This is a genomic window from Streptomyces sp. NRRL F-5727 (assembly GCF_000719555.1).
GTDB lineage: Bacteria > Actinomycetota > Actinomycetes > Streptomycetales > Streptomycetaceae > Streptomyces.
Genome location: NZ_JOGX01000015.1, coordinates 57,672 through 114,601, shown reverse-complemented (window position 1 = coordinate 114,601; position 56,930 = coordinate 57,672). Strand labels below are relative to the sequence as shown.

Annotated in this window: 51 protein-coding genes, 1 tRNA gene and 1 pseudogene (1 of these 53 only partly in view); 37 read left to right on the top strand and 16 right to left on the bottom strand. The window is 73.3% G+C overall.

Translation table 11 applies throughout. From position 1 onward, the window contains the following. The 4 genes from IF73_RS0114005 to IF73_RS0113990 all read right to left on the bottom strand — a co-directional run. Positions 1 to 686: the 5' portion of an S-methyl-5'-thioadenosine phosphorylase gene (locus tag IF73_RS0114005; RefSeq protein ID WP_031007350.1), read on the bottom strand. It extends 181 nt beyond the left edge of the window; only the first 686 of its 867 coding nucleotides appear in the window; its start codon is at positions 684 to 686; its stop codon lies beyond the left edge, outside the window. A gap of 198 nt (positions 687 to 884) precedes the next feature. Continuing rightward, a complete protein-coding gene (locus tag IF73_RS39500; RefSeq protein WP_078868051.1) occupies positions 885 to 1,199 on the bottom strand; it encodes an FmdB family zinc ribbon protein in 315 nt (104 codons plus the stop codon). A 68-nt stretch (positions 1,200 to 1,267) separates the two neighbouring features. Further along, positions 1,268 to 2,560 (bottom strand): MFS transporter, encoded by a 1,293-nt coding sequence (locus tag IF73_RS0113995; RefSeq protein WP_031007346.1) that lies wholly within the window; start codon positions 2,558 to 2,560, stop codon positions 1,268 to 1,270. Positions 2,561 to 2,821: 261 nt separating this feature from the next. Next, on the bottom strand, positions 2,822 to 4,351 hold the full coding sequence (locus IF73_RS0113990) for a potassium/proton antiporter (RefSeq protein WP_037879145.1): 1,530 nt from the start codon (positions 4,349 to 4,351) through the stop codon (positions 2,822 to 2,824). 280 nt (positions 4,352 to 4,631) lie between these two features. Between IF73_RS0113990 and IF73_RS0113985 the strand changes: the two genes are divergently transcribed. Continuing rightward, positions 4,632 to 7,367: a penicillin acylase family protein gene (locus IF73_RS0113985; RefSeq protein WP_031007342.1), complete on the top strand. Its 2,736-nt coding sequence runs from the start codon at positions 4,632 to 4,634 to the stop codon at positions 7,365 to 7,367. Here the strand turns inward: IF73_RS0113985 and IF73_RS0113980 are convergent, their stop codons facing one another. After that, positions 7,368 to 7,952, bottom strand: a complete 585-nt coding sequence (locus IF73_RS0113980; protein ID WP_031007339.1) for a 5-formyltetrahydrofolate cyclo-ligase — start codon at positions 7,950 to 7,952, stop codon at positions 7,368 to 7,370. It abuts the gene before it with no gap. 117 nt (positions 7,953 to 8,069) lie between these two features. Between IF73_RS0113980 and galU the strand changes: the two genes are divergently transcribed. From galU to IF73_RS0113945, 7 genes are all read left to right on the top strand, one after another. Beyond that, entirely contained in the window at positions 8,070 to 8,981 is a 912-nt protein-coding gene (gene galU / locus IF73_RS0113975; RefSeq protein ID WP_031007337.1) for a UTP--glucose-1-phosphate uridylyltransferase GalU, read from the top strand. Positions 8,982 to 8,985: 4 nt separating this feature from the next. Next, positions 8,986 to 10,347: a gephyrin-like molybdotransferase Glp gene (glp, locus tag IF73_RS0113970; protein WP_051716763.1), complete on the top strand. Its 1,362-nt coding sequence runs from the start codon at positions 8,986 to 8,988 to the stop codon at positions 10,345 to 10,347. A gap of 59 nt (positions 10,348 to 10,406) precedes the next feature. Further along, positions 10,407 to 10,892, top strand: coding sequence for a cyclic pyranopterin monophosphate synthase MoaC (gene moaC, locus IF73_RS0113965; RefSeq protein ID WP_031007335.1), 486 nt, complete (start codon positions 10,407 to 10,409; stop codon positions 10,890 to 10,892). Further along, entirely contained in the window at positions 10,889 to 11,434 is a 546-nt protein-coding gene (locus IF73_RS0113960) for a MogA/MoaB family molybdenum cofactor biosynthesis protein (RefSeq protein WP_031007334.1), read from the top strand. Before moaC ends, IF73_RS0113960 begins: the two co-directional genes overlap by 4 nt. Then, on the top strand, positions 11,431 to 12,051 hold the full coding sequence (locus tag IF73_RS0113955; RefSeq protein ID WP_031007333.1) for a GNAT family N-acetyltransferase: 621 nt from the start codon (positions 11,431 to 11,433) through the stop codon (positions 12,049 to 12,051). Before IF73_RS0113960 ends, IF73_RS0113955 begins: the two co-directional genes overlap by 4 nt. A 164-nt stretch (positions 12,052 to 12,215) precedes the next feature. Beyond that, entirely contained in the window at positions 12,216 to 13,280 is a 1,065-nt protein-coding gene (gene glpR / locus IF73_RS0113950; protein ID WP_031007332.1) for a gephyrin-like molybdotransferase receptor GlpR, read from the top strand. An 87-nt stretch (positions 13,281 to 13,367) separates the two neighbouring features. Further along, a tRNA-Ala gene (locus tag IF73_RS0113945) sits at positions 13,368 to 13,444 on the top strand. A 76-nt stretch (positions 13,445 to 13,520) separates the two neighbouring features. Here the strand turns inward: IF73_RS0113945 and IF73_RS0113940 are convergent. Beyond that, positions 13,521 to 14,273, bottom strand: a pseudogene (locus IF73_RS0113940) (collagenase); the annotation flags it as partial. Positions 14,274 to 14,623: 350 nt separating this feature from the next. Further along, positions 14,624 to 15,106, bottom strand: coding sequence for a GNAT family N-acetyltransferase (locus tag IF73_RS0113935; protein WP_031007328.1), 483 nt, complete (start codon positions 15,104 to 15,106; stop codon positions 14,624 to 14,626). A gap of 50 nt (positions 15,107 to 15,156) precedes the next feature. On the opposite strand from IF73_RS0113935, the gene IF73_RS0113930 reads away from it, so the two are divergent. After that, on the top strand, positions 15,157 to 15,960 hold the full coding sequence (locus IF73_RS0113930) for an exodeoxyribonuclease III (protein WP_031007326.1): 804 nt from the start codon (positions 15,157 to 15,159) through the stop codon (positions 15,958 to 15,960). A gap of 47 nt (positions 15,961 to 16,007) precedes the next feature. Here IF73_RS0113930 and IF73_RS0113925 read toward each other — a convergent pair whose 3' ends face one another. After that, complete coding sequence (locus IF73_RS0113925) at positions 16,008 to 16,670, bottom strand: MerR family transcriptional regulator (RefSeq protein WP_031007324.1); 663 nt, start codon at positions 16,668 to 16,670, stop codon at positions 16,008 to 16,010. A 160-nt stretch (positions 16,671 to 16,830) separates the two neighbouring features. Here IF73_RS0113925 and IF73_RS0113920 point away from each other — a divergent pair, with 160 nt between their 5' ends. From IF73_RS0113920 to IF73_RS0113900, 5 genes are all read left to right on the top strand, one after another. Continuing rightward, the gene (locus IF73_RS0113920; RefSeq protein ID WP_031007322.1) at positions 16,831 to 18,354 is read left to right on the top strand and encodes a flavin-containing monooxygenase; all 1,524 of its coding nucleotides are present in this window, start codon (positions 16,831 to 16,833) and stop codon (positions 18,352 to 18,354) included. Continuing rightward, positions 18,351 to 19,256 carry an alpha/beta fold hydrolase gene (locus tag IF73_RS0113915; RefSeq protein WP_031007321.1) on the top strand — a complete coding sequence of 302 codons (906 nt, stop codon included), beginning with the start codon at positions 18,351 to 18,353 and terminating at the stop codon, positions 19,254 to 19,256. Before IF73_RS0113920 ends, IF73_RS0113915 begins: the two co-directional genes overlap by 4 nt. After that, positions 19,253 to 20,161, top strand: a complete 909-nt coding sequence (locus IF73_RS0113910; protein WP_031007319.1) for an SDR family oxidoreductase — start codon at positions 19,253 to 19,255, stop codon at positions 20,159 to 20,161. Before IF73_RS0113915 ends, IF73_RS0113910 begins: the two co-directional genes overlap by 4 nt. 97 nt (positions 20,162 to 20,258) lie before the next feature. Continuing rightward, a complete protein-coding gene (locus IF73_RS0113905) occupies positions 20,259 to 20,450 on the top strand; it encodes a hypothetical protein (RefSeq protein ID WP_031007317.1) in 192 nt (63 codons plus the stop codon). Between the two features lie 153 nt (positions 20,451 to 20,603). Next, entirely contained in the window at positions 20,604 to 21,128 is a 525-nt protein-coding gene (locus IF73_RS0113900) for a GNAT family N-acetyltransferase (RefSeq protein ID WP_031007315.1), read from the top strand. Here IF73_RS0113900 and IF73_RS0113895 read toward each other — a convergent pair. After that, positions 21,071 to 24,361: a S41 family peptidase gene (locus IF73_RS0113895; RefSeq protein WP_031007313.1), complete on the bottom strand. Its 3,291-nt coding sequence runs from the start codon at positions 24,359 to 24,361 to the stop codon at positions 21,071 to 21,073. The genes IF73_RS0113900 and IF73_RS0113895 overlap by 58 nt on opposite strands. A 173-nt stretch (positions 24,362 to 24,534) precedes the next feature. Between IF73_RS0113895 and IF73_RS0113890 the strand changes: the two genes are divergently transcribed. Both IF73_RS0113890 and IF73_RS0113885 read left to right on the top strand, forming a co-directional pair. Further along, positions 24,535 to 25,107, top strand: coding sequence for a TetR/AcrR family transcriptional regulator (locus IF73_RS0113890; protein WP_031007311.1), 573 nt, complete (start codon positions 24,535 to 24,537; stop codon positions 25,105 to 25,107). 103 nt (positions 25,108 to 25,210) lie between these two features. Next, on the top strand, positions 25,211 to 27,373 hold the full coding sequence (locus IF73_RS0113885) for an MMPL family transporter (RefSeq protein ID WP_051716760.1): 2,163 nt from the start codon (positions 25,211 to 25,213) through the stop codon (positions 27,371 to 27,373). A 97-nt stretch (positions 27,374 to 27,470) separates the two neighbouring features. On the opposite strand, the gene IF73_RS0113880 is transcribed toward IF73_RS0113885, so the two are convergent. Further along, positions 27,471 to 27,818 (bottom strand): SsgA family sporulation/cell division regulator, encoded by a 348-nt coding sequence (locus tag IF73_RS0113880; protein WP_031007307.1) that lies wholly within the window; start codon positions 27,816 to 27,818, stop codon positions 27,471 to 27,473. 167 nt (positions 27,819 to 27,985) lie between these two features. Between IF73_RS0113880 and IF73_RS0113875 the strand changes: the two genes are divergently transcribed. From IF73_RS0113875 to IF73_RS0113855, 6 genes are all read left to right on the top strand, one after another. Further along, entirely contained in the window at positions 27,986 to 29,059 is a 1,074-nt protein-coding gene (locus IF73_RS0113875) for an energy-coupling factor ABC transporter permease (RefSeq protein ID WP_031007305.1), read from the top strand. 2 nt (positions 29,060 to 29,061) lie between these two features. Further along, positions 29,062 to 29,832 (top strand): cobalt ECF transporter T component CbiQ, encoded by a 771-nt coding sequence (gene cbiQ, locus IF73_RS0113870; RefSeq protein WP_031007303.1) that lies wholly within the window; start codon positions 29,062 to 29,064, stop codon positions 29,830 to 29,832. After that, a complete protein-coding gene (locus IF73_RS0113865) occupies positions 29,829 to 30,572 on the top strand; it encodes an energy-coupling factor ABC transporter ATP-binding protein (RefSeq protein ID WP_031007302.1) in 744 nt (247 codons plus the stop codon). The genes cbiQ and IF73_RS0113865 overlap by 4 nt, the downstream gene beginning before the upstream one ends. A gap of 102 nt (positions 30,573 to 30,674) precedes the next feature. Then, a complete protein-coding gene (locus tag IF73_RS38630; protein ID WP_234338229.1) occupies positions 30,675 to 31,046 on the top strand; it encodes a hypothetical protein in 372 nt (123 codons plus the stop codon). Further along, positions 31,043 to 31,234, top strand: a complete 192-nt coding sequence (locus tag IF73_RS41965; protein WP_234338228.1) for a hypothetical protein — start codon at positions 31,043 to 31,045, stop codon at positions 31,232 to 31,234. The genes IF73_RS38630 and IF73_RS41965 overlap by 4 nt, the downstream gene beginning before the upstream one ends. Before the next feature lie 92 nt (positions 31,235 to 31,326). Further along, positions 31,327 to 32,487 carry a serine hydrolase domain-containing protein gene (locus IF73_RS0113855; RefSeq protein ID WP_031007300.1) on the top strand — a complete coding sequence of 387 codons (1,161 nt, stop codon included), beginning with the start codon at positions 31,327 to 31,329 and terminating at the stop codon, positions 32,485 to 32,487. Positions 32,488 to 32,496: 9 nt separating this feature from the next. On the opposite strand, the gene IF73_RS0113850 is transcribed toward IF73_RS0113855, so the two are convergent. Continuing rightward, positions 32,497 to 32,967 (bottom strand): hypothetical protein, encoded by a 471-nt coding sequence (locus IF73_RS0113850; protein ID WP_031007298.1) that lies wholly within the window; start codon positions 32,965 to 32,967, stop codon positions 32,497 to 32,499. Positions 32,968 to 33,062: 95 nt separating this feature from the next. Here IF73_RS0113850 and IF73_RS0113845 point away from each other — a divergent pair, with 95 nt between their 5' ends. Beyond that, positions 33,063 to 33,809 carry an SDR family NAD(P)-dependent oxidoreductase gene (locus IF73_RS0113845; protein ID WP_031007296.1) on the top strand — a complete coding sequence of 249 codons (747 nt, stop codon included), beginning with the start codon at positions 33,063 to 33,065 and terminating at the stop codon, positions 33,807 to 33,809. Between the two features lie 75 nt (positions 33,810 to 33,884). Here the strand turns inward: IF73_RS0113845 and IF73_RS0113840 are convergent, their stop codons facing one another. The 3 genes from IF73_RS0113840 to IF73_RS0113830 form a co-directional block, all read right to left on the bottom strand. Further along, a complete protein-coding gene (locus IF73_RS0113840) occupies positions 33,885 to 34,373 on the bottom strand; it encodes a YbaK/EbsC family protein (RefSeq protein WP_031007294.1) in 489 nt (162 codons plus the stop codon). Between the two features lie 53 nt (positions 34,374 to 34,426). Further along, positions 34,427 to 36,061, bottom strand: a complete 1,635-nt coding sequence (locus IF73_RS0113835; protein ID WP_031007291.1) for a penicillin-binding transpeptidase domain-containing protein — start codon at positions 36,059 to 36,061, stop codon at positions 34,427 to 34,429. A gap of 420 nt (positions 36,062 to 36,481) precedes the next feature. Continuing rightward, positions 36,482 to 38,239, bottom strand: a complete 1,758-nt coding sequence (locus IF73_RS0113830) for a dolichyl-phosphate-mannose--protein mannosyltransferase (RefSeq protein WP_031007289.1) — start codon at positions 38,237 to 38,239, stop codon at positions 36,482 to 36,484. A gap of 90 nt (positions 38,240 to 38,329) precedes the next feature. Here IF73_RS0113830 and rsmI point away from each other — a divergent pair, with 90 nt between their 5' ends. From rsmI to IF73_RS0113800, 6 genes are all read left to right on the top strand, one after another. Continuing rightward, positions 38,330 to 39,175: a 16S rRNA (cytidine(1402)-2'-O)-methyltransferase gene (gene rsmI / locus IF73_RS0113825; protein ID WP_031007286.1), complete on the top strand. Its 846-nt coding sequence runs from the start codon at positions 38,330 to 38,332 to the stop codon at positions 39,173 to 39,175. 292 nt (positions 39,176 to 39,467) lie between these two features. Further along, positions 39,468 to 39,884, top strand: a complete 417-nt coding sequence (locus tag IF73_RS0113820; RefSeq protein ID WP_031007285.1) for a hypothetical protein — start codon at positions 39,468 to 39,470, stop codon at positions 39,882 to 39,884. 23 nt (positions 39,885 to 39,907) lie between these two features. Next, the gene (locus tag IF73_RS0113815) at positions 39,908 to 40,777 is read left to right on the top strand and encodes a TatD family hydrolase (protein WP_031007283.1); all 870 of its coding nucleotides are present in this window, start codon (positions 39,908 to 39,910) and stop codon (positions 40,775 to 40,777) included. An 82-nt stretch (positions 40,778 to 40,859) separates the two neighbouring features. Further along, a complete protein-coding gene (locus tag IF73_RS0113810) occupies positions 40,860 to 42,128 on the top strand; it encodes a ubiquitin-like domain-containing protein (RefSeq protein WP_031007281.1) in 1,269 nt (422 codons plus the stop codon). A 28-nt stretch (positions 42,129 to 42,156) separates the two neighbouring features. Then, positions 42,157 to 43,041, top strand: coding sequence for a 16S rRNA (adenine(1518)-N(6)/adenine(1519)-N(6))-dimethyltransferase RsmA (gene rsmA, locus IF73_RS0113805; protein WP_031007279.1), 885 nt, complete (start codon positions 42,157 to 42,159; stop codon positions 43,039 to 43,041). Beyond that, positions 43,038 to 43,934 (top strand): 4-(cytidine 5'-diphospho)-2-C-methyl-D-erythritol kinase, encoded by an 897-nt coding sequence (locus IF73_RS0113800; protein ID WP_031007278.1) that lies wholly within the window; start codon positions 43,038 to 43,040, stop codon positions 43,932 to 43,934. Before rsmA ends, IF73_RS0113800 begins: the two co-directional genes overlap by 4 nt. On the opposite strand, the gene IF73_RS0113795 is transcribed toward IF73_RS0113800, so the two are convergent. Beyond that, entirely contained in the window at positions 43,931 to 44,899 is a 969-nt protein-coding gene (locus IF73_RS0113795; protein ID WP_031007276.1) for a hypothetical protein, read from the bottom strand. The two genes, IF73_RS0113800 and IF73_RS0113795, sit on opposite strands and share 4 nt — an antisense overlap. A 226-nt stretch (positions 44,900 to 45,125) precedes the next feature. Between IF73_RS0113795 and IF73_RS0113790 the strand changes: the two genes are divergently transcribed. The 4 genes from IF73_RS0113790 to IF73_RS0113775 all read left to right on the top strand — a co-directional run bounded on the left by IF73_RS0113790 (position 45,126) and on the right by IF73_RS0113775 (position 52,112). Continuing rightward, on the top strand, positions 45,126 to 46,409 hold the full coding sequence (locus IF73_RS0113790) for an acyltransferase family protein (protein ID WP_031007274.1): 1,284 nt from the start codon (positions 45,126 to 45,128) through the stop codon (positions 46,407 to 46,409). Between the two features lie 75 nt (positions 46,410 to 46,484). Then, on the top strand, positions 46,485 to 48,290 hold the full coding sequence (locus IF73_RS0113785; protein ID WP_031007272.1) for an ABC-F family ATP-binding cassette domain-containing protein: 1,806 nt from the start codon (positions 46,485 to 46,487) through the stop codon (positions 48,288 to 48,290). Positions 48,291 to 48,402: 112 nt separating this feature from the next. Continuing rightward, positions 48,403 to 50,274, top strand: a complete 1,872-nt coding sequence (locus IF73_RS0113780) for a PQQ-binding-like beta-propeller repeat protein (protein WP_031007269.1) — start codon at positions 48,403 to 48,405, stop codon at positions 50,272 to 50,274. Further along, positions 50,271 to 52,112, top strand: a complete 1,842-nt coding sequence (locus tag IF73_RS0113775; protein WP_031007267.1) for a PQQ-binding-like beta-propeller repeat protein — start codon at positions 50,271 to 50,273, stop codon at positions 52,110 to 52,112. The genes IF73_RS0113780 and IF73_RS0113775 overlap by 4 nt, the downstream gene beginning before the upstream one ends. A 69-nt stretch (positions 52,113 to 52,181) precedes the next feature. On the opposite strand, the gene IF73_RS0113770 is transcribed toward IF73_RS0113775, so the two are convergent. After that, on the bottom strand, positions 52,182 to 52,631 hold the full coding sequence (locus IF73_RS0113770) for a hypothetical protein (protein WP_031007265.1): 450 nt from the start codon (positions 52,629 to 52,631) through the stop codon (positions 52,182 to 52,184). 150 nt (positions 52,632 to 52,781) lie between these two features. Between IF73_RS0113770 and IF73_RS0113765 the strand changes: the two genes are divergently transcribed. The 4 genes from IF73_RS0113765 to galK all read left to right on the top strand — a co-directional run bounded on the left by IF73_RS0113765 (position 52,782) and on the right by galK (position 56,820). Next, on the top strand, positions 52,782 to 53,465 hold the full coding sequence (locus tag IF73_RS0113765; RefSeq protein ID WP_031007263.1) for a helix-turn-helix transcriptional regulator: 684 nt from the start codon (positions 52,782 to 52,784) through the stop codon (positions 53,463 to 53,465). A gap of 192 nt (positions 53,466 to 53,657) precedes the next feature. After that, positions 53,658 to 54,701: a galactose-1-phosphate uridylyltransferase gene (galT, locus tag IF73_RS0113760; RefSeq protein WP_031007262.1), complete on the top strand. Its 1,044-nt coding sequence runs from the start codon at positions 53,658 to 53,660 to the stop codon at positions 54,699 to 54,701. Beyond that, positions 54,698 to 55,675: a UDP-glucose 4-epimerase GalE gene (galE, locus tag IF73_RS0113755; RefSeq protein WP_031007260.1), complete on the top strand. Its 978-nt coding sequence runs from the start codon at positions 54,698 to 54,700 to the stop codon at positions 55,673 to 55,675. The genes galT and galE overlap by 4 nt, the downstream gene beginning before the upstream one ends. Beyond that, a complete protein-coding gene (gene galK / locus IF73_RS0113750; RefSeq protein ID WP_031007258.1) occupies positions 55,672 to 56,820 on the top strand; it encodes a galactokinase in 1,149 nt (382 codons plus the stop codon). The genes galE and galK overlap by 4 nt, the downstream gene beginning before the upstream one ends. Positions 56,821 to 56,930: the final 110 nt, after the last annotated feature.

Below are 56,930 nucleotides of genomic sequence, written 5' to 3'. Positions count from 1 at the left end.
GCGTCGAGGTCGGTGACGAGGGTGAGGGAGGTGTAGCAGAGGCCGAGTTCGCGGGCGAGGACGGCTTCGGGGTGGCCGGTCATGCCGACGACGGACCAGCCGTTGGCGGCGTGCCAGCGGGATTCGGCGCGGGTGGAGAAGCGGGGGCCCTCGACGACGACGAGGGTGCCGCCGTCCACGGCCTGCCAGTCCCGGCCGCGGGCGGCCTTGATCGCGGCCTGCCGTCCGTCGGGGCAGTAGGGGTCGGCGAAGGAGATGTGGACGACCCGGGGGACGGCGCCGTCGGGGCGCGGTTCGCCGTCGAAGTAGGTCTGGGCGCGGTTCTTGGTCCGGTCGATCAGCTGGTCGGGGACGAGGAGGGTGCCGGGGCCGTACTCGGGGCGCAGTCCGCCGACGGCGCAGGGGCCGAGGACCTGGCGGACGCCGAGGGAGCGGAGGGCCCAGAGGTTGGCGCGGTAGTCGATCCGGTGCGGGGGGATGCGGTGGTCGCGGCCGTGGCGGGGGAGGAAGGCGACCCGGCGGCCGGCGACCTCGCCGAGGAAGAGGGAGTCACTGGGGTCGCCGTAGGGGGTGGTGACGGGGACCTCGCGGACGTCGTCGAGGAAGGAGTAGAAGCCGGATCCGCCGATCACGCCGATCTCGGCGTACGTGTCGTGGGCTGCGTCGCTGGACGGGGTGGTCACCATGCCCGTCACCCTACGCAGGGGCTCCGGCCCCGGCGGAGGGTTCCGGACATGCCGGGGCCCGAGGCCGGGGTGCCGGGCCGGGTGGTCCGGGACATGCCGAGGCCCGGGGCGGGGAGCCGGGCCGGGTGGTTCCGGACATGCCGGGGCCCCGGGTCCCCCCGTGGGGGCCGGGGCCGGGGCGGTGCTGCGGGGTGGGGCTCAGGCGGCCGGGGTCGAGGACGACGAGGACGTCGAGGTGGACGTCGTCGAGGCCGGCTTCGCGTCGGTCGAGGCCGAGGAGGTGGACGTCGTGGAGGACGTCGAGCTCTTCGTGGCCGGGGAGCTGCTGGACGAGGAGCCGCGGCTGTCGTTCCGGTAGAAGCCGGAGCCCTTGAAGACGATGCCGACGGCCGAGAACACCTTCTTGAGGCGGCCGTGGCAGGCGGGGCACTCGGTCAGCGCGTCGTCCGTGAACTTCTGGACCGCCTCAAGGCCCTCGCCACACTCGGTGCACTGGTACTGGTAGGTCGGCACTAGTCTTCCTCCTGGCACTCACACTCATCGAGTGCTAACGACGATCCATAGTGACGTATTCCGTCGGTTCAGTCCACCGCCACCGGCACGCGGTGACCGACACCACGTGCCGCGACCCGGGTCGTGATCCGGTTGGCCGGCCGCGGCTTGAGCTGTCCGCGCAGGGCGACGAGCGTCACGAAGGCGAGCGCGGTGCCCGCGGCCGGGACGAGGAATCCGGCGGTGGAGCCGTGGGCGTCGGCCAGCCGGCCGGCGACCGTGACGGCCAGGGCCTGGCCGAGGGCGACGGCTCCGGTGAGCCAGGTGAACGCCTCGGTCCGGGCGGAGGCCGGGATCAGGGTCTCGACGATGGTGTAGCCGGTGATCAGGGCCGGGGCGATGCACAGGCCGACGACGAGGCCGAGGGCGCCGAGCAGCAGCACCGAGTGCGCGGTCCACAGCAGGGACGCGGCGAGGGTGAGGCCGGTGTAGCCGAGGATCAGGCGGCGGCGGGGGCCGGTCTTCCAGGCGATGGCGCCCATGGCGATGCCGGCGAGCATGTTGCCGGCGGCGAAGACCCCGTAGAGCAGGCCGTTGGCGCCGGGGTTGCCGATCTCCTCGGTGAAGGCGGTGAGCGAGACCTGCATGCCGCCGAAGACGGCGCCGATGCCGAGGAAGGCGACGATCAGGACGCGGACGCCGGGGACGGAGAGCGCGGAGCGGTGCGGCTCGGCGTCGCCGTGGGCGGCGGCGGCGAGCATGCCGTGCGGCGGCTGGGTGGCGCGCTGGGCGGCGAAGAAGAGGCCGCCGAAGAGGGTGAGGGCGGCTTCGGTGATGAGGCCGGCGGCCGGGTGGACGCCGGTGCACAGGGCGGTGGCGAGGACCGGTCCGACGACGAAGGTGAACTCGTCGGTGACGGACTCGAAGGCCGCGGCGGTCGGCATCAGCGGGGTGCCGTCGAGCTTGGCGGCCCAGCGGGCCCGGACCATGGGGCCGACCTGCGGGACGGAGGCGCCGGCGGGCACGGCGGCGAGGAACAGCGCCCACAGCGGGGCGCCGGCCAGCGCGAGCGCGACGAGCAGCGAGACGGCCGCGGCGTGGACGATGACGCCCGGGACCAGGACGGCGCGCTGACCGAAGCGGTCGGCGAGCTTGCCGCTCTGCGGGGCGAAGAGCGCCATGGAGACGCCGGTGACGGCGGCGACGGCGCCGGCGCTGCCGTAGGAGCCGGTGGTGTGCTGGACGAGCAGGACGATGCCGATGGTCAGCATCGCGAACGGCTGCCGGGCGGCGAAGCCGGGGATCAGGAAGGAGAGCGCACCGGGGGTGCGCAGCAGCTGCCCGTAGCCGGGCCGCTTCTCGGAGACGACCGTGGACTCCACGGTCCTGGCCTTTCTGCCGCCTGGTAGCGCGCGGGCACGGTGGTGCCGGTCTCGCCGAGAGCTGTCCTCATGCGCGGAACTGCGGTAGATACCGGGAGGGCCCCACTGCGGGAGGGGGCGCCGGCCGCCATACGGTCGCGCCAGCTCTGCGTCAGGCAGAGTTGGTTCGATCAAGTGTGCCTTCATGGTACAGGGAGGAGCGGTCTCCCGCCTGTGATTCCACTGGGGAGAACGCTCCTGACCCCGAAATAATGCCGCGGATTAACGCTCCCGTGGCTTGTGCTTCCCCGTCACGGAGGCCGGCCGGTGGAAGCGGGTCGCGGTCGTCGTGACCGCCGTCTCCTTCCCGTCGCCGGTGCCGAGCCAGCCGGCCAGCTTGCCGCCCTGGCCGACGGCGCGCAGCCGCCGCTCGGTGGCGTCGCGCACCGGATCGGTGGCGACGACGAGCAGTTCGTCGCCCTTGCGGAGCACGGTCGCCGGGCCGGGGACGAAGCTGGCGTCCTCCCGTACGACGAGGGTGACGGCGGCGCCGGTGGGCAGCCGCAGCTCGGCGACCTCGACGCCGTGCATCCGGGAGCCCTCGGGGATGGCGACGGACAGCAGGTGGCCGCGGAGCCGCTCCAGCGGGGCGGACTCGACGCCGAGGTCGGCGGCCTCGCCGGTGTCGCCGAGCCGGAGGGCCCGGGCGAGCCAGGGCAGGGTCGGGCCCTGGACGAGGGTGTAGACGACGACCAGGACGAAGACGATGTTGAAGATCCGCTCGCTGCCGTCGATCTCCCCCACCATCGGGATGGTGGCGAGGATGATGGGGACGGCTCCGCGCAGGCCGGCCCAGGACATCAGGGCCTGCTCCTGCCAGGGGATGCGGAAGGGCGCCAGGCTGACCAGGACCTCCATGGGGCGGGCGACCATGGTGAGGACGAGGCCGATGACGACGGCCGGCCAGAAGTCGTTGACGAGCTCGTGCGGGGTGACGAGCAGTCCGAGCAGGACGAACATGCCGATCTGGGCGATCCAGCCGAGTCCCTCGGCGAAGCCGCGGTTGGCGGGGGCGTGCGGCAGCTTGGCGTTGCCGAGGACCATCGAGGCCAGGTAGACGGCGAGGAAGCCGGAGCCGTGGGCGATCGCGCCGGCCGCGTAGGCGGTGACGGCGATGGCCATGACGGCGATCGGGTAGAGGCCGGAGGCGGGCAGGGCGACGTGCTTGAGCCCGTACGAGCCGACGAAGCCGACCGCGAGGCCGACGGCGGCGCCGATGGCGAGCTCCAGGGCGATCTTCCCGACGAGCACGTACCAGTCGTCGACGGGTCCGGCGGAGGAGAAGGCGACGACGAGGATGACGACCGGGGCGTCGTTGAAGCCGGACTCGGCCTCCAGCACACCGGTGACCCGGGACGGCAGCGGCACCTTGCGCAGCACGGAGAAGACGGCGGCGGCGTCGGTGGAGGAGACGACGGCGCCGATGATCAGCGCCTGCCGCCATTCCAGGCCGACGAGGTAGTGGGCGCCGGCGGCGGTGATGCCGACGGAGACGGCGACGCCGACGGTGGAGAGGACGACCGCGGCCGGGAGGGCCGGTTCGATCTCCTTCCACTTCGTGCCGAGGCCGCCCTCGGCGAGGATGACGACGAGGGCCGCGTAGCCGATGACCTGGGTGAGTTCGGCGTTGTCGAAGGCGACGTTGCCGATGCCGTCCTGCCCGATGGCGACCCCGATGCCGAGGTAGAGCAGCAGGCTGGGGAGCCCGCTCCGGGACGAGATCCGGACGGCGGCGACCGCGATCAGCAGCACGAGTGAGCTGATCAGCAGGAGTTCGTTGAGCTCGTGGACAGTCAGTGCACCGTTCCTTCCCCTCGCACGCGCCGGATCGTTCCTCCAGCCGCAGGTACTTCGTTACCTTACCTAATCTTTAACGCTTTCTTGACGCCTTCTTTGCGCTCCGGTCCTTCGATACGGTCAGCTGAGCGGTCAACTGTGCGGTTCCTGCCCGATACCGAGTCCGGGGCGCCCAGGCGCTGCGCCTAAGGTTGCTCCCGTACTCCAGGACCACCCTGCCCCTCGAAGGACAGCGATGCCCTCCAACACGACCGCGCCCCCCGCCAAGAAGAAAGGCAGGCGCGCCCGCCTGATCGTCCTGCTCCTGGTCCTTGCGCTGGTCGGGGCCGTCGCCTTCGGCGGCTGGTGGGGAGTCGGCACCGTCCGGGCCTCGTTCCCGCAGACCACCGGCGAGATCCGGCTCGACTCGCTCTCCGGCGACGTCGAGGTGAAGCGGGACGCCCACGGCATCCCGCAGATCTACGCGGACAACGAGACGGACCTCTTCCGCGCGCAGGGCTACGTCCAGGCGCAGGACCGCTTCTACGAGATGGACGTCCGCCGGCACCTGACCGCCGGCCGCCTCTCCGAGATGTTCGGCGAGAGCCAGGTCGACACCGACGCCTTCCTGCGCACCCTCGGCTGGCGCCAGGTCGCGCAGCAGGAGTACGACAAGGTCCTGTCGCCGGAGACGAAGAAGTACCTCCAGGCGTACGCGGAGGGCGTCAACGCCTATCTGAAGGACCGGCAGCCGAAGGACGTCTCCGTCGAGTACGCGGCGCTGGCCTTCACCAACGAGTACACGATCGAACCGTGGACCCCGGTCGACTCGGTCGCCTGGCTCAAGGCCATGGCCTGGGACCTGCGCGGCAACATGCAGGACGAGATCGACCGCTCGCTGCTCACCAGCCGGCTGAGCGCGGCCCAGATCAAGCAGCTCTACCCCGAGTACCCCTATGAGCTCCACCAGCCGATCCTCGACCGCGGCACGGTCGACCCGGTGACGCGGAAGTTCGACCCGAAGGCCGGCAAGGGCGAGGAGTCCGACGGCGGCGCGGGTACGGGATCCGGCGACGGCTCCGGGGGCGCGAGCGCCCAGCTCGCCGCGCTCTCCGGCCTCTCCGACGTCCTCGACTCCGTCCCGGCGCTGCTCGGCCCCAACGGCAACGGCATCGGCTCCAACTCGTGGGTCGTCTCCGGCGACCTCACCACCTCCGGCAAGCCGCTGCTCGCCAACGACCCGCACCTCGCGCCGATGCTGCCGTCCCTCTGGTACCAGATGGGCCTGCACTGCCGCTCGGTCTCGGCGACCTGCCGCTACGACGTCGCCGGCTACACCTTCTCCGGCATGCCCGGCGTGATCATCGGCCACAACGACTCCATCGCCTGGGGCCTCACCAACCTCGGCGCCGACGTCACCGACCTCTACCTGGAGAAGATCAGCCCCGACGGCTACCTCGTCGACGGCAAGGTCAAGCCGTTCGACACCCGCGAGGAGATCATCAAGGTCGCCGGCGGCGCGGACCGGCCCATCACCGTCCGCTCCACCGACCGCGGCCCGCTGGTCTCCGACCGCTCCTCCGAACTGGAGAAGGTCGGCCAGAAGGCCCCCGTCGGCAACTCGGCCCCCGACCGCGGCACCGGCTACGGCGTCTCCCTCCAGTGGACCGCCCTCCAGCCCGGCAGGTCGATGGACGCGATCTTCGCGATCGACCGCGCCCAGAACTTCAAGGAGTTCCGGGCCGCCGCCCGGTACTTCGAGGTCCCCTCGCAGAACCTCGTCTACGCCGACACCGAGGGCCACATCGGCTACCAGTCCCCGGGCAAGATCCCGCGCCGCGCCAAGGGCGACGGCACCCTGCCCGCGCCCGGCTGGGACTCCTCGTACCGCTGGAAGGGGTACATCCCCTTCGAGCAGCTGCCGTACGAGTACGACCCCGAGCGCGGCTACATCGTCACCGCCAACCAGGCCGTGATCTCCCCGGAGCAGTACGACGACCTGCTCACGAAGGACTGGGGCTACGGCTCCCGGAGCCAGCGGATCAACGACCTCATCGAGTCGAAGACCAAGGACGGCGGCAAGATCTCGCCGGACGACATGCGGACCATGCAGACCGACAACCGCAGCGAGATCGCCACCCTGCTCAACCCGCTGCTGCTGAAGGTCGACATCTCCGACCCGTACGTCCGCGAGGCGCAGAAGCTCCTGGAGGGCTGGGACTACACGCAGGAGCCCGACTCGGCCGCCGCCGCGTACTTCAACGCGGTCTGGCGCAACGTCCTCAAGCTCTCCTTCGGCGACAAGCTGCCCAAGGAGGTGCGCGCCGAGGGCGACTGCGTCATGGTCCGCCCGGTGGACGCCACCGGCCCCGTCGACGAGCAGAACAAGCTGGTCCGCGAGTGCGGCGAGCGCGACCCCGACTCGGCCCAGCCGGACGGCGGCGACCGCTGGTACGAGGTGGTCCGCCCGCTGCTCAAGCAGGAGAAGAGCGAGTGGTGGAAGACCCCCGCCACCCGCACCGACCCGGCCACCGAGACCCGTGACCAGCTGCTCGCCCGGGCCATGAAGGACGCCCGCTGGGAGCTGACCGCCAAGCTCGGCAAGGACGTCTCCACCTGGAGCTGGGGCCGGCTGCACCAGCTGACGCTGAAGAACCAGACCCTCGGCACCGCCGGCCCCGGCGTGGTGCAGCAGATGCTGAACCGCGGCCCGTGGAACCTGGGCGGCGGCGAGGCCGCGGTCGACGCGACCGGCTGGAACGCGGCCGGCGGCTACGAGGTCATCTGGGTGCCGTCGATGCGGATGGTCGTCAACGTCGGCGACTGGGACAAGTCCCGCTGGATCAACCTGACCGGCGCCTCCGGCCACGCCTTCCACGACAACTACACGGACCAGACGGACGCCTGGGCCAAGGGCGAGCTGTACGACTGGGCCTACGGCAAGGCGGCGGTCGACGCGGCGGCGAAGGACACGCTGACGCTCAGGCCGTGATCAGGAACGGCCGAAACGGGTCACCCCGTCCGGGGTGACCACCGCGTGCACGGGGTGGTCGTGCGGTTCCTCCGGGACCCGCGCGACCACCTCGTCGGCGTAGAGGAGCACCACGAGGGACGGGTCCTTCCCGGCGCGGGCGAGCCGGGCGAGGACCCGGTCGTACGAGCCGCCGCCCCGGCCCAGACGCATGCCGCGCGCGTCCACCGCGAGCCCCGGCAGCAGCACCGCGTCCGCCGTGCACACGGCGTCCGGGCCGAGCCGCGGGCCGGTCGGCTCCAGCAGGCCGCGGCCGGCCTTCGCGAGCGTCTCCCGGCCCTCGTACACGGCCCAGTCCAGGTCGTTGTCGGGCAGCAGCACCGGCAGCAGGACCCGCACCCCGCGCGCGTGGAGGGCGTCGAGCAGCACGCGCGTGCCGGGCTCGCGGCCGACCGAGACGTACGCGGCGACGGTGGCGGCGCCGGCCAGCTCGGGCAGTTCGAGGCCGTGCCCGGCCAGCGCCCGGGCCGTCTCCGCGAGGGCGTCGGGGGCGAGGGCGGCGCGGGCGTCGAGCAGCCGGCGACGCAGAAGGGCTTTTTCGGACAACTCAGGATTCTCTTTCTGCACAGCGGATCCCTGGAAAACTCTCGTAACAGTCTTTATGGGGAGAAAGTTAATCGGAGCCACATCTTTCTCTCATTCCCTAGCGGTTAAGGTGCCTGCATGAATCAGTCGTTCCCCCGCCTCGGCCGGATCAGCAAGGCCGTCATCCCGGCCGCGGGCCTCGGCACCCGCTTCCTGCCGGCGACGAAGGCGACGCCGAAGGAGATGCTTCCGGTCGTCGACAAGCCGGCGATCCAGTACGTCGTCGAGGAGGCCGTCGCCGCCGGGCTTTCCGACGTGCTCATGATCACCGGTCGGAACAAGCGTCCGCTGGAGGACCACTTCGACCGGAACTACGAGCTGGAGGAGGCCCTGAGCCGCAAGGGCGACGGCGAGCGCCTCTCCAAGGTGCAGGAGTCGAACGACCTCGCCACCATGCACTACGTGCGCCAGGGCGCCCCCCGCGGCCTCGGCCACGCGGTCCTGTGCGCGGCCCCGCACGTCGGCGACCAGCCCTTCGCGGTCCTCCTCGGCGACGACCTGATCGACCCGCGCGACCCCCTCCTCGCACGGATGGTCGAGGTCCAGGAGCGCGAGGGCGGCAGCGTCATCGCGCTGATGGAGGTCGAGCCCTCGCAGATCCACCTGTACGGCTGCGCGGCGGTCGAGGCGACCGTCGACGGCGACGTGGTGCGGGTGACGGACCTGGTGGAGAAGCCGGAGCCGGCCGAGGCGCCCAGCAACTACGCGATCATCGGCCGCTATGTGCTCGACCCGGCGGTCTTCGAGACGCTGCGGGAGACCGAGCCCGGCCGGGGCGGCGAGATCCAGCTGACCGACGCCCTGCAGAAGCTGGCGAGCGACGAGAAGCTCGGCGGTCCGGTGCACGGCGTGGTCTTCAAGGGCCGCCGCTATGACACCGGGGACCGCGGTGACTATCTGCGTGCCATTGTCAGACTCGCGTGCGAACGTGAAGATCTGGGACCGGACTTCCGGGCCTGGCTCCGGAGATACGTCAGCGAGGAGATGTAGGACCTTGAGCAGCGACACGGCACCGTCCCAGGACCCCCGGGACCACGGCACCGGTCACGGGCCCGGCGACCCCTGCGCGGGCCCGGACCGCACGGGCCTGTGGTCGGTCGACGAGCACCTGGCCGACATCCTGGCGACCGTCCGCCCCCTGGACCCGATCGAGCTCCCGCTGCTCGACGCGCAGGGCTGCGTCCTGGTCGAGGACGTGACGGTGCCGGCGGCGCTGCCGCCGTTCGACAACAGCTCCATGGACGGGTACGCGGTCCGGGTCGCCGACGTGGCGGGCGCGACGGAGGAGTACCCGGCGGTGCTCACCGTCGTCGGCGACGTCGCCGCGGGCGCCGGCGGCCTGCCGGAGGTCGGCCCCGGACAGGCCGCCCGGATCATGACCGGCGCCCCGCTGCCGCCCGGCGCCGAGGCCGTCGTCCCGGTCGAGTGGACCGACGGCGGCGCGGGCGAGGGCGCGGCCACCGGCATGCGGGCCGCGAGCGCCGCCCCGGAGGGCGCCGCCGGCGAGGTGCGGGTGCACCGCGCGGCGGAGCCCGGCGCCCATGTCCGCCGGGCGGGCAGCGACGTCCGGGCCGGGGAGCTCGCCCTCGCGGCCGGGACGGTCCTCGGGCCGCCGCAGCTCGGGCTGCTCGCCGCGATCGGCCGGGGCACGGTCCGGGTCCGGCCGCGCCCGCGCGTGGTGGTCCTCTCCACCGGCAGCGAACTCGTCCAGCCCGGCGAGGAACTGGGCCCCGGTCAGATCCACGACTCCAACAGCTTCGCGCTGGCCGCCGCCGCCCGGGACGCGGGCGCGCTGGCCTACCGGGTCGGCGCGGTCGCCGACGACGCCGAGTCGCTCCGCGCCACCATCGAGGACCAGCTGATCCGGGCCGACCTGCTCGTCACCACCGGCGGCGTCAGCGTCGGCGCCTACGACGTGGTGAAGGAGGCCCTGACCGCCGACGGACAGGTCGACTTCCGCAAGCTGGCCATGCAGCCGGGCAAGCCGCAGGGCTTCGGCGCGATCGGCCCCGAGCAGATCCCGCTGCTCGCCCTGCCGGGCAACCCGGTCTCCTCGTACGTCTCCTTCGAGCTCTTCGTCCGGCCCGCGATCCGCGCCCTGATGGGCCTCGGCGACCTGAACCGCCCGGTCGTCCGCGCCACCCTGAAGGCCGACGCCCCGCTCACCTCCCCGGCCGGCCGCCGCCAGTACCTCCGGGGGACGTACGACGCCGAGTCCGGCACCGTCACCCCCGTGGGCGGCGCCGGCTCCCACCTGATCGCCGCCCTGGCCCACGCGGACTGCCTGCTCGTGGTCCCGGAGGACCGCACGGGCGCCGACCCGGGCGAGGAGCTGGACGTGGTCCTCCTCGGCTGAGGGGGGCCGGGCGGGGGTACGGTGTGTCGTCCCACACAGCGACCGGGAGTGTCACGGCCATGAGCACGCAGCAAGGTCTCACCCACATCGACGAGGCGGGCGCCGCCCGCATGGTCGACGTATCGGCGAAGGACGTCACGTCCCGCACGGCACGCGCCAGCGGGCGGGTCCTCGTCTCGCCGCGCGTGATCGAGCTGCTGCGCGGCGAGGGCGTGCCGAAGGGCGACGCGCTGGCGACCGCACGGATCGCCGGGATCATGGGCGCCAAGAAGACCCCGGACCTCATCCCGCTCTGCCACCCGCTGGCCGTCTCCGGGGTGACGCTCGACCTCACGGTCGCGGACGACGCCGTGGAGATCCTGGCGACGGTGAAGACCACCGACCGCACGGGCGTCGAGATGGAGGCGCTGACCGCCGTGTCGGTGGCCGCGCTGACCGTCGTCGACATGGTGAAGGCGGTCGACAAGGGCGCGGTCATCTCCGACGTGCGGGTGGAGGAGAAGACCGGCGGCAAGTCCGGGCACTGGACCCGGGACGACGCGTGACGCGCGGCGGCCGGGTCGCGGGCGTCCACGAGGCCCACGGCGGCCACCGGGCGCTCGTCGTCACCGCCTCCAACCGGGCCTCCGCCGGTGTCTACGAGGACAAGGGCGGGCCGCTGATCGCCGAGGGTCTGCGCTCCATGGGCTTCGCGGTCGACGGGCCGCAGGTCGTGCCGGACGGGGCGCCCGTCGAGGCGGCGCTGCGGGCCGGGATCGCCGCCGGGTACGACGTGATCCTCACGACCGGCGGCACCGGCATCTCGCCGACCGACGAGACGCCCGAGGTCACCGCCCGGGTCCTGGAGCGGCACATCCCCGGCATCCCGGAGGCGATCCGGGCGTACGGCCGGGAGAAGGTGCCGACGGCGGCGCTCTCCCGCGGCCTCGCCGGGGTCGCGGGCTCCACCCTGATCGTGAACCTGCCGGGGTCGACCGGCGGGGTGCGGGACGGGCTCGCCGTCCTGGAGCCGCTGCTGCGGCACGCCGTGGACCAGATCCGCGGCGGCGACCACCCGAGACCGGCGGAAGCGGGCCCGGCCTCATGACCACGCCCTGGCCGGTCGTCCTCGTCGACGGAGACGTGCTGCTCCGCCCGATAAGGATGCGCGACCAGCGGGAATGGCGGGAGGTGAACCGGCGCAACCGCGAGTGGCTGCGGCCCTGGGAGGCGACGGTGCCGCCGCCCGCCCCGGGCATGCCGCCCGCGCAGCGCCCCACGTACCGTCAGATGGTGCGCCATCTGCGGGCGGAGGCGAACCGCGGGCGGATGCTGCCGTTCGTCATCGAGTACCAGGGGCGGATGGCCGGGCAGCTGACGGTCGCCGGGATCACCTGGGGCTCGATGTGCTCGGGGCACGTGGGCTACTGGGTGGACAGCGCGGTCGCCGGGCGCGGGGTGATGCCGACGGCGGTCGCGCTCGCCGTCGACCACTGCTTCCGGACGGTGGGACTGCACCGCATGGAGGTGTGCATCCGGCCGGAGAACGGCCCGTCCCGCCGGGTGGTGGAGAAACTCGGTTTCCGGGAAGAGGGATTGCGGCCGCGTTATCTGCACATCGACGGGGCGTGGCGGGACCATCTGGTGTTCGCGCTGACGGCGGAGGAGATCCCGGAGGGGCTGCTGGCCCGCTGGCACCGCACCCGGCGCCGGGATGCCGTGTGACGCTCACCGCGCAGGAAATTCCGATAACTGTTCGAATTCCAGCGGCATATGAACACCGATCGATCTGAACAATCACAAAAAAGTTCAGTGATATCAGCCAGATCGTGCGACACACCGGGCCAATTGGCCGATGCCCCGTCGCGAACCCCTCTACCGTGTGAGGCGTGAGCAGCAGCGGCCTCATCTACGCAGTCATCGTCGGGGCCTGGGCCGCCTACCTGGTGCCGATGTGGCTCCGCAGGCAGGACGAGCTGAACGAGGCCCGTCCGACGGAACGCTTCAGCACCGCCATCCGGCTGCTGTCCGGACGGGCGGGCATGGAGCGCCGGTACGCCAAGGAGCTTCGCGAGCGGGACCGTACGGCCCTGGAGGCGGCCCCCGACGTGGACCCGGACGCGGCGACCGAGCATCTGAGCTCGGTCGACGTCCGGGCCTTCTCCGCGCCTCCGGCCAGGACCGAGGCGCGCCTCGAACTCCCCGAGCCGGAGCCCGAGCCCCGTCCGGAGCCGGAGCGCCGGCCCGAGCGCGACGAACCGGCCCCCGCCGCGGCGGCCCGGCCGGCCGCGGGCGGCGCCGCCGAGCGGGCCCGCCGCGGCAAGGCCCTGGCGCGCCGCCGGCGCACCACCATCGTGCTCTTCTCCGCCTTCACCCTCGGGGCCGTGGTCGCCGCCGTCGGCGGCGTCGCCTTCCTGTGGGCGCCCGCCGTCCCCGCCGTGCTGCTCAGCGCCTACATCGTCCACCTGCGCGGCCAGGAGCGCCGCCGGTTCGTCTACGTGATGGACCGGCGCCGCGCCGAGGCCGCCGCCGCCCGGCTCCGCGAGAGCCGCCGGGCCGCCGCGCCGGCGCCCGAGCCGGAGCCGACCCCCGCGCCGGTGGTCTCCCCGCAGGAGGCCGACCGGCGCGCGCTGGTCGAGCAGACGGACCACGCGGAGTGGGTGGACCAGCAGCGCGAGCGCGGCCCGGCCCGCGGCGACAGCTGGGACCCGGTGCCGGTGCCGCTGCCCACGTACGTCACCGCGCCGGTCGCCCCCCGCGCCTCCCACGGCGTGGACGTCACCGACCCGGAGACCTGGAGCGCGGCCCGCTCCTCCACCGCCGAGCAGCCCCCGGCCGCCGCACCGGCCCCGCGCCGCCGTCCGGCCCCGCCGCGCCGGGGCCGTGACCACGGCAGGACCCCGCTCTTCGACCAGTACGCGGACGACGACCGGCCGCGCGCCGCCAACGAATGAGGGCGGTGCGGCGGGTCCTCGCCTGACCTGCGGCGGAAGCGATTTTTCTTCTCGCCGACCGGGATGCTAATGTTTCACACGTCGCAGGGGCCTGTGGCGCAGTCCGGTAGCGCACCTCGTTCGCATCGAGGGGGTCAGGGGTTCGAATCCCCTCAGGTCCACCAGCGGATGACGAAGATCCCGTCCGATCGAAAGATCGGGCGGGATCTTCGTCGTTCACGGGGTGGGTCAGGCGGTCGTGGCCACCGCCGTCAGCCAGGCGTTCCAGTCGCTCTCGTAGTCCAGCGAGGTGAGGAAGGCGCGGGCGGCCGCCCAGTTGCCGGTGCGGTAGTGGCCGAGCACGGTGGCGACGTCGGCGGGGTGCTCCTCGACCATGTAACGGGCGGCGAGGTAGCCCCAGTTGTAGGTGCGGTTGACGTCGCTGTTCTCGTACGTGGTGTCGAACAGCGTGCGCAGGGCGTACGTGTGCTTGCCGGCCTCGGCCAGGGCCTTGCTGTAGGGGATGCCGCGGTAGGAGTAGGAGACGTACTCCGCGATGCCCTCGCCCCACCAGACGGTGGGGGTGGTCTGGCTGTCGCCGAAGTCGCCGTACAGGTCGTAGCGGCCGTCGAGGTAGTGGGTGTACTCGTGGTTCAGGTTCCAGATCTGCCAGCCGGGGCTCACGTCGGTGCGCTCGTAGCAGATGAACCGCGGCTGGTTGCCGGGCCTGGAGGGGTCTCCCTCCAGGTACATGCCGCCGTTGTTGGTGTCGATGCCGTAGATCTTCCGCGCGTAGTTCTTGTAGTCCGCGCTGGAGTTGAAGACGTCGACCTCCAGGGTGGTGTTGTGGTCGTCCGCGACCGGCCCGGAGTCCTTGACCACGTTGTGGAAGTAGGCGTCCTGGTTCGCGAGGCTCGCGCAGGTCGCCGCCAGCTGGGCGGCGGTCATCTCCTGGGCCCGGATCCGCAGCGACGGACCGCAGTTGTGGACGATCGGCAGGATGCGCGACTCCAGGCCGCCGCCGCCCGCGGGGGCGAGCCCGGTCTTGCCGTGGGCCGGGCGCTGGCCCGGGTCGGCGTAGACGTGGGGCGGCTCGGGGGAGGCGGGGGCTGCGGCGGTCGCGGCCTGGGCGGGGACGGCCGCCGCCGCTATGAGCAGGGCGGCGGCGGTGAGGGTGAGGGCGCGCACAATTCACTCCTGGGGATGGGGAGTCGGAGGCCGTCGTCGTGACGGCTGCGGAGTAAAATTGCACATGTCACATGGCTGGGCAAGGGGTTGCGCACGAGACGGCCTCCATGAGGGCGCCCGCACACGACGAGGCCCCGCCCGGTCGGGGTGACCGGACGGGGCCTCGTTGCCTGGGATCAGATCAGCGGCTTGGCGAAGCAGCGGCTGTTCTCGTAGTCGCGGTAGTGGCCGAACTTGGCGCACGGCTCGTAGCCGCTGGAGAGGTAGAGGGCGATGGCCTCGGGCTGGGCCGTGCCGGTCTCCAGGACCATGCGGGTCCGGCCGGCGGCGCGGGCGTCCTCCTCCAGCAGGGCGAGGATCCGGCGGGCCAGACCCAGGCCGCGCGCCTCGGGTATCACGTACATCCGCTTCAGCTCGGCGTCCCCGTCCGCGTACCCCTCCTCGTTCTCGTCCTGGCTGCGCCAGGCCCCGCTGGCGACCGGCCGGTCCCCGGCGTCGTACGCGAGCAGGTAGAGGCCGCGCGGCGGGACGAACATCCCGGGGTCGAGCGGTGTGGCGTCGCCCTCACCGTCGCCGTAGCGGACGACGTACTCGGCCTGCACCTCGTCCTGCAGTTTCACGGCGTCGGGGTGGTCGTACGGGGTCGGCTGGATGCGCATGGCGTCGATCGTACGTGTATGCGAGCGCCGGGTGTCGGTATTCTCCCGGGATGTTCACTGTCACGACCGCGAACGTCAACGGCCTCCGCGCCGCCGCCAAGAAGGGCTTCGTCGAGTGGCTGGCGGAGACCTCCGCCGACGCCGTCTGCCTCCAGGAGGTGCGCGCCGAGGAGGCGCAGCTGCCCGCCGAGGTCCGGACCCCCGAGGGCTGGTTCACCGCCCACGCCCCCGCCGCCGCCAAGGGCCGCGCCGGCGTCTCCCTCTACCTGCGCCGCGAGCCCGACGCCGTCCGCGTCGGCTTCGGGTCGACCGAGTTCGACGGCTCCGGCCGCTACATCGAGGCCGACCTGCCCGGCGTCACCGTCGCCAGCCTCTACCTCCCCTCCGGCGAGGCCGAGACCGAGAAGCAGGACGAGAAGTACCGCTTCATGGGCGAGTTCCTGCCCTACCTCAAGGAGCTGCGGGTCCGCGCCGCCGCCGACGGGCGCGAGGTCGTCGTCTGCGGCGACTGGAACATCGCCCACCGCGAGGCCGACCTCAAGAACTGGCGGGCCAACCGCAAGAGCGCCGGCTTCCTCCCCGAGGAGCGCGAGTGGCTCACCCGCGTCCTGGAGGAGACCGACGGCGGCTACGTCGACGTCGTCCGCGCCCTCCACCCCGACCAGGAGGGCCCCTACTCCTGGTGGTCCTACCGGGGCCGCGCCTTCGACAACGACACGGGCTGGCGGATCGACTACCAGATGGCCACCCCCGGCCTGGCGGCCAAGGCGGTCAAGGCGTATGTGGAGCGGGCCGCCAGCCACCCCGAGCGGTGGAGCGACCACGCCCCCGTGACCGCCGTCTACGACCTCTAGGCGCCGCCGCCCGCCCGCTCGTCCGGCCCTCTCCGGCGGGCCGGGTGTCAGCCGCCGGCGCCGCGCAGGCGCCGGTCGAGGGCCATGGAGAGCTCCGCCTCGACGACGCTCTTGGCGAGCGGGCGCAGCCGCTGGGGGTCGGCCTCCGGGGCGTGGGCGGTCAGCATCTCGGCGAAGAGGGCGGCGAGGGCGTCGGCGTGTTCGCGGACGCGGGCGCCGGCCCTGAGGACCTCGGCGAGCGGGACGCCCTCGCGGACGAGGGCCGCGGAGACGTCGAGGAGCCGGCGGCTGACGTGGACGATGTCCTCGCCGTCGGTGGCGAGGTAGCCGAGGTCGAGGGCGGCGGCGAGGTTCTCCGGGGTGACCTCGCCGGCGAAGTGGTCGGCCAGTTCCTCGGGGGTGAGCCGGACCGGCTCCTCCTCGGTCGGGGGGCCCAGCTCCAGGACCTCGCCGACGTCCCGGCCGGACTCGAAGGCGGTGGTGAGGTCGGCGATCCCGGTGAGGGTGTGGCCCCGTTCGAGGAGGGCGGCGATGGTCCGCAGCCGGGCCAGGTGCCGCTCGTCGTACCAGGCGATCCGGCCCTCCCGACGGGGCGGCGGGATCAGTCCGCGCTCCCGGTAGAACCGCAGGGTCCGCACGGTGATCCCGGCCGCCTCGGCCAGTTCGGCCATGCGGTACTCGTGCGGGGGCTCCTGGGCCTCCGTGGGCATCTCCTGTGCTCCTGATCGTTCCGCCACGCCCGCCAGCCTATGTTGTACCGCCGGTAACTTTCCCTCGCCGGACCCCTACCGCTCGGTATGGAGCTGCTCTACAGTCCCGACTGTGCCAGTGATTGCTGGCGGAATCTTGGCCGGGCGCACGGGAGGCGGCATGGCGAAGCACGAGCACGTACGGGTGGCGGTGATCGGATCGGGGTTCGGCGGGCTCGGGGCCGCCGTCCGGCTGCGCCGCGAGGGGATCACCGACTTCGTCGTCCTGGAGCGCGCCGACTCCGTCGGCGGGACCTGGCGGGACAACAGCTACCCCGGGTGCGCCTGCGACGTGCCCTCGCACCTCTACTCCTTCTCCTTCGCGCCCAACCCGGACTGGCCGCGCACCTTCTCCGGCCAGCGGCACATCCGCGCCTACCTGGAGCACGTCACCGACACCTTCGGGCTCCGGCCGCACCTGCGGCTGAACCACGAGGTCGTGCGGATGGCCTGGAACGAGGACGAACTGCGCTGGGACATCGAGACCAGCCGCGGCGGCTTCTCCGCCGACGTCGTCGTCTCCGCCACCGGCCCGCTCTCCGACCCGAAGATCCCGGACGTCCCGGGGCTCGACGGCTTCACCGGCAAGGTCTTCCACTCGGCCCGCTGGGACCACGACTACGACCTGCGCGGCAAGCGCGTCGCCATGATCGGCACCGGCGCCTCCGCCATCCAGATCGTGCCCGCCATCCAGCCCGAGGTCGCGAAGCTGACCCTCTTCCAGCGCACGCCCCCGTGGGTCATGCCCCGCATGGACCGGGCCATCAGCGGCCCCGAGCGCTGGCTGCACCGCGCCCTGCCGGCCACCGCCACCCTGCGCCGCGGCATCCTCTGGGGCATCCGCGAGCTCCAGGTCGGCGCCTTCACCAAGCACCCGGGCGAGCTGGGCCTGGTCGAGAAGCTGGCCAAGGCCAACATCGCCAGGGCGATCAAGGACCCGGAGCTGCGGGCCAGGCTCACGCCCTCGTACCGCATCGGATGCAAGCGGATCCTGCTGTCGAACACGTACTACCCGGCCCTCGCCCAGCCCAACGTCGACGTCGTCGGCGGCGGGCTCCAGGAGGTCCGCGGGAACGTCGTCGTCGGCTCCGACGGCAGCGAGACCGAGGTCGACGCGATCATCTTCGGCACCGGCTTCCACGTCACCGACATGCCGGTCGCCGACCTCGTCCACGGCGCCGACGGCCGCTCGCTCGCCGAGCACTGGAAGGGCGGCGTGCAGTCGCTGCGCGGCGCCACCGTCGACGGCTTCCCCAACTGGATGACGATCATCGGGCCCAACACCGGCCTCGGGAACTCCTCCATGATCCTCATGATCGAGTCCCAGCTGAACTACATGGCCGACTACCTCCGCCAGCTCGACGTCCTCGGCGGCCGGGCCGCGCTCGCCGCCCGCCCCTCCGCCGTGCACGCCTGGAACCGCAAGGTCCAGAACCGCATGGAGCGGACCGTCTGGAAGGCCGGCGGCTGCGACAGCTGGTACCTCGACGCCAACGGGCGCAACACCACCCTGTGGCCCGGCACCACCGGCGAGTTCCGCCGCGAGACCCGGCAGGTCGACCTCTCCGAGTACGAGGTCGTCCGCGCCGCCCGGCCCGTGAAGGCCACCGCCCGCCCGGCCCGCAAGAAGGAGGCCGCCCAGTGATCCGCCTCCCCGCGCCCCGCACCCACACCGTCCGCTCCGCCGACGGCGCCGAGCTGCACGCCGAGGTGTACGGCCCCGAGGACGCGCCCGCCGTCGTCCTCGCCCACGGCTGGACCTGCTCCACCGCCTTCTGGGCCGGGCAGATCCGGGCCCTGGCCGCCGACCACCGGGTGATCGCCTACGACCAGCGCGGGCACGGCCGCTCCCCGGTCCCCGCCGCCGGCGGCTACTCGACCACCGCGCTCGCCGACGACCTGGAGGCGGTGCTCGCCGCCACCCTCGGGCCCGGCGAACGGGCCGTGATCGCCGGCCACTCCATGGGCGGCATGACGATCATGGCGGCGGCCGGCCGGCCCGGCTTCGTCCAGCACGCCGCCGCCGTCCTGCTCTGCTCGACCGGCCCGTCCCGGCTCACCGCCGAGGCGACCGTGGTGCCGCTCGGCCCCGGCGGCCTGCGGACCCGGCTGACCGGCGCCGTCCTCGGCTCGAAGGCGCCGCTGGGCCCGGTCACCGGCCTGTCGAAGAAGGTCCTCAGATACGCGACGATGGGACCGGGCTCGGCGCCCGACCGGGTCGACGCCTGCGCCCGGATCGTGCACGCCTGCCCGCGCCCGTCCCGGTACGGCTGGTCGCGGGTGCTCGCCGCGCTCGACCTGGAGGCGGGCGTACGGGACCTCCGGGTGCCGGCCGCCGTCCTCGTCGGCACCGTCGACCGGCTCACCCCGCCGGTGCACTCCCGGGCCATGGCCGAGGCGCTGCCGCACTGCACCGGCCTGACCGAACTGGCCGGCATGGGCCACATGACGCCGGTCGAGGCCCCGGAGGCCGTCACCGCACAGATCCGCGAACTGACGCTCACCTATCTCGGAGCGCGTCCGACCGGCAAGGAGGCAGGGGTATGAGCAGGGTCAGCCTGGAAGGACAGGTCGCCGTCGTCACCGGCGGCGCCCGCGGCGTCGGCGAGCTGCTCGCCCGCAAGCTCTCGGCCCGCGGCGCGAAGATCGCGCTCGTCGGCCTGGAGCCGGAGCTCCTCGAGGAGGTCGCCGGCCGGCTGCACACCGAGGCCGACTGGTGGGAGGCCGACGTCACCGACCACGAGGCGATGGCCCGGGTCGCCGGCGAGGTCAAGGAGCGGTTCGGCAAGGTCGACATCGTCGTCGCCAACGCGGGTGTGGCCGCGGGCGGCCCGTTCGTCGACTCCGACCCGGTCGCCTGGCGGCGGGTCGTCGAGGTCAACCTGATCGGCGGGGCCGTCACCGGCCGCGCCTTCCTGCCGGTCCTCATGGAGTCCCGCGGGTACTTCCTCCAGATCGCCTCGCTCGCCGCGATCACCCCGGCCCCGATGATGACCGCGTACTGCGCCTCCAAGTCCGGCGTCGAGGCCTTCGCGCACAGCCTGCGCGCCGAGGTCGCGTACCAGGGCGTGAAGGTCGGCGTCGGCTACCTCTCCTGGACCGACACCGACATGGTGCGGGGCGCCGACCAGGACGACGTGATGAAGGAGCTGCGGCAGCGGCTGCCGTGGCCGTCCAACCGCACGTACCCGCTCGGCCCGGCCGTCGACCGGATCGTCGAGGGCATCGAGCGCCGCTCCGCGCACGTGTACGCACAGTGGTGGCTGCGCGGGATGCAGTCGGTCCGCGGCTATCTGCCCGGCGTGATCGCCACGGTCGGCAAGCGGGAGGTCGCGCGCTTCGCACCCCGGCTCTCCACGGTCTCCAGGGGTCTGGTGGGCGCGGGCGGCGCGGCCGACGAGCAGGCCCGGAAGGAGAGCGCCGGACCGGGGCCGGGCACGGACCGTGACTGATCGACATGCGCGGCGTGTTCGCTCGTGCGAGGCTGGTCGAGGCCCAGGGGCAACACCCGCCCCGTCCCCCTCACACCCCGTCTAGGAGTGAACCTTCATGGGCATCAAGGACCAGTTCCAGGACAAGGCGCAGGAGCTTCAGGACCGCGCCAAGAAGGCCATGGGCAACGCCAAGGACGAAGCCTCCCAGCGCGCCTCGCAGGCTCGCGAGGGCTCGCAGGAGGCGAAGGAGCGCGCCCAGCGGGAGGCGCGGGAGCGCACGGAGCGCGACCGCAGCCGCGAAGCCTGACCCGTCCTGAGACGAGGGGCGCACCCGGGACGCCGGGTGCGCCCCTCGCGCGTGCGCGCGGTTCCGGGGTGTCGGGGCGCCGCCTCCTCGCGGGTGCGCGGGCGTGGCGCAATTCACGCGCGCCGGGGGCGGGGATCTCCGTACCGTGTCCCCATGCCGGTACTCGAACTCCTGCGCTCCGACCACGCGCCCGCCCTGCTCGCCTTCGAGCGGGAGAACCGGGCGTACTTCGCCGCCTCCGTGCCCGACCGGGGGGACGCGTACTTCGCCGAGTTCGGCGCCCGTCACCAGGCCCTGCTCGACGAGCAGGAGAACGAGGGGACGATCCGCTTCCACGTCCTGGTCGCGGAGGACGGCGCGATCCTCGGCCGGGTCAACCTGCTGGACCTCGCCGACGGCGCGGCCGAACTCGGCTACCGCATCGCCGAGTCGGCCACCGGCCGGGGGCTGGCCACCCGGGGCGTCCTGGAGGTCTGCCGGCTCGCCGTGGAGGAGTACGGGCTGCGCCGGCTGTACGCGAAGGCGTCGCCGGACAACGGCGCGTCCCGGGCGGTGCTCGCCCGGGTCGGTTTCGGTGCGGTCGGCCGCGAGACGCTGAAGACCGGGGAGACCGCGATCGCCTACGAGCTGGACCTCGGGGGGAGCTTCGGGCGGGAGCGGTTCGGCACGTCCTCGTAGCCGGGCGGGACGGCGGCCGGTTCCGCTTCCAGCAGGGCGAGCGCCTTGTGGACGGCGTCGTCGAGCTGGGCGTGCCGGCCCTCGGCCCAGTCGAGGGGGGTGCGCAGGACGGCGAGGTCGGGTTCGACGCCGTGGTTCTCCACGGACCAGCCCCAGGGGGCGAACCAGGCCGCGTTCATGGGGACGGTGATCTGGGTGCCGTCGCCGAGCTTGTGCCGGCCGGTCATGCCGACGACCCCGCCCCAGGTGCGCTGTCCGACGACCGGGCCGAGGTTCAGCAGCCGGAAGGCGGCGGTGATCATGTCGCCGTCGGAGGAGGTGGCCTCGTCGGCGAGGGCGACGACGGGGCCGCGCGGGGCGTTGGAGGCGTAGCTGACGGGCTGGGCGTTGCGGGTGAGGTCCCAGCCGATGATCTTCCGGGTCAGGGTCTCCACGACGAGTTCGCTGATGTGGCCGCCGGCGTTGCCGCGCACGTCGACGATGAGGGCGGGCCGGGAGACCTCCATCCGCAGGTCGCGGTTGAACTGGGCCCAGCCGGAGCCGCCCATGTCGGGGATGTGGAGGTAGCCGCAGCGGCCGCCGCTGAGCTCGCGGACCACGGCCCGCCGTTTGGCCACCCAGTCCTGGTAGCGCAGCGGGCGTTCGTCGATCAGCGGGACGACGGCGACCCGGCGGGAGCGGCCCTCGCCGCCGGCCGGGGTGAAGGTGAGCTCGACCGTGGTGCCGCCGGTGCCGGCGAGCAGCGGGTAGGGGCCGGTGACGGGGTCGACGGGCCGGCCGTCGATGTGGGTGAGGGCGGCGCCCTCGCGGATGCCCGTGCCGGCGAGCGGGGAGCGGGCCTTGGAGTCGGAGGAGTCGCCGGGCAGGATCCGTTTCACCAGCCAGTTGCCGTCCCGGCAGACGAAGTTGGCGCCGAGGAGGCCCTGGGGGCGCTGGTAGTGGGCGGGGCCCTCGTTGCGCCGGGCGGGGGTGACGTAGGCGTGGGAGGTGCCGAGTTCGCCCATGACCTCGCGGAGCAGGTCGGCGAACTCGTCGGGGGAGGCGACCCGTTCGAGCAGCGGCCGGTACTGGTCGAGGATCGCGTCCCAGTCGACGCCGCCCATGCCGGGCTCCCAGAAGTAGGCGCGGACGATCCGTCCGGCCTCGGCGTAGGACTGGCGCCATTCGGCGCCGGGGTCGACGTCGTGCAGGATGCGGCGCAGGTCGAGGTAGACGGTGGAGTCGCCGTCGCCGGGTTCGGTGGCGGGCACCGCCCGCAGTTCGCCCTCGTCGAAGACGACGAGCCGGGTGCCGTCGCCGCTGACCGCGAACCAGTCGAGGTCGCGGGCGAGTTCGGTGCGGCGGGCCTTGACGACGGAGAAGTGCTCCAGGGTGGGGCGGCCCGAGGTGTCGGCGGGGTTGGCGAAGGTCTCGCCGAGGGCGCCGGAGATGGGCCAGCGCAGCCAGACGAGCCCGCCGCCGGAGACCGGGGCGAGCGCCGAGTACTTGGAGGCGGCGACGGGGAAGGGGGTGACCCGGTCGGGCAGGCCCTCGATCTCGACGGTGACCGTGCCGTCGCCGCTGTCGGCGCCGTCGTCGGCCGGGTCGAGTCCGCCGGCCGCCGGGCGCCCGTCGGGGAGGAGCGCGAAGGGGGAGGGGGTGGCGGAGGAGAGCGGCACCAGGTAGGGGCGGCAGCCGAGCGGGAACGACAGGTCGCCGGTGTGGACGTCGTACACCGGGTCGAAGCCGCGCCAGGAGAGGAAGGCGAGGTAGCGGCCGTCGCTGGTGAAGACCGGGTTCTCGTCCTCGAAGCGCCCGTTGGTGACGTCGATGACCGCGCGCGGCCCGGGCCCGGAGATGCGGACCAGTTTGATGGAGCGCAGGGAGCGGCCGATGCCGGGGTGGGACCAGGTGAGCCAGGCGCCGTCGGGGGAGAAGGCGAGGTCGCGGACGGGGCCGTTGACGGAGCGGATGAGCTCGGTGACCTCGCCGTTGGAGTCCTCGGTGGCGTCGATGAGGAGGAGCCGGCCGTCGTTCGAGGCGATGGCGAGCCGTTCGCCGTCGGGGTCGGCGACGAGCTCCTCGACGCGGCCGAGTTCCCCGGCGGCGAGCCGGCGCGGCGGCCGGTCGCCGCTGGCCCGGGGCAGGTAGGCGATCTCGACGGCGTCCTCGCCCTCGGCGTCGGTGACGTAGGCGATCTGGCCGCCGCTGCCGAGCATCTCGGGGAGCCGGACGCGGACGCCGGGGGTGTCGGTGATGGCGCGGGCGGGGCCGTCGCGGTGGGTGAGCCAGTACAGGCTGCCGCGGACGCCGACGGCGCTGGCCCGGCCCGTCTCGTCGACGGAGAGCGCGTCGACGTGCCGGGCGGCGGGCACCTGGTAGGGCCGCCGGCCGGCCCGCTGGCCGCCGAGGCGGATCTCCAGGCGGCGCGGCTCGGCGCCGGCGGCCAGGTCCTCGACGATCCACAGCTCGCCGGCGCACTGGTAGACGACCCGGTGGCCGTCGGAGGAGGCGTGCCGGGCGTAGAAGTCGGCGTGATCGGTGTGGCGGCGCAGCCCGGTGCCGTCGGGGCGGCAGGAGTAGAGGTTGCCGATGCCCTCGTGGTCGGAGAGGAAGGCGATCCGGTAGCCGTCCTCGCCGGGTGGCGCGGTGACGAACATCGGGTCGGCGAGGTGGCCTTCGAGGTCGGCGAGGAGTCGTTCGCCGTGCAGCCAGAGGCGGCCGGTGGCGCCGCCCCGGTACCGCTTCCAGGCGGCGGGTTCGTGCGGCGGGGTGCCGGTGAGGAGCAGGGTGCGGCGCTCGCCGCCGACGTCCCGGACGGCGATGTCGGAGACGGGCCCCCAGGGCATCCGGCGGCCGGGGGAGCCGTCGGTGGCGACGGTGTAGGCCCAGGAGAAGTACGAGAAGGGCTGGCCCTGCGAGGAGACGGCGAGGATGTCCCCGTCGGGGGACCAGCCGCAGACCCGGGTGTCGGTGGAGCCCCAGTGGCTGAGCTGGCGGGCGTGGCCGCCGTCGACCGGGACGAGGTGGATCTCGGGGTCGAGGCTGCGCCAGTTCGTGTACGCGATGTGGCGCCCGTCCGGGGAGAAGCGGGGGTGCCCGGCCCGGGTGCGGTCGACGGTGAGCCGCCAGGCGCGGCCGGGGCTCTGTCCGTCGGGGACGAGCGGGGCGACCCAGAGGTCGTCCTCGGCCGTGAAGCACAGCAGGTCGTCGTGGAGGTGGGGGAAGCGGAGGTAGGCCACGTCGTCTCTCACCCGTTCATGCTTTCCGCGCGGAGGGGGTGCGGCAACTCGTACAGGAGTGCGTGTGGCCCAGGACACGTACGAAACGGTTTCGTTTCGCTGGTCGGGCGGGTACCTTCGTACCGTACGCAGAGTACGAAACCGTTTCGTTCGCTCTGCTCGTCCCCCCGACCGGAGGTCCCGACATGGCCCGCAGCAGACTCACTCCCGAGCGGGAGACCGAGCTGTACACGGCCGTGCTCGACCTCCTCCGCGAGGTCGGCTACGACGCCCTCACCATGGACGCCGTCGCCGCCCGCACCCACTCCAGCAAGGCCACCCTCTACCGCCAGTGGGGGAGCAAGCCGGAGCTGGTCGCCCGGGCCCTGCGCCACAACAAGCCCGTCCATCTCGCCGAGATCGACACCGGCTCGCTGCGCGGCGACTTCCAGGCCCTCCTGGCGCTCACCGACGACTGTCAGATGGAGAAGGACACCGCGCTGATGCGGGGTCTGGCCCATGCCGTCCACGACAACCCGGACCTGCACCGGGCCCTGCGCGAGCTGCTCATCGAACCCGAGCTGAACAGCTTCGACGAGGTCCTCGCCCGCGCGGTCCGGCGCGGCGAGATCGACCCGGACAATCCGGCGCTCCATCTCGTCCCGCACATGCTGATCGGGGCGTTCGTCGCCCGCCCGCTGGTCGACGACCAGCCGGTCGACCACGCCTTCCTCAGCGCCTACGTCGACGCCGTCGTGCTCCCCTCACTCGGCGCCTGACCCGCACCACCGCACGTCCCTGCTCCACCTGACTGCGCACCGCTCACGCCGTCGGGCCGGCTCCCCATGCCCCTGTCCCACCCCACTATGGGAGTACGCACCCGTGGCCACCTTCCTGTACAAGCTGGGCCGCACCGCCTTCCGGCGCCGACGGCTCGTCGCCCTCCTCTGGGTGGCGCTCCTGGCGATCGCCGGAGTCGGCGCCGCCACCGCGCCCGCCGCGACCTCCAGCTCCTTCTCCATCCCCGGCACCGAGGCCCAGCGCGCCTTCGACCTGCTCGAAGAGCGGTTCCCCGGCGCCGGCGCCGACGGCGCCACCGCCCGCGTCGTCTTCAAGGCCCCCGACGGCGGCAAGATGACCGACGCGGCCCCCAGGGCCGTCGTCGAGGAGACCGTCGCCGCCCTGAAGTCGGGCTCCGACCAGATCGTCTCCGTCACCGACCCGTACCAGGCCCAGGCCGTCTCCCGGGACGGCTCCACCGCCTACGTCTCCGTCGCCTACAAGGTCAACGCGATGGAGCTGACCGACGAGACCCGCGAGGCCCTCGAACAGGCCGGGCACGCCGCCCAGGGCAAGGGGCTGACGGTCGAGGTCGGCGGCGACGCCCTCCAGACCATGCCCGAGACCGGCACCGGCGAGATCGTCGGCGTCGTCATCGCCGGCATCGTCCTCGTCATCACCTTCGGCTCGCTCGTCGCGGCCGGACTGCCGCTGCTCACCGCGATCATCGGCGTCGGCATCGGCGTCTCCGCGATCACCGCGCTCGCCAACGTCCTCGACCTCGGCACCACCACCTCCACCCTCGCGATGATGATCGGCCTCGCCGTCGGCATCGACTACGCCCTCTTCATCGTCTCCCGCTACCGCTCCGAGCTGGCCGACGGGCGCAGCAAGGAGGAGGCCGCGGGCCGCGCCACCGGCACCGCCGGATCGGCCGTCGTCTTCGCCGGACTCACCGTCGTCATCGCCCTCGTCGGCCTCGCCGTCGTCAACATCCCGATGCTGACGAAGATGGGCTTCGCCGCCGCCGGCACCGTTGTCATCGCCGTCCTCATCGCCCTCACCCTGATCCCGGCGCTGCTCGGCTTCGCCGGCGACAGGGTGATCGGCCGCAAGCAGCGCAAGGGCGCGGCCGAGGCCCCGGAGAAGTCCGGGAAGCCGAACGCCGGCACCCGCTGGGCCCGCTTCGTCATCCGCCGCCCGCTCTTCGTGCTCCTCGCCGGCGTCATCGGCCTCGGCGCCATCGCCGTCCCGGCCTCCTCCCTGGAGATGGGCCTGCCCGACGACGGCGTGAAGCCGGTCTCCGCGACCGAGCGCCGCGCCTACGACCTGCTCTCCGAGGGCTTCGGCCCCGGCTTCAACGGCCCGCTGCTCGTCGTCGTCGACGGCGACAGGGCCACCGCCGACAGGACCGTCTCCACCATCAAGGAGCTCGACGGCATCGCCGCGGTCACCCCGGCCACGCCCAACAAGGCCGGCGACGCCGCCATGATCACGGTGATCCCGAAGGACCGCCCGTCCTCCGGCGCCACCGAGACCCTGGTCCACGACATCCGCGACGCCACCGGCGACGACGTCCTCGTCACCGGCGCCACCGCGATGAACATCGACTTCTCGCAGAAGATGAACGACGCCCTCGTGCCCTACCTGGCACTCGTCGTCGGCCTCGCCTTCGTCCTGCTCACCGTGGTCTTCCGGTCGGTCCTCGTCCCGCTCAAGGCCGCCCTCGGCTTCCTGCTCTCGGTGGTCGCCGCGCTCGGCGCCGTCGTCGCCGTCTTCCAGTGGGGCTGGCTGGGCGGCCTGTTCGGCGTCGAGCAGACCGGCCCGATCATGTCGATGATGCCGATCTTCATGGTGGGTGTCGTCTTCGGCCTCGCGATGGACTACGAGGTCTTCCTCGTCACCCGGATGCGCGAGGCGTACGTCCACGGCGAGCGGCCCGGCGAGGCGATCGTGACCGGATTCCGGCACAGCGCCCGGGTGGTCACCGCCGCCGCGGTGATCATGATCGCGGTCTTCTCCGGATTCATCGGCATGAGCGACCAGATGATCAAGATGATCGGCTTCGGCCTCGCCGTCGCCGTCCTCTTCGACGCCTTCGTCGTCCGCATGGCGATCGTCCCCGCCGTCCTCGCGCTCCTCGGCCACAAGGCGTGGTGGCTGCCGAAGTGGCTCGACCGCGCGCTGCCGAACGTGGACGTGGAGGGCGAGGCGCTGGCCGGCCACGACACCGCCACCGCGAAGCCCGACCTCGTGAAGGCGTGACGCCTCCGTAGACCCCGGGGCGCCCCCTGAGCGGGGGGTCGCGCCCCGGACCGCGCCGGGACCTGTGGGGACGGGGAGCCGACGCGGCCGTACGCCGTCAGTGCGTCGTGAGCGACGACGCACCGGCGGCGTACGTGTGCTCCAGGAACCGGGAGAGGGCGACGCTGTCGAACTGCACCACGGAGACCTGCTCCTCACCGTGGAACTCGACCACCGTCTGCGCCCGCCCGCACGGCCAGACCGCGATGTCGCCGCGGTGGGCCGGCTGCTGGATCCCGTCCTCCAGCAGGGCGCGCGGGAAGGACCACTCGACGCCGCCGGGGAGGACGAAGCGCACGGTGGCGGGGGAGAAGCCGGGGTCGTAGCGGAGGGCGACCGGCACCGCCCGGGCGACCGGCGCGTCGCTGATGAGGCGGCCTCGGGCGTGGTCCTCGACGGCGGCCATCACGTACTCCTCACCTAGAGCTGCGCTTTGTCACTCAATGTCGCATTCTTCCCGGCCGCTCGCATGGTCACTCCCGAAGCGCCCGGACAGTGGCCGGCCTCACATCCGGCATCTTGTGATCCGGACGCTCTTGCAACTCTTTTGCAGGAGCGCTCATCATTCGGGACGTGCATGTACCTGACGGATTCATCAACGCCCCCGTGTCGGCCGCGGCCGGCGTCGTCGCCGCAGCCGCGGTCGCCGTGAGCCTGCGCGGCGCGCGCAAGGAGCTCGGGGGTACCCCCCAGGCCGGAGACCTCGGGGGAGAAAGGATCGCGCCGCTCGCGGGCCTGGTCGCGGCCTTCGTCTTCGCCGTCCAGATGCTCAACTTCCCGGTCGCCGCCGGCACCAGCGGCCACCTCCTCGGCGGGGCGCTCGCCGCGATCCTCGTCGGACCCTGGACCGGCGTCCTGTGCATCGCCGTCGTCCTCCTCATGCAGGGCGTCCTCTTCGCGGACGGCGGCCTCACCGCCCTCGGCGTCAACATCACCGTCATGGGCGTGGTCACCGTCGTCACCGCCCACCTCCTCTTCCGCGGGCTGCGGCTCGTGCTGCCCCGCAATCGCGGCGGCGTCACCGCCGCGACCTTCGTCGCCGCGCTCGTCTCCGTACCCGCCTCGGCCGCCGCCTTCACCCTGGTCTACGCCGTCGGCGGCACCACCGAGGTGCCGATCGGCAAGGTCCTCACCGCCATGCTCGGCGTCCACGTCCTCATCGGCGTCGGCGAGGCCGTCATCACCATGCTGACCGTCGGCGCGGTCCTCGCCGTCCGCCCCGACCTCGTGTACGGCGCCCGCGGCCTCACCGCCCCGCTGAAGCTCCGCGTCGACGGCGAACTGGTCGACGCGGCCCCCGCCCCGGTCGCGGCCCCGGCCGCGAAGAGCCCGAAGAAGGTGTGGATCGGCGGCGTCGTCACCGCCCTCGTCCTCGCCGGCGTCGTCTCCTTCTACGCCTCCGCCAGCCCCGACGGCCTGGAGAAGGTCGCCGCCGACCAGGGCATCGACGCCAAGGCCGAGGAGTACGAGCACGCCACCGCCGACTCCCCGCTCGCCGACTACGGCGTCCGCGGCGTCGACTCCGCCCGCCTCTCCGGCGGCCTCGCCGGCGTCATCGGCGTCGGCGCCACCCTCGCCGTCGGCACCGGCGCCTTCTGGGCCGTCCGCCGCCGGCGTACCGGCGACACCACCGGCGCCCGGGTCTGACGATGGGAGCGGGCCACGCGCACAAGCTGTACCGGCGGGGCGACTCGCCGGTCCACGCCCTGCCCGCGCACACCAAGCTCGTCGCCGTCCTCGGCTTCGTCCTGGTCGTCGTCACCACCCCGCGCGAGGCCGTCTGGGCCTTCGCCGGCTACGCCGTCCTGCTCGGCGCGGTCGCCGCACGCGCGCGCGTGCCCGCCGGATTCGTCCTCCGGCGGCTCGCCATCGAGCTCCCCTTCGTCGCCTTCGCCCTGCTCATGCCGTTCGTGGTCCCCGGCGAGCAGACCCAGGTCCTCGGCGTCTCCCTGAGCGTCCCCGGCCTCTGGGGCGCCTGGAACATCCTCGCCAAGGGCACCCTCGGCGTCGCCGCCTCCGTGCTCCTCGCCGCCACCACCGAGCTCCGGGCCCTGATCCTCGCCCTCCAGCGCCTCCGCCTGCCCCCGCTCCTCGTCCAGATCGCCTCGTTCATGATCCGGTACGGCGACCTCATCACCGACGAGATGCGCCGGATGTCCATCGCCCGCCGCTCCCGCGGCTTCGAGGCGAGCGGCGTCCGCCACTGGGGCGTCCTCGCCAAGTCCGCCGGCGCGCTCTTCATCCGCTCGTACGAGCGCGGCGAGCGCGTCCACCTCGCCATGGTCAGCCGCGGCTACACCGGCACCATGCCGCTCCTCGACGACCGGCCCGCCACCCGCGCCCAGTGGGCGACCGCCCTGGCGCTGCCGCTCGCCGCCCTCCCGATCTGCCTCCTCGCCCTCCTCGGACGGACCCCATGACCGCGCCCTCGCTGGACGTCTCCGGCCTCGCCTACGCCTACCCCGACGGCCACCAGGCGCTCTTCGGCGTGAACCTGACCATCGGACGCGGCGAGCGGGTCGCCCTGCTCGGCCCCAACGGCGCCGGGAAGACCACCCTCGTCCTCCACCTCAACGGCATCCTCACCGCCGGCGCGGGCACCGTCACCGTCGCCGGGCTGCCCGTCGGCAGGCAGCACATGGCGGAGATCCGGCGGAAGGTCGGCATCGTCTTCCAGGACCCCGACGACCAGCTCTTCATGCCCACCGTCCGCGAGGACGTCGCCTTCGGCCCCGCCGCGGCCGGGCTGCGCGGCGCCGCACTGGACGCCGTCGTGGAGCGGGCCCTGGACCGGGTCGGCATGGCCGCGTACGCGGACCGGCCCCCGCACCACCTCTCCTTCGGGCAGCGGCGCCGGGTCGCCGTCGCGACCGTCCTCGCCACCGAGCCGGAGATCCTCGTCCTCGACGAGCCGTCCTCCAACCTCGACCCGGCCTCCCGCCGCGAGCTCGCCGACGTGCTGCGCTCCCTCGACGTCACCGTCCTCATGGTCACCCACGACCTGCCGTACGCCCTGGAGCTCTGCCCGCGCTCGCTGGTCCTCAGCGAGGGCGTGATCGCCGCCGACGGGCCGACCCGCGAGATCCTCGCCGACGAGGAGCTCATGGCCCGCCACCGCCTCGAACTGCCCTTCGGTTTCGTTCCGGGTTCCGTCGCCTGACCGTCTCCGGTCCCGGGTGTGCTCCGATCGGTCGGATCTTCCGGTGAGCCGTGCCGCGACGGTCCGCGCGGCGACAGGGCCGAGGTTATGAAGGGAAAACGGATGACAGTTCGTCATTCGAACACCCCGTACATCGACCTCAGGAGCCGCATGATGCGCCCCACCAGAGCAGCCTGCCTCGGCACGGCCACCGCACTGGCCGCTCTCCTCGCCTGCACCTCGCTCACGACCGCCAGCGCGGCGGACGCCGGCACCGACAAGGACAAGGCCAAGGGCCGGGTCCTCACCTTCATCGGCCACCTCGCGGAGCAGCACGACTTCCCCGTGAACCCCAACGGCCCCGCCGCGCAGGGCGACCGGACCGTCTTCCGCTCGGTCCTCTTCGACAAGGACGACAGGTCGAGGTCGGCGAGACCAACGGCTTCTGCTACACCACCAACGCCAACGGCGGCGGCGCCGAGGAGTGCCTGGTGACCTACACCCTCCCCGGCGGCCAGCTCACCGTGCAGGGCATGTACTACGGCATCCTCAACCCGGGACCGCCCCCCTCGTTCGACAGCGCGATCACCGGCGGCACCGGGAAGTACGAGAAGGCGCGCGGCTCGGTCCACGCCGACACGATCGGCGTCGGCACGAGGCGCTTCACGATCCACCTCGCCTGACCTCCCCCGACGTCCACCTGACCCCGGAATCCGGCCGTCCCCCCTCACGTTGCACCATGGGAGCCGGTCGTACGAAAGGATGAGTGGGTCAGGTGGACGTGCAGGGCACGGTGGCGGCGGGCTGGGAGCCGGTCAGGGACGCGTTCCTGCGCAACTTCGAGCAGCGGGGCGAGCGCGGCGCGGCCGTCGCCGTCCACCGCGACGGGGTCAAGGTCGTCGACCTGTGGGCCGGCACCAGGGACGCCGACGGCACCGCCCCCTGGACCGAGGGCACGGCCCAGATCGTCCGCTCGGCCACCAAGGGCGTCGCCGCCGCCGTCCCGCTCCTCCTCCACCAGCGCGGCCGGATCGACCTGGACGCCCCGGTGGCCACGTACTGGCCCGAGTTCAAGGCGGCCGGCAAGGACCGCGTGACGGTACGGCAGCTCCTCGCCCACCAGGCGGGCGTCCCCGTCCTCGACCGCCCGCTCACCCTCGCCGAGGCCACCGACCTGGAGGCGTCCACCGCGGCCGTCGCCGCCCAGGCCCCCGCCTGGGAGCCCGGCACCGCCCACGGCTACCACGCCCACACCTTCAGCTGGCTCCTCTCCGGCCTGGTCCACCGGGTGACCGGCCGCACGATCGGCCGCTGGGTCGCCGACGAACTGGCCGGCCCGCTCGGCCTGGACCTCTGGATCGGCATGCCGGCCGCCGAGGAGCACCGCGTCGGCCGCCTCGCCCCCGTCGACGCCCCCGAGGACAGCGGCGCCCTCCGGCTGCGCCCCAAGCGCTCCGTCACGGAGGCGTGGGAGGACCCGGCGTCCCTCACCCGCCGCGCCTTCGAGGTCATCACCCCGAAGCCCGACGAGAACGACCCCGCCTACCGGGCGGCCGAACTCCCCGGCTCGGCGGGCGTGGCCACCGCCCGCTCCCTCTCCCGCTTCTACGCCGCCACCCTCGGCCCCCTCGCCGACGGCACCCCCCGCCTCTTCGCCCCCGCGACCCTGGCCCTGGCCCGCACGGAGGAGTCGGCGGGCACGGACCGGGTCCTCCTGGTCGGCACCCGCTTCGGCCTGGGCCACATGCTCCACGGCCCCGCCTCACCCCTCCTCGGCCCCACCTCCTTCGGCCACCCCGGCCGCGGCGGCTCCCTCGCCTTCGCCGACCCCGAATCCGGCACCGCCTTCGGCTACGTCACCAACGGCATGCGCAAGACGGTCACCTCGGACCCCCGGGCCCAGGCCCTGGTACGGGCGGTCAAGTCCCTGCTCTGACGGGCGGCCCTAGCGGTCCGTCCCCCAGCGCCACAGCAGCTCCCCGCCGTCCGGCACGGCGGCCCAGCGGGCGGCGGCGGCGTCCAGGCGCGGCCCCGTCCTCGCCAGGGCCTCCGCGTCCAGGAGCGCCGGGCCGACACCGCGGCCCTCCACGGGGAGGCCGCGCCACACCCGGTAGGCCCAGTTCACCGACAGCTCGGCGGCCAGCACGGCGTCGCCGCCCCGGCGCAGCACCTTCAGCCCCGACCGGCGGTGCCGGCCCGGGACGACGGGCTCGAAGCCCTCGAAGGTGGCGCCGCGCGCCGTCGCCCCCCAGAAGCCGTCCTCGATACCGAGGGCGGTCTCCACGACGGCGTGGACCAGGTCGTGCGGCAGGCTCGGGCCGACGGGCCGGGCGGGCAGCCTGACGTCCGGCCCCTTGCGGGCGCGGACCAGGATCTCGTGCCGGCCATCCGGCAGCTTCCGGAAGGAGATCTCCATACCGGCGACGGTAGGCCCGGAACCGCCCGCCGCCCAGCGATTTCCCGGCCGCACGGGGTCTGGCCGCGGCAGCCGGCCGGTGCTGAGATCGGGACATGGATCTCACGGCACGGTTCGCGGGAAAGACGGTCCTCGTCACGGGCGGCGGCAGCGGCATCGGCGCGGCGACCGCCCGCCGCCTGGCGGCGGAGGGCGCGCACCTCCTGGTCACGGACATCGACGAGGAGGCGGCCCAGCGGGTCGCGGCGGCCCTCCCGGACGCGACCCCGCTCCGCCTCGACATCACCGACCGCGCGGCGATCGACCGGCTGATCGGCGGGCTCCCCGCCCTCCACGCCCTCGTCAACAACGCCCTCGTCCCCTTCGTCGACGACCCCGACGAGAACTGGCGCCGCCAGCTCGACGGCACCCTCCTCGGCACCGTCCACTGCGCCCGGGCCGCCCTTCCCCACCTGGCGGCGACCCGGGGCGCGATCGTCACCATCGGCTCGGTCAACGCGGAGGTCTCCTTCGGCGACCACGCCTACAGCGCCGCGAAGGCGGCCCTCGGCTCCTACACGCGCACCCTGGCCGCCGAGGTGGCCCCGCTGGGCGTCCGCGTCAACCAGATCAACCCCGGCACGGTCGCCACCCCCGCCCGGTCGGGCAGGGAGAAGGGCCTCGCCGCCCTCGCCGACCGTGCCTACCCCCTGGGCCGCGTCGGCACCCCCGACGACATCGCCGCCGCGGTCGCCTTCCTGGCCTCCGCCGACGCCGCCTGGATCACCGCCACCACCCTCCGCGTCGACGGCGGCCTCCTCGGGGTGAACAGGCACTTCCGGGAGATCCTGGACGGCGGCTGACCAGGTCGTCGCCACCGGTCGCGACGCCCCCGCGGCCGGGTGGGGCATCCGTGACCGCGGGCGCGACCAGCGGCGTCACGCCGTGCGCTCGCGCACGTCCGCGAGGGTGGCGCCCGCGTGGGCGATCAGTTCCTTCGGGGGGAGGGCGAAGACGGAGTGCGGGGTGCCGGCCGCCGCCCACACCAGGGCGTGGTCGAGCAGTCCCTCGTCGGCCAGTACGCGGGTCCGGGTGCGGTGCCCGAAGGGCGGTACGCCGCCGATCGCGTACCCGGTCGTCTCCCGCACCACGCGCGCGTCGGCCCGGGTGACCTCCCCGGCGCCCAACGCCTCCCGCACCCGCTCGACGTCCACCCGCGAGGCCCCGTCCATGAGGACGAGCACCGGGACCCCGTCGGCGGCGAAGACCAGCGACTTCACGATCTCGGAGACCGCGCAGCCGATCGCGTCGGCGGCCTGCTGGGCGGTCCGGGTCTCGTCCGGGAAGCGCCGGACCTCGACGTCGAGGCCCGACTCGGCGAGGGCGGCGGCGAACCGGGGGTGGGCGGCGGAGGCGTCGGTCGTCATGCCCGCACGGTAGCGGTGGGTGTACGGGGCACGCGACCGGCTTTCCCGGACCGTCAGCCCGCCTTCAGGACCCGCGCCACCACCGGTCCCGCCGCGTCGCCGCCGTGTCCGCCGGCCTGGACCACGGCCGCGGCGGCGAGGTCGCCGGAGTAGCCGGTGAACCAGCTGTTGGAGGTGGCCTGGTCGCCGACCTCCGCCGAGCCGGTCTTCGCGCCCTTCGGCGACGGCACCCCGGCCATCGCCGCCAGGGCCGTGCCCTGCGGGGCGGTGGCGGCCGCGTTCATCATCTTCCGCAGCCCGCGGGCGACGTCGTCCGGCAGCGGCTCGGCGGTGGCGAACTTCCGGTCGTCCACGTCCTGCGGGATCAGATACGGCTGGAGGAAGCCGCCGTTCTTCACGGTGGCGGAGACCGACGCCATGTTGAGCGCGTTCATGGTGATCCTGCCCTGGCCGATGTACGAGGCGGCGGTCTCGGTGCCGCTGGACTCGGGCACGGACCCGTCGCTGGTCTGCACGCCGACCGACCACACCTCGCCGATGCCGAACCACTTGCGGGCGGTGTCGCCGAGCGCGGTGTTGTGGACGCCCTTGGCCTGGAGCGGCTTGATCGCCTTGATGAAGGCGGTGTTGCAGGACATGGCGAAGGCGTTGGTGAGGTCGCCGTTCGTGGTGAAGCGTTCGAGGTTCTGGAAGGTGGCGCCGTCCCACTGCACGGTCGGCGGACACTCCACCCGCGTGCCCGGCCCGGCGATGCCGTACCGCATCATCATCGCCCCCGTCACGATCTTCATCGTGGAGCCGGGCGCCTGCTTCCCCTGGAACGCGGTGTTGAAGCCCGACGCCGGGTTGTTGGCGACCGCCCGTATCGCCCCCGTCGACGGCTCGACCGCCGCCACGGCCGCCGTCGGGAACTCCTTCACGGCCTTCTCCGCCGCCGCCTGCACGTCCGCGTCGATGGTCGTGCGCAGCTCGCCGGGCTTGCCCGCCGACAGCACCAGGAGCGTGCTGGTCGGCGTGCCGCCGGCGTTCTCGATCCAGGTCTCGATGCCCGCCTTGCCGCCCGCCTTGGCGCCGTACCGCTGCCGCAGCGCGTCGAGGACCGGCACCAGCGACGGGTACTTCTCGGGCGGCAGCGCGGTGCCCTCGTGGTCGAGCGCCTTCACCGCCGGCGCCTTCGCCGTGCCGGTCCGCAGCGAGGCACCGGGGGTCAGCTTCGGGTGGAGGACGGTGGGCGTCCAGCGCACCAGCGGGCGGCCGGTGGACTCGCCGCGGACGACGGTGAGCTTCGACTCGTACGTCCACGGCTTCGACACCCCGTCGTACGTGACGGTAGCCTTCACCGTGAACGGCACGACCGCCCCCGTGGGCGTCCCGGGCGTGATCTCTGCCGCCGAGACGCCGACCTCCTGGTGGTACGCGGCGACCGCCGGGCCCGCCGTCACCGGATCGTTCGTCAGCTGACCGGCCCGGTCGGCCTCGCCGCCGGCCCAGGCGGCGAGGAAGTCCCGCGCGGTGGCGGTGACCTCCTCGGTCGTCACCGGCCCGGTCCGCGCCGCCGCCGTCCTCGTACCGTCGCCCGACGAACCTCCCGTGACCCCGTTCCAGAGGTTGTACCCCCCGTACGCGACCCCGCTCGCGACGACCGCGAACACGCCCCCGACGACACCGACCTTCACCCCACTGCGCATGACTGGGTTCCCCTCCCCGTGTGGACCATCGAGTCAAGCAGTCGCCACTGACAACTGTCGAGCAAGATCGGCCACACCTGTCACATCCTGCGCAAACGGAATTTCCCGTTGCGAAGGAGTCGTGGCAGCGTCCGAACTCCGGTCCCAGCCATGGCGTCCCGCGCGTCGCTCCCCAGGATGCGTTCTGGCGTTGCTACCGCATCGACGGGGAGGAGCCACCACGGCGTGGGACGAATGGAACCAGCTCACCGGTGGGAGCCGCTAGCCGGCGGGCGCGGCTGCTGTCGGCGGTGGCAGGGGAGCGGCGGCTGTTCCGGGCCGTCCGTAGGCCGTCCGGGGCCGTCGGCGCCCACCGACAGCCGCCGACAACAACCGAGAGGGCGCGACCGCCGGTCGCGCCCTCTTCTCACGTCCGCCCCGCTAGACCCAGGTGTCGAGCCACATCCGCGCCCGCCACTGGTCCATCGGGATCGGCGTCGCCGTGTAGATCGGCCAGAAGTAGATGAAGTTCCAGACGATCAGCAGGACCAGGCAGCCGGCCGCCACCGCGCCGAAGGTGCGGCGTTTCTCCGTGCCGCCCTTGGGGCCGATGATCGCGCCGATCATCATCGCCACGGCCAGGCACAGGTAGGGGACGAAGACGACGGCGTAGAAGAGGAAGATCGTGCGCTCCTGGTAGAGGAACCAGGGGACCCAGCCGGCCGCCACCGCGCAGGCGATCGCGCCGGCGCGCCAGTCGCGGCGGAAGGCCCAGCGCCAGAGGACGTACAGGAGGGCGAAGCAGGCGGCCCACCAGAGGAGGGGGGTGCCGAGGGCGAGGATCTCCTGGGCGCACTTCTCCCCGGCGGAGGCGGGGCAGCCGCGGGTGCCGGGGGCGGGGGACTCGTAGAAGTAGGAGACCGGGCGGCCGAGGACGATCCAGGACCAGGGGTTCGACTCGTAGGTGTGCGGCGAGGTCAGGCCGACGTGGAAGTTGTAGACCTCGGTCTCGTAGTGCCACAGGCTGCGCAGCCACTCCGGCAGCCAGGACCAGGTGCCGCCGCCGTTCGGCAGGGCGTCCTGCTTCTCGGCCCAGTCGCGGAAGTAGCCCTTGTCGGTGACGAGCCAGCCGGTCCAGGTCGCCAGGTACGTCGCCAGCGCCACCGGCACGACCGACACGAACGCCGGCAGCACGTCCTTCTTGATCACCGCGAGGTACGGGCGGACGGCGCCGGCCGTGCGGCGGGCGCCGATGTCCCACAGGACCGTCATCAGGCCGAAGCCGACCATGACGTAGAGGCCGTTCCACTTGGTCGCCGCCGCGAGGCCCAGCATCACGCCGGCCGCGATCCGCCAGGGCCGCCAGCCGAGGCGCAGGGTCTCGGCGATCTCCGCGTCGGGGCGGAGCACCCCCTCGTCGTCCTCCGGGAGCGCGGCGGCGAGCCGTCTCCGGGTCCGGTCGCGGTCGAGGACCAGGCAGCCGAACGCGGCCAGCACGAAGAACATCAGCACCTGGTCGAGGAGCGCGGTGCGGCTCATCACGAAGTGCAGGCCGTCGACGGCGAGCAGCAGCCCGGCGAGGCAGCCGAGGAAGGTGGAGCGGAAGAGGCGGCGGCCGATCCGGCAGAGCATCAGGACGGAGAGTGTCCCGAGCAGCGCCACCATGAACCGCCAGCCGAACGGCTCGAAGCCGAAGATCTTCTCGCCGAGGCCGATGACCCACTTGCCCATCGGCGGGTGGACGACGTAGCCGGGGTCGGTGGGGATCAGGACCGAGCCGGGGTCCTTCAGGATCGTCTTGTCGATGTCCTTGGGCCAGGCCCCCTCGTACCCCTGGTTGATCAGGGCCCAGGAGTCCTTGGCGTAGTACGTCTCGTCGAATATCACCGCGTGCGGCTTGCCCAGGTTCCAGAACCGGAGCACGCCCGCGACGGCGGCGACCAGCAGCGGGCCGCCCCAGGCGGCCAGCCGCCACAGCCGGTCGGCGGCGGCCGGGCCGAGGCCGAGCAGCGACATGACCCGCGGCGAGGGCCGGGTGTACGGCGGGTCGAGCCGGTCCCTCGTGCCGATGGAGAGCGTGCCGGCGGCGGGCGGGCGGTAGCCGAAGCGCCGCAGCCGCAGCTGCCACGACGAGGGCTCGGCCACGGTCTTCGCCATGGAGTGCTGGCCCTCCAGGGCCTCGGGTGCGGTACGGGTCACCGCGCCATCGTAGGGACTGCGTCTGTGCGCGTCGCCTGTCCGGGCGGTACGGGGCGCCGCGGCGGGTGCGACTCCTGGGAGGATGGGCGGGTGACAGGAACGCTGGTACTCGCAGGCACCCCCATCGGCGACATCGCGGACGCCCCGCCCCGGCTCGTCGCCGAGCTGGAGGGCGCGGACATCGTCGCGGCCGAGGACACCCGCCGGCTGCGCGGGCTGACCCGGGCGCTCGGCGTGCACACGACGGGGCGGGTCGTCTCCTACTTCGAGGGGAACGAGTCGGCCCGTACGCCCGAGCTGGTCGAGGCGCTGGCCGGCGGGGCGCGGGTGCTGCTCGTCACCGACGCGGGCATGCCGTCCGTCTCCGACCCGGGCTACCGGCTGGTCGCCGCCGCCGTCGAGGCGGACATCAAGGTGACGGCCGTCCCCGGCCCGTCCGCGGTGCTCACCGCGCTGGCGCTGTCCGGGCTGCCGGTGGACCGCTTCTGCTTCGAGGGCTTCCTGCCGCGGAAGGCGGGTGAGCGGCTGGGCCGGCTGAAGGAGGTCGCGGCCGAGCGCCGCACCCTCGTCTACTTCGAGGCGCCGCACCGGCTCGACGACACCCTCGACGCGATGGCCGAGGTGTTCGGCGCCGAGCGCCGCGCCGCCGTCTGCCGCGAGCTGACCAAGACGTACGAGGAAGTGAAGCGGGGCCCGCTGGGCGAACTGGCCGCCTGGGCCAAGGAAGGGGTGCGCGGCGAGATCACGGTCGTCGTCGAGGGCGCCCCCGAAACGGGCCCGGAGGAGCTGGACGCGGCCGAACTGGTCCGCCGCGTACGGGTCCGCGAGGAGGCCGGCGAACGGCGCAAGGAAGCGATCGCCGCGGTAGCCGCCGAAGCGGGTCTCCCCAAGCGCGAGGTCTTCGACGCGGTGGTAGCCGCGAAGCACACCCCCTGACCGCCGGGGCCCCGACCGTCCGGCCCTCCCGCCCCCCGGGCCCCTCCCAGGGAGACGCGCGGCGGCGGGGCGGGAATCCGGTGTCGGGGCGGGGTGGGAAAGGTTCCGGGAAACTCTGGGAAGGCTCTGGAATCGGTAAAGGGATAACCTTTAATGCAAAGCCGAATCCGGCGCCGGGAGTCGTCACGGGGCGCTTGGCAAGGGAACGCCCAAAACCGCTCCATGCTTCCTTCCGTGCTGATGCGCTCCGGGCCGAAAAGGCGTCCACTGGACCCAGTGGAGAGGAGCTGGCATGAGCGAGACCACCGGCACCGGAACGCCCGTCGTGCACGAGGCGTACGCCTTCGCCTGCATGAGGTGCGGGTACGGCTGGGAGCAGTCCTACGACATCGAGCACCACACGGACGCGCGCGGTGAGGCGTTCGTCGTGTACAAGGCGGACGGCGAGCGGGTGCCCTCACCGCTCTCGAACCCGACCTGCATGAACTGCGGCGGGCACGTGGTGCGGATCATGCGCGCCGGGCAGGTGTCCACCGTCCTGGACCTGATCGCGTCGATGGAGCACCACGGGCGCGGGGCGAAGGAGGCCAGGCCCGTCGCGATGACCGGGCCGATCGGGCAGGAGCTGACCCAGGGCGAGGAGCAGCCCCCGGTCCCGCACCACTGGCACCTCTCCGACCTGCTGCACCCCTTCCGCTCACGCCGCTGAAACCGTCCTCGTACGATCGGACCATGAGTGCCAAGGACGCCCCGCCGCCGCTGCCCGAACCCCTCCTCGTGGAGGTCGCGGACTCGCACACCCATCTGGACATGCAGTCCGGGACGGTCGAGGAGGCGCTGACCAAGGCGGCGGCCGTCGGCGTCACGACGGTCGTGCAGGTCGGCTGCGACGTGAAGGGCTCCCGGTGGGCCGCCGAGACGGCGGAGCGGTACGAGAACGTGCACGCGGCCGTCGCCCTGCACCCGAACGAGGCCCCCCGGATCGTGCTGGGGGACCCCGACGGGTGGTCCCGGCAGGGGGCTCGCGACGCGGGCGGTGACGCGGCGCTCGACGACGCGCTCGCCGAGATCGACCGGCTCGCCGCCCTCCCGCACGTCCTCGGCGTCGGCGAGACCGGCCTCGACTTCTTCCGCACCGGCCCCGAGGGCATGGCCGCGCAGGAGCGTTCCTTCCGCGCCCACATCGAGATCGCCAAGCGGCACGGGAAGACGCTCGTCATCCACGACCGGGAGGCGCACGCCGACGTCCTGCGCGTCCTCGACGAGGAGGGCGCCCCCGAGCGGACCGTCTTCCACTGCTACTCCGGCGACGCCGCCATGGCGGAGATCTGCGCCGCCAAGGGCTACTACATGTCCTTCGCCGGCAACATGACCTTCAAGAACGCCCAGCCGCTGCGGGACGCGCTCGCCGTCGCGCCGCTGGACCTCGTCCTCGTCGAGACCGACGCCCCCTTCCTCACCCCGGCCCCCTTCCGCGGCCGCCCCAACGCCCCCTACCTGATCCCGGTCACCGTCCGGGCGATGGCGGAGGTCCGCGGGATCGACGAGAACGCGATGGCCGAGGCGCTCGCCGTGAACACGGCCCGCGCCTTCGACTACTGATGGTCACCGATCCATAACGGTTACGTGTCGTAGTCGGGTCGCTTTGGAGAGTGCCGGCCGACGGGGCTAGGGTCCCGGCCTCGTGAGCACTTCCCAGGGCAGTCACCGCGCCGGACGCCGAGGCGGGGCGGCCACGCTGCCCGTCCACGAGCAGCCCACCCAGGTGGCGCCCCTCGCCACGGACCCCCTCCCCGTGCCCGCCCAGGGCCGGGCCGCCGCCCGCCGCGGCGCCCGGCGCCGCAAGGCCGCCCGCCCGGCCGGGGACGGGCTGCGCAGGCTCGTGCCGCAGGCCCTCGTCGTGGCCTTCCTGGCCGGCGGCACCACCGCCTTCGTCGCCGACGACAAGGCCGTCCGGCTCTCCGTCGACGGCGTCCCCCGCACCCTGCACACCTTCGCCGACGACGTGGACGAGCTGCTCGCCGACGAGGGCCTGACCGTCGGCGCCCACGACCTCGTCGCCCCCGCCCCCGGCGAGGCGCTGGCCAGCGGCGACGAGATCGTCCTCCGGTACGGCCGGCCGGTCGCCCTCACCCTCGACGGCTACCGCCGCCAGGTGTGGACCACCGCCGACACCGTCGAGGGCGCGCTGCGCCAGCTCGGCGTCCGCGCCGAGGGCGCCCACCTGTCGGTCTCCCGCTCCGCCGCGATCTCCCGCACCGGCCTCGCCCTCGACGTCCGCACCGAGCGCGCGGTCACCTTCCTCGCCGACGGGCGCGAGCGGACCGTCCGCACCAACGCGGCCACCGTCGCCGAGGCCCTCGACGAGGCCGGCATCACCCTCGGCGGCGAGGACACCACCTCCGTGCCCCGCGACGCCTTCCCTCGCGACGGGCAGACCATCACCGTGCTGCGGATCACCGGCTCCACCCAGACCCGCGAGGAGGCCGTCCCGTACGCCGTCGAGCGGATCCGCGACCCCGAGCTCTTCGCCGGCACCGAGGTCGTCGAGCGGCAGGGCGTCCCGGGCCTGCGCCGGGTCACGTACCACCTGCGGTCCGTCAACGGCGTGAAGCAGCGGCCCCGCCGCACCGGCGAGGAGCTCGTCCGCGAACCCGTCTCCCGAAAGGTCCGCGTCGGCACCCGCCGGCTCCCCACCTCCGTCGCCGGCGCCGACGGACTGAACTGGGGCGCCCTCGCCGCCTGCGAGTCCGGCGGCCGCCCGAACGCCGTCGACCCCTCGGGGACGTACGGCGGCCTCTACCAGTTCGACCCCGGCACCTGGCGCTCCCTGGGCGGCTCCGGCGTCGCCCAGAACGCGCCCGCCGCCGAGCAGACCTTCCGGGCGAAGAAGCTGTACGTGCAGCGCGGCGCGGGACCCTGGCCGCACTGCGGGCGCAGGCTTTTCCAGTGACGCCCCGGACAGGGCCTACGCTGTACCGGTGAGCACCACCACCGGCCCCGACGGCCCCGACGCCCTCCTCGGCCCCGCCGACATCCGTGAGCTGGCCGCCGCCCTCGGCGTGCGCCCCACGAAGCAGAAGGGCCAGAACTTCGTCATCGACGCCAACACCGTCCGGCGCATCGTCCGCACCGCGGGCGTGCGCCCGGACGACGTGGTCGTCGAGGTGGGGCCCGGACTCGGCTCCCTCACCCTGGCGCTCCTGGAGGCCGCCGACCGGGTGACCGCCGTCGAGATCGACGACCTCCTGGCCGCCGCGCTGCCCGCGACGATCGCCGCCCGGATGCCGGAGCGGAAGGACCGCTTCGCGCTGGTCCACTCCGACGCCATGCTCGTCCAGGAGCTGCCGGGCCCGGCGCCGACCGCGCTCGTCGCCAACCTCCCGTACAACGTGGCCGTGCCCGTCCTGCTGCACATGCTCGACCGCTTCCCGACCATCGAGCGGACCCTCGTCATGGTCCAGGCCGAGGTCGCCGACCGGCTCGCCGCCGGACCGGGCAACAAGGTGTACGGGGTCCCCTCCGTCAAGGCGAACTGGTACGCCGAGGTCAAGCGCGCCGGGGCGATCGGCCGCAACGTCTTCTGGCCCGCGCCCAACGTCGACTCGGGTCTCGTCTCCCTGGTCCGCCGCACCGAGCCGATCGCCACCACCGCGAGCAAGGCGGAGGTCTTCGCGGTCGTCGACGCGGCCTTCGCGCAGCGCCGCAAGACCCTGCGGGCCGCCCTCGCCGGCTGGGCCGGCTCCCCGGCCGCCGCCGAGGAGGCGCTGGTGAAGGCCGGGATCTCGCCGCAGGCGCGCGGCGAGGCGCTGACGGTCGAGAAGTTCGCGCGGATCGCCGAGAACAAGCCGGAGGCGACGGCGTGAACGCGGTGACCGTACGCGTACCGGCCAAGGTCAACGTCCAGCTCGCGGTGGGCGCGGCCCGCCCCGACGGCTTCCACGACCTGGCCAACGTCTTCCTCGCGGTCTCCCTCCACGACGAGGTGACCGCCACCCCCGCCGACGGCCTGACGATCACCTGCGCGGGCCCCGACGCGGACAAGGTCCCCCTCGACCGCACCAACCTGGCCGCCCGCGCCGCGGAACTCCTCGCCGCCCGGCACGGCCTCTCCCCGGACGTCCACCTCCACATCGCCAAGGCCATCCCGGTCGCCGGCGGCATGGCCGGCGGCAGCGCCGACGGCGCCGGCGCGCTGCTCGCCTGCGACGCGCTCTGGGGCCTGAACACCCCGCGCGAGGTCCTCCTGGAGATCTGCGCCGAGCTCGGCTCCGACGTGCCCTTCAGCCTGGTCGGCGGGGCGGCGCTCGGCGTGGGGCGCGGCGAGAGGCTGACGGAGCTGCCGGTCGCCGGGCCCTTCCACTGGGTCTTCGCGGTCGCCGACGGCGGTCTGTCGACCCCGGCGGTGTACGGCGAGTTCGACCGGCTCGCGGAAGGCGTCGAGATCCCGGAGCCGGCGGCCTCCCCGGTGCTCCTGGACGCCCTGGCCTCCGGCGACACCACGGCGCTGGCGGCCGCCCTCTCGAACGACCTCCAGCCCGCGGCGCTCTCCCTGCGCCCCTCCCTCGCCGCCACCCTCACGGCGGGCACCGAGGCCGGGGCCCTGGCGGCGCTGGTGTCCGGCTCGGGCCCGACGACGGCCTTCCTGGTGAAGGACGCGGAGGCGGCGGACCAGGTGGCGCGGGCCCTGCGGGCCTCCGGCACCTGCCGTGCCACCCACACCGCGACCTCCCCGGCGCCGGGCGCGGCGCTCGTCTAGAGCTTGTTCTTGGAGAGCGTGGCCAGGAGCAGGTTCGGGTCGGGGTCCACCGTGTCGAAGAAGGCCGCGCTGTTCACGTAGACGGTCTTGTGACGCACCGCCACGGAGGTCGGGTTGTCGAGCCCGTCCGTGCCGGTGAGCACGGTCTTGTGGGTGCCGTCGGGCCGGACGAGCTCCAGCTCGTTCGACATGATCAGGGCGGCGAGGACCGTGTCGCCGTGCCCGGTGAAGGCGAAGTCGTCGATGAAGTCGAGACCGGTCGCCCGGGTCTCGACCGGGCCGGCGGTCAGGTCCTTCCGGACCGGGATCCGCAGCAGCGTCCCCCGGGCCGTGTTGGACACCCAGACGGCGCCGTCGTGGACCTTGAGGCCGTTGGCGCCGAACGGGATCTCGGCGGTGGGTTCGAGCGCGGCCCCGGTGGCCCAGGCGGTGGGCTCGCCGCCGGTCACCGGGAGGCTCCACACCCTGCCGAGGCGGGTGTCGGCCGTGTAGAGGATGCCGCACTTCTCGTCGAGGGCGAGGCCGTTGGGGAAGGCGCCGGCCGGGAAGAAGCCGATCTGTTCGGGCGTGCCCCCGCCGGGCGGGACGCGCCAGACACCGGTCTCCTTCGTGCCGGTGACGTAGGTGACGTACAGGGTGCCGTCGTGGGCGCGGGCGATGCCGAGGGCGACGGCCCCGCCGACCGGCGTCTGGGCGCCCGGCACGTCGGGCAGGGTCGCGAGGGGCGTGGTGACGCCCTCCCTGGTGACGCGGACGACCTTGTGGGCGAAGGCGAAGGTGATGTCGGCGGAGCCGTCGGGTTCGAGGGCGATGTTCTCCGCGTTCTCACCGGCGGCGAAGTCGAAGTGGGCGACGACTCGGGGGTCGGTGACGGCCGGATCGCCGGCCGACGCGGGGCCGGCGGCGAGCACGGCGAGGGCGACGGCGGCGCCGGCGGCGGCCGCCAGGCGTGGGCGTCTCGACATGGATCTCTCCTCGGGGGTGGTGGGGGGTGACCTGAGGAGAACATGACGGTGTGCCGGGCGGGCCGTCCGGCAGCCCCGGCCGGGAGGTCGCCCGCGGGGTGGACGGCGTGGGCCGGTTGGCAGGCGCGCGCGGGCGGCGGACGCGCGCGCCGACGCCCCGTACTCAGACGCCGGTTGAGTATCCGCGCCCTGACGGACCCCGGGGCCGGCGCGGGACCGTACCGGCATGGGAATCAGCGCGCGTGAGCTCGCCGCCGCCACCCCGGCGGCGCGCGACCGGTATGTGGACCTGCTGCGGGTCGTCTCGCTCGGCGTCGTCGTCCTCGGCCACTGGCTGATGGCGGCGGTCACCTCCGACGGGGTCGGGAACCTGCTCGCCGTCGTGCCCGGGCTCCAGGTGGTCACCTGGGCGCTCCAGGTGATGCCGGTCTTCTTCTTCGTGGGCGGCTTCGCGCACGCCCTGGCCCACCGCTCCCGCCCCGGCTACGCCGACTTCCTGCGGGCCCGGCTGCGCCGGCTGCTGCGGCCGACGATGGTCTTCGTCGCGGTGTGGGGCGCGGCGGCGCTGCTCCTCCAGGCGGCCGGCGCCGACGGCGGACTGACCGGGGTGGCGCTGCGGCTGGTCACGCAGCCGCTGTGGTTCATCGGCATCTACCTGGCGATGGTCGCGTTCACGCCGCCGCTGCTGCGGGCGCACGAGCGGTACGGCTGGGGCGCCTTCGCGGGACTCGCCGGGGCCGCCGTCCTCGTCGACGTGCTGCGGTTCGCCGCCGGTGTTCCGTACGTCGAGTTCCTGAACTTCGCCTTCGTCTGGCTGGCCGTGCACCAGCTGGGCTTCCTGCGGGCGGACGGCATGATCCGGCGCCCGGCGCTGCTCGCGGGGGCGGGGCTCGTGGGCGCGGGCCTGCTGGTGGCCCTCGGCCCGTATCCGCTGTCCATGGTGGGAATGCCCGGCGAGAAGGTGTCGAACATGGCGCCGCCGACGCTGGCCCTGCTCTGCCACGGCCTGTGGCTGATCGGGGCGGTCGAGCTGCTGCGCGGCCCGGGGGCGCGGTTCGCGGCGCGGGCGCGGGTCTGGCGGGCGGTGGTCGCGGCGAACGGCATCGCCATGACCGCGTTCCTGTGGCACCTGACGGCGATGCTCGGCGTGTACGGCGGGATGCTCGCGCTCGGCGTCCGGCTCCCGGCCCCGGCGACCGGCGCCTGGTGGGCGCAGCTTCCGCTCAGGCTCGCCGCGGCCGTCCTGCTGACGGCCCTGCTCGTCGCCGTCTTCCGCCGCTTCGAGGCCCCCTCGCCGGTCCCCCGTACCGGCGGCTCCGGCCCGCTCGCCGCCCTCGGCATCGCGCTCGCCCTGCTGGGGATCCTCGGCCTGTCGATGACCGGCTTCGGCGGCCTCCTGGAGGGCCACACGGCGACCCTGGTGGCCGTCAGGGTGACCGCCCCGGCGGCGGTCGCGATGGCCCTGGCGGGCTGGTTCCTGGTGGACCGGCCGGGCCGGCCCCGGCCCTGACCTCGGCGGCGGGCCGCCGACGGCCCCGGGGACGTACCCTGGTACGTCGATCGATCACCCCGCACTGGAGTCAACGTGGCCGTCAACCTCGTCAATGTCGAGAACGTCAGCAAGGTGTACGGCACCCGTGCCCTGCTCGACGGGGTCTCGCTCGGCGTGTCCGAGGGGGACCGGATCGGCGTCGTCGGGCGCAACGGCGACGGCAAGACCACCCTCATCCGGATGCTGGCGCGCCTGGAGGAGGCCGACACCGGCCGGGTCACGCACAGCGGCGGACTGCGGCTCGGGGTGCTCACCCAGCACGACTCGCTCGACCCGGCGGCCACCATCCGGCACGAGGTCATCGGCGTGATGGCCGACCACGAGTGGGCCGGCAGCGCCAAGATCCGCGACGTGCTCACCGGCCTCTTCGGCGGCCTGGACCTGCCCGGCTTCGAGAACGGCCTCGACACGGTCATCGGCCCGCTCTCCGGCGGCGAGCGCCGCCGCATCGCCCTCGCCAAGCTCCTCATCGAGGAGCAGGACCTGCTGGTCCTCGACGAGCCGACCAACCACCTCGACGTCGAGGGCATCGCCTGGCTCGCCGGCCACCTCCAGAACCGCCGCTCGGCGCTCGTCTGCGTCACCCACGACCGCTGGTTCCTCGACCAGGTCTGCACCCGCATGTGGGACGTGCAGCGCGGTGACGTGTACGAGTACGAGGGCGGCTACTCCGACTACGTCTTCGCCCGGGCCGAGCGGGAGCGGATCGCCGCCACCGAGGAGGTCAAGCGGCAGAACCTGGTCCGCAAGGAGCTGGCCTGGCTGCGCCGCGGCGCCCCCGCCCGCACCTCCAAGCCCCGCTTCCGCATCGAGGCCGCCAACGCGCTCATCGCGGACGTGCCGGAGCCCCGCGACTCCACCGAGCTGATGAAGTTCGCCAACGCGCGGCTCGGCAAGACCGTCTTCGACCTGGAGGACGTGACCGTCACCGCCGGTCCCAAGACGCTCCTCCAGCACCTCACCTGGCAGCTCGGCCCCGGCGACCGCGTCGGACTCGTCGGCGTCAACGGCGCGGGCAAGACCTCACTCCTGCGGGCACTGGCGGATGCCGCCGTCTCCCAGGGCGAGAAGCAGCCGCCGGCCGGCCGGATCGTCGTCGGCAAGACCGTGCGGCTCGCCTACCTCTCGCAGGACGTCACCGAACTCCCCGCCCAGCTGCGCGTCCTGGAGGCGGTGCAGCAGATCCGCGACCGGGTCGACCTCGGCAAGGGCCGCGAGATGTCCGCGGGGCAGCTCTGCGAGCAGTTCGGCTTCGGCAAGGAGAAGCAGTGGACGCCGGTCGGCGACCTCTCCGGCGGCGAGCGCCGCCGACTCCAGCTGCTGCGCCTGCTCATGGACGAGCCCAACGTCCTCTTCCTCGACGAGCCCACCAACGACCTCGACATCGAGACCCTGACCCAGCTGGAGGACCTCCTCGACGGCTGGCCCGGCTCCATGGTCGTCATCTCCCACGACCGCTTCTTCCTGGAGCGCACCACCGACCGCACCTTCGCCCTGCTCGGCGACCGGACCCTGCGGATGCTGCCGCGCGGCATCGACGAGTACCTGGAGCGGCGGCAGCGGATGATCGAGGCGGCCGCCCCGGCCCCCGCCGCGCCCGCGGCGCAGCCCGCCTCCGGCCTCTCCGCCGCGGACGCGCGCGCCGCGAAGAAGGAGCTGCAGAAGGTCGAGCGGCAGATCGACAAGCTCTCCGAGAAGGAGTCGAAGCTGCACGCGCAGATCGCCGAGAACGCGACGGATTTCGAGAAGGTCGCGAAGCTCGACGCCGAGTTGCGGGAAATCGCTGGAGAACGTGAAGAGTTGGAGATGCGCTGGCTCGAACTCGCCGAGAACGCATAACGAGGGCATCACGGACCGGTCCTCCCTTGGGCACAAGGGATGGACCGGTCGCTTTTGCGCCACCCCGTGAGTGGTAGAAAGAAAACCCGCTCACAGCAAGGGGGAAGCGCTGATGACCCAGCCGCCCAGCAACCAGCCGCCGGGGGGCTTCGGAGCGCCCCAGGACCCGAACCAGGGCGGCATGCCGCCCGTCCCGCCGCAGATGCCGGCCCAGCCGCCGCAGATGCCGCCGCAGGCCCCGGCCCAGCCGCCCGCCCAGCCCCCGCAGACGCCTCCGCAGGGCGCCCCGCAGGGCCAGCCGGGGTACGGGTATCCGCAGCAGGCGCCGCAGCCCGGGCCCTACGGCTACCCGCAGCAGCCGACGCAGCCCGCGGGCCCGTACGGCCAGCCGCAGCAGCAGCCGGGGCCGTACGGCCAGCAGCCCGGCCCGTACGGGCAGCAGGGCAACGCCTACGGGGGCTACCCGGGCCAGACCCAGCCGATGTACCCGGCCCCGCCCGCCCCGGCCGGCGGCTCCGGCGGCGGCCCGTTCAAGAACCGCACCGCGCTCGTCGCGGTCGTCGCGGCGGCCGTCGTCGCCGTTGCCGCGGTCACCACCTGGGCCGTCGTCGGCAAGGGCGACGACGAGCCGACCGTCGCCGAGCCGACCACCAGCGCGAGCACCGGCGCCACCATGGAGCCGAAGCCGACCGAGTCCGTCGACCAGGGCGACGGCTCCGGCGACGGCGACAAGGGCGGCGGCGAGGACGACCTCAACGCGGCCCGCCAGGAGGGCGAGGCGAAGGTCAACTTCCTCACCACCAACGACGTCGACCTGCCCCGCAACGGCTCCGAGGTCTTCGGCCCCTGGATCGTCGGCGACACCGTCGTCAAGGCCATGTACAAGGGCGTCGCCGGCTACAGCCTCGCCGACGGCAGCAAGAAGTGGTCGGTCGACGTGCCGTTCAAGCTGTGCGCCGCCCCGGCCCAGCCCGGCGCCAACGGCCTGATGGTCTTCGGGTACGAGGAGAGCGCCAAGGACGGCGCCAAGTGCACGATGCTCCAGCAGATCGACCTCAAGACGGGCAAGGCGGGCTGGAAGAAGGCCGTCCCGAAGCCGACCGGCCTCTTCGCCTTCTCCGACAACACCCTCGCCATCGGCGGCAACACGGTGACCGCGGCCGGCAGCAGCAGCGCCTACGGCTTCTCCCTCACCGACGGCAAGCAGGTCTTCACCGGCCCCACCGGCGACTGCAAGCCGTACGCCTACGCCGGCGACGCCACCAGGCTGATCGCGGCCAACCAGTGCCGCACCGCCGACGTGAGCAAGGAACAGCACACGGTCAGCGAGGTCGACCCCCGCACGGGCAAGCCCAAGTGGACCTACAGGCTGGCCGCCACCTGGGAGGTCGACAAGGTCTACTCGGTGAACCCGCTGGTCGTCTCCGCCTTCCAGCGCGAGCAGAAGAAGTGGTCGATCGTCGCGCTCAACCCGAACGGCACCGTCCGCTCCCAGATCCAGGGCGGCGGCAAGGACAAGTTCGCGCCGCGCTGCGGCGGCGGCCTGGTCATCTTCGGCCGTAACCTCCAGGGCTGCACCGGCGTCGCCGCCGCCGGCGACACCTTCTACATGGCGACCGACACCTCCTACGGCACCGCCAACGAGGTCGTCGCCTTCGACCTCAAGACCGGCAAGCCCAAGTGGCGTTCGAAGGCGCCCGAGGAGCAGCAGATGACGCCGCTGCGCATGGAGGGCGGCGAGGTGCTGGTCTACGTCGCGCCCAAGTACGACAAGGGCGGCGCGGTCGCGACGATCGCCCCGACCGGCGGCGCGCCGAAGATCCTCCTCAAGCACCCCGTCTCGGTCGCGCAGATCGAGAGCGGTTTCTTCAGCGCGGGCTACGCCTACGGAAACGGCACGTTCGTGGTGGCGGCGGGTCGCGTCTCGGCGACCAACGACGCCGAGGAGAAGGAGACCAAGACGATGATGGGCTTCAGCAAGTGACCCAGCCGCCCCCGCCGCCGAACCAGCCCCCGGGCGGTTTCCCGCCGCCGAACCAGCCCCCGAACCAGCCCCCCGGCGGCTACCCGCCGCCGGCGGGCGGCTTCGGCGCGCCGACGCCCCCGCCCCCGCCGCAGGGCCAGCCGGGGTACGGGTACCCGGGGGGACAGGCGCCGCAGCCGGGTTACGGCTACCCCGGGCAGCCGTCGCAGCAGCCCCAGCAGCCCCAGCAGCCGTATCAGCAGCCGGTGCCGCCGCCGTACGGCTACCCGAACCAGCAGCAGCCCCAGCAGCCGTACGGCTACCCGACCGCGCCCCAGCAGCACGTCCCGGCTCCCGGGCCGGGCGGCGGCGGGAGGAAGCTGTCGGCGCAGGCGCAGATCGTCATCGCGGCGGTCGTGGCCGTCGCGCTGATCGTCGGCGGCGGCATCTGGTACGCCAACTCCGGCTCGGACACGTCCACGGACGCCAAGCCCACGGGCGGCACGACCCAGGCCCCGAACGGGGGTGGCGACGGCGGCGGTTCCGGCGGTGGCGCCGGCAACGGCCTCGGCGGCAACGGCAAGGAGAAGCCGGGCGAGAAGACGAACGCCCGGCTCGCCTTCCGCGTCGACGTGCCGAAGGTGCCCGACACGACGCCCGTCGACGGCTCCTGGATCACCGACAAGACCTTCGTGAAGACGGGCATCAACTCGGTCGTCGGCTACGACATCGACAAGGGCACGGTCTCCTGGACCATCCCGCTGGCCGGCCAGGTCTGTGGTGCGTCCCGGCACAAGACCGAGGACAACAAGGTGCCGGTGCTCTTCGAGGAGAAGAAGCGCGTCGCGCCCCGCTACTACCAGAGCTGCAACCAGGTCGGCATGCTCGACCTGAACACCGGCAAGCTGCTCTGGTCCGCCTCCGTCAGCGGCGGCGGCGACGAGAAGGCCCGCTTCAGCGAGGTGACGCTCGGCGCCGGCACCGTCGCGGCCGGCGGCACCGACGGCGGCGCGGCCTTCGACGCGGCCACCGGCAAGGTGCTCTGGAAGCCGCAGTCCAACGACCAGAACTGCTACGACATGGGGTACGGCGGCGGCGCCGGCCTCATCGCGGTCCGCAAGTGCGGCAAGTACGGCGCGCAGACCGTCCTCGTCCAGAACCTGGACCCGAAGTCGGGCAAGCCGCTCTCGCAGTTCAAGATGCCCCAGGGCGTCGAGTACGCCTCGGTCGTGTCGTCCAAGCCGCTGGTGGTCGCGGCCAACGTCGGCGACGCCGCCGACGACGGCAGCAGCATCTCGGACTTCTTCTCCATCGACGAGAAGACCGGCAAGCTGCGGACCAAGATCACGGCCAACGCGGACCGCTACGCGGCCGAGTGCGGCTCCACCTCGGTCGAGGAGTGCTCGCAGGCCCTCGTCGGCGACGACCGGCTCTACCTGCCGACCGAGGAGCACGAGGGCTCGACCGGCGAGTACGGCGACGAGACCAACGAGATCGTCGCCTTCAGCCTCGCCGACGGCAAGATGGCGCCGGAGAAGGCCGACGCGGGCGACGGCTACGTGCTGATGCCGCTGCGCATGGACGGCGGCGACCTCATCGCGTACAAGGTCCCCCCGCACGACAAGGGCGGGCAGCTCGTCTCCGTCCACGCGGGCACGATGAAGTCGACGCTGCTCCTGGAGAACCCCTCGGACGAGGGGAGCCGGGACATCGAGACCAGCTTCTCGATCACCGGCGCCGAACTCCTCTACAGCGACGGCCGGTTCTTCATCTCCGGCACCTACGCCAACAAGCCGAGGGAGTCCGGCTCGACCCTCGACAAGAAGTACCTCGCGGTCTCGTTCAGCACCAGGGGCTGACGTCCGCGACCACGACGAGAAGGGCCTCCCCGGAGCACCGGGGAGGCCCTTCTCGTCTGCGCGCGGCGATCAGGTGCCAGAGACGCTGGAGTCGTCGATCGGGTTGTACGTGGTCGCCGTCTTGCGGCAGTCGGAGAAGGCGCCGCTCTTGTACTTGCAGACCTCGACCCAGGCGGCCTTCGGGCTGTAGCCGGTGATGGCGTACGTGGTGACGTTGACGCCGGTGCCGGCGCCGCTGGTCAGGTAGCGGTAGCCCCAGTAGCGGTAGCCCTGGTCGTCGGAGAGCGTGACCAGGCGGAAGGCGACGGCGTAGCCGTCCGGGTTGGTGTCCTGGACGGACATCATGACCGGGTCGAGGCGGTCGGCGCGCCACGTCCAGCCGGCGACGACCTTGGCGTAGGTCGTCGTCAGGTACACCTCGCTGTTGGGCGTGACGGCCTGGGCGCTGCCGGCCGTGGCGGGGATCGCGAGGGCGGCCGCGGCGGCGGCCAGGGCGACGGTGCGACGTCGCATGCGCATGTGTGTTCCTTTCGGCGCTTGTGAGGTGATCATGCCAGACATCCCCCTTTCGGGGCGCGGAGGTTGACGGACCGTGAGGCGGGGGAGCGTGTAGCTTGCCGGGTCAGAGGTGCCGGGGTGCGGCACGCCCGGGGGATGGGGGATGACGGGATGGGCGTTCGGCTCGTGGTCGTGGACGACCACCGCCTGCTCGCGGAGGCGCTCGCCTCGGCACTGAAGCTGCGCGGGCACCGGGTGCTCGCGGCGGCCGCGCCGGCGGCCGGGGCGGCGGAGGTCGTGGTCGGCCGGGCGCCGGAGGTCTGCCTCTTCGGCACGGCCGCGCCGGCCGCGCCCGGGGCGTTCGACCCGGTCGCGCGGATCAAGCGGGAGCGCCCGCAGGTGGCCGTGGTGGTGCTGGGCCCGGTGCCGTCGCCGCGCGGGATCGCGGCGGCCTTCGCGGCCGGGGCCTCCGGGTACGTCCGGCACGACGAGCGGATCGAGGGCGTTGAGCGGGCGCTGCTGAAGGCGCGGGCGGGGGAGGCGGCGGTGGCGCCGCAGCTGCTCGCGGGGGCCTTCGCGGAGCTGCTGAACCCGGCGGCGCAGCCGGACGACGAGGCGCAGCGGCTGCTGCGGCTGCTGACCACCCGGGAGGTGGAGGTCCTGGTGCGGGTCGCGGAGGGGGAGGACACCCGGCTGATCGCGGCGGGGATGGGGATCGCGCCGAGCACGGCGCGGACGCACGTCCAGCGGGTGCTGATGAAGCTCGGGGTGGGCTCGCGTCTGGAGGCGGCGGCGCTGGCGGCCCGCACAGGGCTCCTGGAGCGGGCGGTACCGGCTCAGCGCCGACCGCACTGAGTCCGACCGCACTGAGTCCGACCGCACTGAGTCCGACTGAGTCCGGTCGCGCTGAGTCCGGTCGCGTCGAGTCCGGTCGCGTCCGGTTCCGGGGGACGGCGGGGGTGGTGGTGGGGCCTCGCCATTGACTCTGATGTTCGGTTGTGATTCTTTGTGCGTGGTTCTGTTTGTTCGCGCCCGGAGGGCACCCCCGTGAAGAAGACCGTCACCACGCTCGCCGACGGGCGCGAGCTGATCTACTACGACAGCCGGGACGACGCCGTCCGCGCCGCCGTCGACCCCCGCCCGCTCGCCCCCGTCACCTCCCGCTCGGAGATCCGGTACGACGAGCTGACCGGCGACCACGTCGCCGTCGCCTCCCACCGGCAGAGCCGCACCTACCTCCCGCCGGCCGACGCCTGCCCGCTCTGCCCGGCCCGCGACGGACGCGAGAGCGAGATCCCCGAGGAGAGCTACGAGGTCGCGGTCTTCGAGAACCGCTTCCCCTCCCTCTCCGGCGGCGTCGGCCGCTGCGAGGTCGTCTGCTTCACCGACGACCACACCGCCTCCTTCGCCGACCTCGACGAGGAGCGGGTCCGCCTCGTCCTCGACGCCTGGACCGACCGCACCGCCGAACTCTCCGCCCTCCCCGGCGTCGAACAGGTCTACTGCTTCGAGAACCGCGGCCGGGAGATCGGCGTCACCCTGCCCCACGCGCACGGCCAGATCTACGCCTTCCCCTACGTCACCCCCCGCACCGCCCTGACCCGCCGCCGCCTCGACGAGCACCGCAGGGAGACCGGCCGGAACCTCTTCGACGACCTCGTCGCCCGCGAGCGCGCCGACGCCGAACGGGTGGTCCTGGAGACCGAGCACTGGATCGCCTTCGTCCCGTACGCCGCCAAGTGGCCGTACGAGGTCCACCTCCACCCCACCCGGCGCGTCCCCGACCTGCTCGCCCTCGACGAGGCCGCGCGGACGGACTTCGCACAGGTCTATCTGGAACTCTTGAGGCGCTTCGACCGGATCTTCGGCCCGGCGGAGCCGCCCACGCCCTACATCGCCGCCTGGCACCAGGCGCCGTTCACGGACGAGCGGCGGGAGGACTTCGGACTGCACCTGGAGCTGTTCACCGTCCGGCGCGCCTCCGGCAAGCTGAAGTTCCTCGCGGGCACCGAGTCCGGCATGGGCGCGTTCATGAACGACATCCGGCCGGAGGACGCGGCCCGGCGCATCCGAGAGGTGGCAAGCGCATGACGAAGCCCGAGAAGTACCTGGTCACCGGCGGGGCCGGCTACGTGGGCAGCGTGGTCGCCGCCCACCTCCTGGAGCGGGGCCACCACGTCACCGTCCTCGACGACCTCTCCACCGGCTTCCGGGAAGGCGTCCCGGCCGGCGCCGAGTTCGTCGAGGGCCGGATCCAGGACGCCGCCCGGTGGCTCGACGGCTCCTACGACGGCGTCCTGCACTTCGCCGCCTTCTCGCAGGTCGGCGAGTCCGTGGGCAAGCCGGAGAAGTACTGGGAGAACAACGTCGGCGGCACCATGGCGCTGCTCGCCGCGATGCGCACCGCCGGCGTCCGCAAGCTGGTCTTCTCCTCCACCGCCGCCACCTACGGCGAGCCGGCGACCGTGCCGATCACCGAGACCGCGCCGACCGCCCCCACCAGCCCGTACGGGGCGAGCAAGCTGGCCGTCGACCACATGATCACCGGCGAGTGCGCCGCCCACGGCCTCGCCGCCGTCTCGCTGCGCTACTTCAACGTCGCCGGTGCGTACGGTGCGCTGGGCGAGCGCCACGAGCCCGAGTCCCACCTCATCCCGCTCGTCCTCCAGGTCGCCCTCGGCCGCCGCGAGGCGATCTCCGTCTACGGCGACGACTACCCGACCCCCGACGGCACCTGCGTCCGCGACTACATCCACGTCGCCGACCTCGCCGAGGCCCACCTGCTGGCCCTGGACGCGATGACCGCGGGCGACCACCTGATCTGCAACCTCGGCAACGGCAACGGCTTCTCCGTCCGCGAGGTGATCGAGACCGTCCGCGAGGTCACCGGCCACCCGGTCCCGGAGGTCACGGCTCCGCGCCGCCCCGGCGACCCCGCCGTCCTGGTCGCCTCCGCCGAGGCCGCCCGCGACCGGCTCGGCTGGACGCCGTCCCGCCCGGACCTCGCCGAGGTCGTCGCCGACGCCTGGGCCTTCGCCCGCCACCGCCAGGAGGAGAACGCATGAGCGCCGCCGCCGACTTCGAGGCGCTGTACGGCGCCCGCCCCGACGGCGTCTGGGCCGCCCCCGGGCGGGTCAACCTCATCGGGGAGTACACCGACTTCAACGACGGCTTCGTGCTGCCGCTCGCCCTGCCGCACACCACCGTCGCCGCCGTCTCCCGCCGCGACGACGGCGTCCTGCGGCTGCACTCCGGGTCCGCCGACTTCGGGACCGGCGGCATCGTCCAGCTCGACGTCGACTCCCTGGAACCCCTCTCCGGCGGCGGCTGGGCCGCCTACCCGGCCGGGGTCGTCTGGGCGCTGCGGGCGGCCGGGCACCCGGTGACCGGCGCCGACGTCCACCTCACGTCCACCGTGCCGACCGGCGCCGGGCTCTCCTCCTCGGCCGCCCTGGAGGTCGTCACCGCCCTCGCCCTGAACGACCTCTTCGACCTGGGGCTCGGCCGCCCCGAGCTGGCCCGGCTCGCCCAGCGCGCCGAGAACGCCTTCGTCGGCGTGCCGTGCGGCGTCATGGACCAGATGGCCTCCGCCTGCGCCGAGGAGGGCCACGCCCTCCACCTGGACACCCGGGACCTGTCCTACCGGCAGGTGCCCTTCGACCTCGCCGCCGAGGGGCTCGCGCTGCTCGTCGTCGACACCCGGGTGAAGCACGCGCTCGGGGACGGCGCGTACGCCGAGCGGCGCGCCGGTTGTGAAGCGGGCGCGCGGGCGCTCGGGGTGCGCACCCTGCGCGAGGTGGACGCCGCGCATCTGCCCGCCGCGCTCGACCGGCTGGGCGACGAGACGATTCTGCGGTACGTCCGGCACGTGGTCTCGGACAACGACCGGGTGGCCCGGGTGATCGCCCTGCTCGACACCGGCGCGACCCGCGCGGTCGGCCCGGTCCTCACCGAGGGCCACGCCTCGCTCCGGGACGATCTGCGGGTCTCCTGCCCCGAGCTGGACCTGGTCGTCGAGGCGGCGAACGCGGCCGGTGCGCTGGGCGCCCGGATGACCGGCGGCGGCTTCGGCGGTTCGGCCGTGGTCCTGGTCGAGGCGGACCGGGCGGAGGAGATCGGCGCGGCGGTCCGGAAGGCGTTCGCCGACGCCGGGTACGCGGAGCCGGGGATCTTCCCGGCCGTCCCCTCGGCGGGCGCCCGCCGCCTCTGAGCCGCCGTCAGCTCACACGGACGGACGACTTCGGACACTTCCGCCAATCGGCCCCCACGGTGCCGCCCCGCCCCTACTCTGTGGGGCAGCACCGGTGGGGGCCGGTGCCG

Coding starts and splice junctions, on each gene's coding strand:
- IF73_RS0113985 (WP_031007342.1), top strand. CDS start 4,632: ATGCCCTCCAACACGACCGCGCCCCCCGCCAAGAAGAAAGGCAGGCGC.
- galU (WP_031007337.1), top strand. CDS start 8,070: ATGAATCAGTCGTTCCCCCGCCTCGGCCGGATCAGCAAGGCCGTCATC.
- moaC (WP_031007335.1), top strand. CDS start 10,407: ATGAGCACGCAGCAAGGTCTCACCCACATCGACGAGGCGGGCGCCGCC.
- IF73_RS0113955 (WP_031007333.1), top strand. CDS start 11,431: ATGACCACGCCCTGGCCGGTCGTCCTCGTCGACGGAGACGTGCTGCTC.
- IF73_RS0113935 (WP_031007328.1), bottom strand. CDS start 15,106: ATGCGCATCCAGCCGACCCCGTACGACCACCCCGACGCCGTGAAACTG.
- IF73_RS0113930 (WP_031007326.1), top strand. CDS start 15,157: ATGTTCACTGTCACGACCGCGAACGTCAACGGCCTCCGCGCCGCCGCC.
- IF73_RS0113925 (WP_031007324.1), bottom strand. CDS start 16,670: ATGCCCACGGAGGCCCAGGAGCCCCCGCACGAGTACCGCATGGCCGAA.
- IF73_RS0113920 (WP_031007322.1), top strand. CDS start 16,831: ATGGCGAAGCACGAGCACGTACGGGTGGCGGTGATCGGATCGGGGTTC.
- IF73_RS0113910 (WP_031007319.1), top strand. CDS start 19,253: ATGAGCAGGGTCAGCCTGGAAGGACAGGTCGCCGTCGTCACCGGCGGC.
- IF73_RS0113905 (WP_031007317.1), top strand. CDS start 20,259: ATGGGCATCAAGGACCAGTTCCAGGACAAGGCGCAGGAGCTTCAGGAC.
- IF73_RS0113900 (WP_031007315.1), top strand. CDS start 20,604: ATGCCGGTACTCGAACTCCTGCGCTCCGACCACGCGCCCGCCCTGCTC.
- IF73_RS0113890 (WP_031007311.1), top strand. CDS start 24,535: ATGGCCCGCAGCAGACTCACTCCCGAGCGGGAGACCGAGCTGTACACG.
- IF73_RS0113880 (WP_031007307.1), bottom strand. CDS start 27,818: ATGGCCGCCGTCGAGGACCACGCCCGAGGCCGCCTCATCAGCGACGCG.
- cbiQ (WP_031007303.1), top strand. CDS start 29,062: ATGGGAGCGGGCCACGCGCACAAGCTGTACCGGCGGGGCGACTCGCCG.
- IF73_RS0113865 (WP_031007302.1), top strand. CDS start 29,829: ATGACCGCGCCCTCGCTGGACGTCTCCGGCCTCGCCTACGCCTACCCC.
- IF73_RS38630 (WP_234338229.1), top strand. CDS start 30,675: ATGACAGTTCGTCATTCGAACACCCCGTACATCGACCTCAGGAGCCGC.
- IF73_RS0113850 (WP_031007298.1), bottom strand. CDS start 32,967: ATGGAGATCTCCTTCCGGAAGCTGCCGGATGGCCGGCACGAGATCCTG.
- IF73_RS0113845 (WP_031007296.1), top strand. CDS start 33,063: ATGGATCTCACGGCACGGTTCGCGGGAAAGACGGTCCTCGTCACGGGC.
- IF73_RS0113840 (WP_031007294.1), bottom strand. CDS start 34,373: ATGACGACCGACGCCTCCGCCGCCCACCCCCGGTTCGCCGCCGCCCTC.
- IF73_RS0113835 (WP_031007291.1), bottom strand. CDS start 36,061: ATGCGCAGTGGGGTGAAGGTCGGTGTCGTCGGGGGCGTGTTCGCGGTC.
- IF73_RS0113820 (WP_031007285.1), top strand. CDS start 39,468: ATGAGCGAGACCACCGGCACCGGAACGCCCGTCGTGCACGAGGCGTAC.
- IF73_RS0113815 (WP_031007283.1), top strand. CDS start 39,908: ATGAGTGCCAAGGACGCCCCGCCGCCGCTGCCCGAACCCCTCCTCGTG.
- IF73_RS0113795 (WP_031007276.1), bottom strand. CDS start 44,899: ATGTCGAGACGCCCACGCCTGGCGGCCGCCGCCGGCGCCGCCGTCGCC.
- IF73_RS0113790 (WP_031007274.1), top strand. CDS start 45,126: ATGGGAATCAGCGCGCGTGAGCTCGCCGCCGCCACCCCGGCGGCGCGC.
- IF73_RS0113780 (WP_031007269.1), top strand. CDS start 48,403: ATGACCCAGCCGCCCAGCAACCAGCCGCCGGGGGGCTTCGGAGCGCCC.
- IF73_RS0113770 (WP_031007265.1), bottom strand. CDS start 52,631: ATGCGCATGCGACGTCGCACCGTCGCCCTGGCCGCCGCCGCGGCCGCC.
- IF73_RS0113765 (WP_031007263.1), top strand. CDS start 52,782: ATGGGCGTTCGGCTCGTGGTCGTGGACGACCACCGCCTGCTCGCGGAG.
- galE (WP_031007260.1), top strand. CDS start 54,698: ATGACGAAGCCCGAGAAGTACCTGGTCACCGGCGGGGCCGGCTACGTG.
- galK (WP_031007258.1), top strand. CDS start 55,672: ATGAGCGCCGCCGCCGACTTCGAGGCGCTGTACGGCGCCCGCCCCGAC.